The sequence below is a fragment of the Treponema sp. genome, assembly GCF_045641405.1.
Lineage (GTDB): Bacteria > Spirochaetota > Spirochaetia > Treponematales > Treponemataceae > Treponema_D.
The window spans coordinates 1-57,671 of sequence record NZ_JAZUGX010000034.1 but is presented as its reverse complement, the minus strand read 5'-3'; the positions used below and the strand labels follow the sequence as shown (position 1 = coordinate 57,671).

57 protein-coding genes (1 of these 57 running past the window's edge) are annotated in these 57,671 nt (G+C 42.6%); 30 read left to right on the top strand and 27 right to left on the bottom strand.

What is annotated here, in order from left to right:
• A protein-coding gene (locus ACKI39_RS04930; RefSeq protein WP_407398240.1) for a hypothetical protein crosses the window boundary here: on the top strand, positions 1-612 show its 3' portion. It extends 294 nt beyond the left edge of the window; only the last 612 of its 906 coding nucleotides appear in the window; the start codon falls outside the window, past its left edge; its stop codon occupies positions 610-612.
• 243 nt (positions 613-855) lie between these two features.
• On the opposite strand, the gene ACKI39_RS04925 is transcribed toward ACKI39_RS04930, so the two are convergent.
• A complete protein-coding gene (locus ACKI39_RS04925; protein ID WP_407398238.1) occupies positions 856-1,617 on the bottom strand; it encodes a transglycosylase SLT domain-containing protein in 762 nt (253 codons plus the stop codon).
• A gap of 120 nt (positions 1,618-1,737) precedes the next feature.
• A complete protein-coding gene (locus tag ACKI39_RS04920) occupies positions 1,738-2,184 on the bottom strand; it encodes a hypothetical protein (protein ID WP_407398236.1) in 447 nt (148 codons plus the stop codon).
• Between the two features lie 142 nt (positions 2,185-2,326).
• Between ACKI39_RS04920 and ACKI39_RS04915 the strand changes: the two genes are divergently transcribed.
• The gene (locus tag ACKI39_RS04915) at positions 2,327-2,977 is read left to right on the top strand and encodes a TetR/AcrR family transcriptional regulator (protein ID WP_407398234.1); all 651 of its coding nucleotides are present in this window, start codon (positions 2,327-2,329) and stop codon (positions 2,975-2,977) included.
• Positions 2,978-3,129: 152 nt separating this feature from the next.
• On the opposite strand, the gene ACKI39_RS04910 is transcribed toward ACKI39_RS04915, so the two are convergent.
• The 6 genes from ACKI39_RS04910 to cysS all read right to left on the bottom strand — a co-directional run bounded on the left by ACKI39_RS04910 (position 3,130) and on the right by cysS (position 9,070).
• A complete protein-coding gene (locus ACKI39_RS04910) occupies positions 3,130-3,720 on the bottom strand; it encodes a glucosaminidase domain-containing protein (protein ID WP_407398233.1) in 591 nt (196 codons plus the stop codon).
• A gap of 27 nt (positions 3,721-3,747) precedes the next feature.
• A complete protein-coding gene (gene pyrH / locus ACKI39_RS04905; RefSeq protein ID WP_407398248.1) occupies positions 3,748-4,482 on the bottom strand; it encodes a UMP kinase in 735 nt (244 codons plus the stop codon).
• 18 nt (positions 4,483-4,500) lie between these two features.
• The gene (locus tag ACKI39_RS04900; protein WP_407398231.1) at positions 4,501-6,201 is read right to left on the bottom strand and encodes a transglutaminase domain-containing protein; all 1,701 of its coding nucleotides are present in this window, start codon (positions 6,199-6,201) and stop codon (positions 4,501-4,503) included.
• Position 6,202: 1 nt separating this feature from the next.
• On the bottom strand, positions 6,203-6,943 hold the full coding sequence (locus tag ACKI39_RS04895) for an anti-sigma factor family protein (RefSeq protein ID WP_407398229.1): 741 nt from the start codon (positions 6,941-6,943) through the stop codon (positions 6,203-6,205).
• Complete coding sequence (locus ACKI39_RS04890; protein WP_407398227.1) at positions 6,927-7,478, bottom strand: RNA polymerase sigma factor; 552 nt, start codon at positions 7,476-7,478, stop codon at positions 6,927-6,929. Before ACKI39_RS04890 ends, ACKI39_RS04895 begins: the two co-directional genes overlap by 17 nt.
• A 65-nt stretch (positions 7,479-7,543) precedes the next feature.
• Positions 7,544-9,070, bottom strand: a complete 1,527-nt coding sequence (gene cysS, locus ACKI39_RS04885) for a cysteine--tRNA ligase (protein ID WP_407398225.1) — start codon at positions 9,068-9,070, stop codon at positions 7,544-7,546.
• Between the two features lie 61 nt (positions 9,071-9,131).
• Here cysS and murB point away from each other — a divergent pair, with 61 nt between their 5' ends.
• Genes murB through ACKI39_RS04865 form a run of 4 tightly spaced genes read left to right on the top strand, consistent with a single transcriptional unit; the run spans position 9,132 to position 12,346 of the window.
• Positions 9,132-10,130 (top strand): UDP-N-acetylmuramate dehydrogenase, encoded by a 999-nt coding sequence (gene murB / locus ACKI39_RS04880; protein ID WP_407398223.1) that lies wholly within the window; start codon positions 9,132-9,134, stop codon positions 10,128-10,130.
• A gap of 23 nt (positions 10,131-10,153) precedes the next feature.
• Positions 10,154-11,353, top strand: coding sequence for a cyclic nucleotide-binding domain-containing protein (locus tag ACKI39_RS04875; RefSeq protein WP_407398221.1), 1,200 nt, complete (start codon positions 10,154-10,156; stop codon positions 11,351-11,353).
• Positions 11,343-11,888 (top strand): hypothetical protein, encoded by a 546-nt coding sequence (locus tag ACKI39_RS04870; protein WP_407398219.1) that lies wholly within the window; start codon positions 11,343-11,345, stop codon positions 11,886-11,888. The genes ACKI39_RS04875 and ACKI39_RS04870 overlap by 11 nt, the downstream gene beginning before the upstream one ends.
• Positions 11,885-12,346: a DUF192 domain-containing protein gene (locus ACKI39_RS04865; protein ID WP_407398217.1), complete on the top strand. Its 462-nt coding sequence runs from the start codon at positions 11,885-11,887 to the stop codon at positions 12,344-12,346. Before ACKI39_RS04870 ends, ACKI39_RS04865 begins: the two co-directional genes overlap by 4 nt.
• Before the next feature lie 33 nt (positions 12,347-12,379).
• Here ACKI39_RS04865 and ACKI39_RS04860 read toward each other — a convergent pair whose 3' ends face one another.
• Together ACKI39_RS04860 and ACKI39_RS04855 are read right to left on the bottom strand one after the other, a co-directional pair.
• Positions 12,380-13,525 carry a tetratricopeptide repeat protein gene (locus tag ACKI39_RS04860; RefSeq protein ID WP_407398215.1) on the bottom strand — a complete coding sequence of 382 codons (1,146 nt, stop codon included), beginning with the start codon at positions 13,523-13,525 and terminating at the stop codon, positions 12,380-12,382.
• A gap of 85 nt (positions 13,526-13,610) precedes the next feature.
• A complete protein-coding gene (locus ACKI39_RS04855; RefSeq protein WP_407398213.1) occupies positions 13,611-14,567 on the bottom strand; it encodes a PilZN3 domain-containing protein in 957 nt (318 codons plus the stop codon).
• Positions 14,568-14,757: 190 nt separating this feature from the next.
• Here ACKI39_RS04855 and ACKI39_RS04850 point away from each other — a divergent pair, with 190 nt between their 5' ends.
• From ACKI39_RS04850 to ACKI39_RS04835, 4 genes are all read left to right on the top strand, one after another.
• A complete protein-coding gene (locus ACKI39_RS04850) occupies positions 14,758-15,948 on the top strand; it encodes an ABC transporter ATP-binding protein (RefSeq protein WP_407398211.1) in 1,191 nt (396 codons plus the stop codon).
• Positions 15,948-16,949: an ABC transporter permease gene (locus tag ACKI39_RS04845; protein ID WP_407398209.1), complete on the top strand. Its 1,002-nt coding sequence runs from the start codon at positions 15,948-15,950 to the stop codon at positions 16,947-16,949. Before ACKI39_RS04850 ends, ACKI39_RS04845 begins: the two co-directional genes overlap by 1 nt.
• Entirely contained in the window at positions 16,946-17,821 is an 876-nt protein-coding gene (locus tag ACKI39_RS04840) for an ABC transporter permease (RefSeq protein WP_407398207.1), read from the top strand. The genes ACKI39_RS04845 and ACKI39_RS04840 overlap by 4 nt, the downstream gene beginning before the upstream one ends.
• A 69-nt stretch (positions 17,822-17,890) precedes the next feature.
• A complete protein-coding gene (locus ACKI39_RS04835; RefSeq protein WP_407398205.1) occupies positions 17,891-18,940 on the top strand; it encodes an extracellular solute-binding protein in 1,050 nt (349 codons plus the stop codon).
• Positions 18,941-19,032: 92 nt separating this feature from the next.
• Here ACKI39_RS04835 and ACKI39_RS04830 read toward each other — a convergent pair whose 3' ends face one another.
• Positions 19,033-20,052, bottom strand: coding sequence for a hypothetical protein (locus ACKI39_RS04830; RefSeq protein WP_407398203.1), 1,020 nt, complete (start codon positions 20,050-20,052; stop codon positions 19,033-19,035).
• Positions 20,053-20,182: 130 nt separating this feature from the next.
• On the opposite strand from ACKI39_RS04830, the gene aroA reads away from it, so the two are divergent.
• Entirely contained in the window at positions 20,183-21,556 is a 1,374-nt protein-coding gene (gene aroA / locus ACKI39_RS04825) for a 3-phosphoshikimate 1-carboxyvinyltransferase (RefSeq protein ID WP_407398201.1), read from the top strand.
• A gap of 11 nt (positions 21,557-21,567) precedes the next feature.
• Complete coding sequence (locus tag ACKI39_RS04820; RefSeq protein WP_407398199.1) at positions 21,568-23,223, top strand: class I adenylate-forming enzyme family protein; 1,656 nt, start codon at positions 21,568-21,570, stop codon at positions 23,221-23,223.
• Positions 23,224-23,368: 145 nt separating this feature from the next.
• Here ACKI39_RS04820 and ACKI39_RS04815 read toward each other — a convergent pair whose 3' ends face one another.
• Positions 23,369-23,845 carry a hypothetical protein gene (locus tag ACKI39_RS04815; RefSeq protein WP_407398197.1) on the bottom strand — a complete coding sequence of 159 codons (477 nt, stop codon included), beginning with the start codon at positions 23,843-23,845 and terminating at the stop codon, positions 23,369-23,371.
• A 163-nt stretch (positions 23,846-24,008) separates the two neighbouring features.
• Here ACKI39_RS04815 and ACKI39_RS04810 point away from each other — a divergent pair, with 163 nt between their 5' ends.
• From ACKI39_RS04810 to ACKI39_RS04800, 3 genes are read left to right on the top strand one after another with little or no spacing between them, the layout of a single operon-like run.
• Positions 24,009-24,626 (top strand): response regulator, encoded by a 618-nt coding sequence (locus ACKI39_RS04810; protein ID WP_407398195.1) that lies wholly within the window; start codon positions 24,009-24,011, stop codon positions 24,624-24,626.
• A 12-nt stretch (positions 24,627-24,638) separates the two neighbouring features.
• Positions 24,639-25,253 carry a hypothetical protein gene (locus ACKI39_RS04805; protein ID WP_407398193.1) on the top strand — a complete coding sequence of 205 codons (615 nt, stop codon included), beginning with the start codon at positions 24,639-24,641 and terminating at the stop codon, positions 25,251-25,253.
• Positions 25,210-26,415, top strand: coding sequence for a sensor histidine kinase (locus ACKI39_RS04800; protein ID WP_407398191.1), 1,206 nt, complete (start codon positions 25,210-25,212; stop codon positions 26,413-26,415). The genes ACKI39_RS04805 and ACKI39_RS04800 overlap by 44 nt, the downstream gene beginning before the upstream one ends.
• Positions 26,416-26,624: 209 nt before the next feature.
• Here ACKI39_RS04800 and ACKI39_RS04795 read toward each other — a convergent pair whose 3' ends face one another.
• Entirely contained in the window at positions 26,625-26,807 is a 183-nt protein-coding gene (locus ACKI39_RS04795) for a hypothetical protein (protein WP_407398189.1), read from the bottom strand.
• A gap of 238 nt (positions 26,808-27,045) precedes the next feature.
• Here ACKI39_RS04795 and ACKI39_RS04790 point away from each other — a divergent pair, with 238 nt between their 5' ends.
• On the top strand, positions 27,046-30,390 hold the full coding sequence (locus ACKI39_RS04790) for a hypothetical protein (RefSeq protein WP_407398187.1): 3,345 nt from the start codon (positions 27,046-27,048) through the stop codon (positions 30,388-30,390).
• An 89-nt stretch (positions 30,391-30,479) separates the two neighbouring features.
• On the opposite strand, the gene ACKI39_RS04785 is transcribed toward ACKI39_RS04790, so the two are convergent.
• Positions 30,480-31,268: an acyl-[acyl-carrier-protein] thioesterase gene (locus ACKI39_RS04785; RefSeq protein ID WP_407398185.1), complete on the bottom strand. Its 789-nt coding sequence runs from the start codon at positions 31,266-31,268 to the stop codon at positions 30,480-30,482.
• Between the two features lie 79 nt (positions 31,269-31,347).
• On the opposite strand from ACKI39_RS04785, the gene ACKI39_RS04780 reads away from it, so the two are divergent.
• From ACKI39_RS04780 to ACKI39_RS04760, 5 genes are all read left to right on the top strand, one after another.
• The gene (locus tag ACKI39_RS04780; RefSeq protein ID WP_407398183.1) at positions 31,348-32,385 is read left to right on the top strand and encodes a hypothetical protein; all 1,038 of its coding nucleotides are present in this window, start codon (positions 31,348-31,350) and stop codon (positions 32,383-32,385) included.
• Complete coding sequence (locus tag ACKI39_RS04775; RefSeq protein WP_407398181.1) at positions 32,385-33,095, top strand: helix-turn-helix transcriptional regulator; 711 nt, start codon at positions 32,385-32,387, stop codon at positions 33,093-33,095. Before ACKI39_RS04780 ends, ACKI39_RS04775 begins: the two co-directional genes overlap by 1 nt.
• A 31-nt stretch (positions 33,096-33,126) precedes the next feature.
• Positions 33,127-33,900, top strand: a complete 774-nt coding sequence (locus tag ACKI39_RS04770) for a TrmH family RNA methyltransferase (RefSeq protein ID WP_407398179.1) — start codon at positions 33,127-33,129, stop codon at positions 33,898-33,900.
• 2 nt (positions 33,901-33,902) lie between these two features.
• Positions 33,903-34,751, top strand: a complete 849-nt coding sequence (locus ACKI39_RS04765) for a phosphatase PAP2 family protein (RefSeq protein WP_407398177.1) — start codon at positions 33,903-33,905, stop codon at positions 34,749-34,751.
• A 209-nt stretch (positions 34,752-34,960) separates the two neighbouring features.
• On the top strand, positions 34,961-35,860 hold the full coding sequence (locus ACKI39_RS04760) for a GerMN domain-containing protein (protein WP_407398175.1): 900 nt from the start codon (positions 34,961-34,963) through the stop codon (positions 35,858-35,860).
• Between the two features lie 47 nt (positions 35,861-35,907).
• Here ACKI39_RS04760 and ACKI39_RS04755 read toward each other — a convergent pair whose 3' ends face one another.
• Both ACKI39_RS04755 and ACKI39_RS04750 read right to left on the bottom strand, forming a co-directional pair.
• Positions 35,908-36,975, bottom strand: a complete 1,068-nt coding sequence (locus ACKI39_RS04755) for a DUF7954 domain-containing protein (RefSeq protein WP_407398173.1) — start codon at positions 36,973-36,975, stop codon at positions 35,908-35,910.
• Positions 36,976-37,087: 112 nt separating this feature from the next.
• Positions 37,088-38,878: a proline--tRNA ligase gene (locus ACKI39_RS04750; protein WP_407398171.1), complete on the bottom strand. Its 1,791-nt coding sequence runs from the start codon at positions 38,876-38,878 to the stop codon at positions 37,088-37,090.
• A 78-nt stretch (positions 38,879-38,956) separates the two neighbouring features.
• Here ACKI39_RS04750 and ACKI39_RS04745 point away from each other — a divergent pair, with 78 nt between their 5' ends.
• Genes ACKI39_RS04745 through ACKI39_RS04730 form a run of 4 tightly spaced genes read left to right on the top strand, consistent with a single transcriptional unit; the run spans position 38,957 to position 41,609 of the window.
• Positions 38,957-39,859: a hypothetical protein gene (locus ACKI39_RS04745; RefSeq protein WP_407398169.1), complete on the top strand. Its 903-nt coding sequence runs from the start codon at positions 38,957-38,959 to the stop codon at positions 39,857-39,859.
• 53 nt (positions 39,860-39,912) lie between these two features.
• Positions 39,913-40,371 carry a flagellar export chaperone FliS gene (gene fliS, locus ACKI39_RS04740; RefSeq protein WP_407398167.1) on the top strand — a complete coding sequence of 153 codons (459 nt, stop codon included), beginning with the start codon at positions 39,913-39,915 and terminating at the stop codon, positions 40,369-40,371.
• A 33-nt stretch (positions 40,372-40,404) separates the two neighbouring features.
• Positions 40,405-40,890 carry a flagellar export chaperone FlgN gene (gene flgN, locus ACKI39_RS04735; protein ID WP_407398165.1) on the top strand — a complete coding sequence of 162 codons (486 nt, stop codon included), beginning with the start codon at positions 40,405-40,407 and terminating at the stop codon, positions 40,888-40,890.
• Complete coding sequence (locus ACKI39_RS04730) at positions 40,890-41,609, top strand: tRNA-uridine aminocarboxypropyltransferase (RefSeq protein WP_407398163.1); 720 nt, start codon at positions 40,890-40,892, stop codon at positions 41,607-41,609. Before flgN ends, ACKI39_RS04730 begins: the two co-directional genes overlap by 1 nt.
• Positions 41,610-41,619: 10 nt before the next feature.
• On the opposite strand, the gene ACKI39_RS04725 is transcribed toward ACKI39_RS04730, so the two are convergent.
• Positions 41,620-42,771, bottom strand: coding sequence for a lipoprotein TP_1001-related protein (locus ACKI39_RS04725; protein ID WP_407398161.1), 1,152 nt, complete (start codon positions 42,769-42,771; stop codon positions 41,620-41,622).
• Positions 42,772-42,862: 91 nt separating this feature from the next.
• Here ACKI39_RS04725 and ACKI39_RS04720 point away from each other — a divergent pair, with 91 nt between their 5' ends.
• Positions 42,863-44,107, top strand: coding sequence for an HD-GYP domain-containing protein (locus tag ACKI39_RS04720; RefSeq protein WP_407398159.1), 1,245 nt, complete (start codon positions 42,863-42,865; stop codon positions 44,105-44,107).
• Positions 44,108-44,187: 80 nt separating this feature from the next.
• A complete protein-coding gene (locus ACKI39_RS04715; RefSeq protein WP_407398157.1) occupies positions 44,188-45,513 on the top strand; it encodes an MATE family efflux transporter in 1,326 nt (441 codons plus the stop codon).
• A gap of 64 nt (positions 45,514-45,577) precedes the next feature.
• Here ACKI39_RS04715 and ACKI39_RS04710 read toward each other — a convergent pair whose 3' ends face one another.
• Genes ACKI39_RS04710 through ACKI39_RS04695 form a run of 4 tightly spaced genes read right to left on the bottom strand, consistent with a single transcriptional unit; the run spans position 45,578 to position 49,344 of the window.
• The gene (locus ACKI39_RS04710; protein ID WP_407398155.1) at positions 45,578-46,558 is read right to left on the bottom strand and encodes a ParB/RepB/Spo0J family partition protein; all 981 of its coding nucleotides are present in this window, start codon (positions 46,556-46,558) and stop codon (positions 45,578-45,580) included.
• Positions 46,551-47,306, bottom strand: coding sequence for a ParA family protein (locus ACKI39_RS04705; protein ID WP_407398153.1), 756 nt, complete (start codon positions 47,304-47,306; stop codon positions 46,551-46,553). Before ACKI39_RS04705 ends, ACKI39_RS04710 begins: the two co-directional genes overlap by 8 nt.
• 58 nt (positions 47,307-47,364) lie before the next feature.
• Positions 47,365-47,994, bottom strand: a complete 630-nt coding sequence (locus ACKI39_RS04700; protein WP_407398151.1) for a hypothetical protein — start codon at positions 47,992-47,994, stop codon at positions 47,365-47,367.
• A 27-nt stretch (positions 47,995-48,021) separates the two neighbouring features.
• A complete protein-coding gene (locus tag ACKI39_RS04695) occupies positions 48,022-49,344 on the bottom strand; it encodes a DUF1015 domain-containing protein (RefSeq protein ID WP_407398149.1) in 1,323 nt (440 codons plus the stop codon).
• Between the two features lie 93 nt (positions 49,345-49,437).
• On the opposite strand from ACKI39_RS04695, the gene rpoN reads away from it, so the two are divergent.
• Together rpoN and ACKI39_RS04685 are read left to right on the top strand one after the other, a co-directional pair.
• A complete protein-coding gene (gene rpoN / locus ACKI39_RS04690; RefSeq protein WP_407398147.1) occupies positions 49,438-50,889 on the top strand; it encodes an RNA polymerase factor sigma-54 in 1,452 nt (483 codons plus the stop codon).
• Between the two features lie 158 nt (positions 50,890-51,047).
• Positions 51,048-51,338, top strand: coding sequence for an HPF/RaiA family ribosome-associated protein (locus ACKI39_RS04685; protein WP_407398145.1), 291 nt, complete (start codon positions 51,048-51,050; stop codon positions 51,336-51,338).
• 147 nt (positions 51,339-51,485) lie between these two features.
• Here the strand turns inward: ACKI39_RS04685 and ACKI39_RS04680 are convergent, their stop codons facing one another.
• From ACKI39_RS04680 to ACKI39_RS04655, 6 genes are all read right to left on the bottom strand, one after another.
• On the bottom strand, positions 51,486-52,778 hold the full coding sequence (locus ACKI39_RS04680) for a PP2C family protein-serine/threonine phosphatase (RefSeq protein ID WP_407398143.1): 1,293 nt from the start codon (positions 52,776-52,778) through the stop codon (positions 51,486-51,488).
• 200 nt (positions 52,779-52,978) lie between these two features.
• The gene (locus tag ACKI39_RS04675) at positions 52,979-53,419 is read right to left on the bottom strand and encodes a hypothetical protein (protein WP_407398141.1); all 441 of its coding nucleotides are present in this window, start codon (positions 53,417-53,419) and stop codon (positions 52,979-52,981) included.
• Between the two features lie 14 nt (positions 53,420-53,433).
• Positions 53,434-53,871 carry a LytTR family DNA-binding domain-containing protein gene (locus ACKI39_RS04670; protein ID WP_318690501.1) on the bottom strand — a complete coding sequence of 146 codons (438 nt, stop codon included), beginning with the start codon at positions 53,869-53,871 and terminating at the stop codon, positions 53,434-53,436.
• Between the two features lie 23 nt (positions 53,872-53,894).
• Positions 53,895-55,058: a tetratricopeptide repeat protein gene (locus tag ACKI39_RS04665; RefSeq protein ID WP_407398139.1), complete on the bottom strand. Its 1,164-nt coding sequence runs from the start codon at positions 55,056-55,058 to the stop codon at positions 53,895-53,897.
• Positions 55,059-55,071: 13 nt separating this feature from the next.
• Positions 55,072-56,238 carry a 4Fe-4S binding protein gene (locus tag ACKI39_RS04660; RefSeq protein ID WP_407398137.1) on the bottom strand — a complete coding sequence of 389 codons (1,167 nt, stop codon included), beginning with the start codon at positions 56,236-56,238 and terminating at the stop codon, positions 55,072-55,074.
• 12 nt (positions 56,239-56,250) lie between these two features.
• Positions 56,251-56,853 (bottom strand): urease accessory protein UreH domain-containing protein, encoded by a 603-nt coding sequence (locus ACKI39_RS04655; RefSeq protein ID WP_407398135.1) that lies wholly within the window; start codon positions 56,851-56,853, stop codon positions 56,251-56,253.
• 592 nt (positions 56,854-57,445) lie between these two features.
• Here ACKI39_RS04655 and ACKI39_RS04650 point away from each other — a divergent pair.
• A partial coding sequence (locus ACKI39_RS04650) for a hypothetical protein (RefSeq protein ID WP_407398133.1) occupies positions 57,446-57,671 on the top strand: 226 nt, incomplete at its 3' end.

The window sequence follows — 57,671 nt, the reverse complement described above, 5'->3', positions numbered from 1 at the left end:
TCCGATGAGGAACTTCCAGACCTTGCTGGCAAAGAAATCTACATGCCCCTGCTTACGATCAAATACCATCTGAACAAGCTGATAGTTTTTTTTGGTAATTTTCATATATCAAAAAAGTTGAAAGGATGGCTTAAAGGAAAATTCGCAGACTACACAATAACCTTCAACAAGACATACGATCTATGTGTAGATGAGCTTTTGAAGGCATACCCTGAGACTTGGCTATCAGCCGATCTGCTCAAACAATACAAACAGATTCACGAAGCTCCTGACAACAAGGTAAGCATTGATTCAGTAGAAATTTGGCACGACGGAAAACTTGTAGCAGGAGAAATAGGATTCATAACAGGCAACGCCTATGCAAGTCTTAGTGGTTTTCATAACGAAAATGATGCAGGTACACTGCAGATGTGCCTCCTTGGACTGTTCCTTAAGAACAATGGATATGCATACTGGGACCTGGGAATGGAACTGGACTACAAATATCGTTATGGTGCCGTTTCATGCACAAGGGATGAGCAGGAAAAATACTACGCAACCTTGAGCAGAAAAAAGCTTTCATTTCCTGAAGATGAAATAAGGGCAGCTGATTTCCTTAGATATATTGAATGAGCAGGAAGCCCATTCAATATTCCAAGTATTTTTAAATGAAAACAAAACGCTATGTCCGTAGAAAGTGTTGCTGCGCCGATTGAGCCTGTCGAAATCAAGCAATATCCACAAAATATGTGGTAGTTTCGAGAGCCTCAACCACCACATATCCTATAGCAATACAATTTCCGGACACAGCCAAACAAAAAAAAGACCACCCGTACAGGTGATCCTTTGCAACCCAGACTTTCCTCTGGTTGTCTCCTATTTCTTTGCGACAAGCTTAGCCTGAGTATCTGGATTGTACATCGCCAGAACCTCCGAGGCAAAGTTTGCGTCAAGTTCGCTTCTATAGCTCTGGATCTGTGAAATATAATCCAATGTAATCTGAGGTGTATTGTTTTTACGAACCTTGTTTGTTCCTGCGTTGTACATGGCAAGAGCAGCAATATCGTTTCCTGCTGTGTTGAGGCAGAACCTCAAGTGTGCAAGTCCGTAGCGTGCTGAAATCTTTGGATCGTAGAAGTCTGATTCCTCAAGCTTTGGGAAGCTTGTGTTGTTAAGCTGGAAAAGCCCACGGTCAACGCTGCCATTTGTATTCTTATGCATTGCATTGATCCTGTATTTGCTTTCCGTATGTGCAAGGGCAAATGCAAGAGAAAGAGGAATGCTGTATTCATCTGCATACTGAAGGATTGCATCAGAAATCTCGCGATTGTTAACTACACGGCTGTAATACCATTCAACTGCGGCACGGCTCTGTGGCTGACGATATAGAACAAGACCTGTATCTTCCTTCTTCTTCTGTTCGATTACCAATTCAGGATATTCTTCATCAAAAAGGTTCTCGTATGAAACCTTCTGGTCCTCAGCAACATCGTAATAAGATCCCAAAGGAATAACTTCATGATTGCCCTTTTCTTCAGGAATAAAAACTGCAATGCCAACGCAAACAGCGACAAAAAACAAACTGAATGCAACTGTTCCTGAAACGAGCTTGATCAAATCTTCACGTTCAAATCCCATCATTTTCTCCCGATACGCTAAATATAGTTCATTCTGACAAATTCAGCAAAAATGTTCAAGAGAATTTAATGAAATTTTATTGCAATCCTTGCGGTATTTCGCAAAAGACGGCAAATACTGTTAAATTTTTACAATTTTCTCGTTACTATCAGCCAATTCTGCATTCTGTGTAAAATAAATGTAATGCTTATGCTTTGCACTTAATTCTTCCATAAAAAACCCAGAATCCACCTCTGAAGGAATAGCAAAGCCGATGATATTCTCACAGTCCTTGATACGGCGTGCACAATGCTTCATGCTGGCAACAAAGGCTTCCTTCTGAGCTTCACTTTCACAAGCTGAATCGCATGCAGGCACAACATAACCATAGGAACCATTTTCTTCCATTAACTTGAACTGTTCCCTAAGGCCAGCAAGAAATTCCTCGTTGTAGGAATCCTCATCGAGACCCACCGACGTCCATTTTACTGTATATGCCTTGATTCTATCTGAACCAAGTTCTGCCTTGGAACCGTCAAGAAAATATAGCTGATTTGCTTCTGAATAAAATTTTGCTTCTAACTTCATGGTCAAGGAATATAGCACAAATGGATGGTTTAATAAAGATTGGACATGTCCGCATTTTTACTCTAGCGCTCGTTTTTCAATTTACAATTTCATTCTATTACAATATAATATCTTACTAACGATTGTTTATTAGAGGTTTACGATGGCAGACAAAATCACATCAGACAAAGTAATCAGGGCATTTCTAGACGCTTCATTCATGCGCTCAGAAGGAAACACCAGCCTTGCAGACATTGCTGACATCCTGCACATCAAGAAGGCTTCCCTCTACAATCATTTTGAAAGCCGCGATGACATCGTTGAAAAGACATTGGATTCATGCTCAGACTATCTTGCAGCCATCAGCTTCATTCCCAATGACATTGCATCTGTCGCAAACAAGTATCCTGCTGAAACAGTCCTTAAAGGAATCATTACACGCTATGTAAAGATGCACGAAAAGTCGCCTCTTTTCCAGATCTACACTTTCGTTGAAAGCATGAAGTATTTCAATAAGCGTGCGGCAGATATCATCTCGGAAGAAAACAGAAAGCTCATAGAGCAGACTGAAAAGACACTTCTGGAACTCAGCAAGTTCAAAAAGATTTCAATTGCAGAAGACAGAATCAGACCTGCAGCTAAATGGTTCGTTGCAGGAATCAACGATCTGCTTTCAAACTATCTCATGGCACGCAAACAGGTTGTAATGACAAATCCACAGTCAGGAGAAGGAGAGCTTTTCCAGATTGAGCCAGACGAAAAAGGCATTGAAAAGATAAACCTTCTGGTTGAAGAATTCTGTAAAATGCTTTGATACAGTCTTCTGGGGAACACACAGAAAAAAAAGATAGGACCATCCAAGAAGTGTTTATCCCAGGTTCATTGCCCCATGTCAGAATTACAGATAACAGCACATACGGTGGTTTCGACTAGCTCAACCACCGTAACTACACTGAAATTCCTTTTTTATTTAGATTCCAGCCTTACTAGTAAAGCTTCAAGTTTTTCGGAATACTGTCTGTCAGCGGCCCAAGTTCCTGCAAGACCTTCGATAGTAGGAGACTTGCCTCTTGGATTGACATATCTGTATCTTGGATCTATGCAGTCATTTATAAGGACCACATCAGCAGCCGTAGCATAGGCATGAAGGTGCTGGACATGAGCACGAACACCAAGCTGTTCCGTTTCAAAAACCAAGCCGCGCTGTTCCTCGTTGATGGCACCAAGCCCACAGTAGTTATGCATTTCTGGAGTCACTAGATTTCCATACTGAAGGAAACCAGTCTCATGGCACATCTGGATAAAGGCACAGTCGCTGTTGATCCCTTCCATACCAGCTTCGTCGATGTAAAGGTTTGCAAGAAGCTCAACATTTTCACGGTCAACGTCAGGATTGTTCATCATGAAGAAGGCAACAAGCTCCGCTGCAGACATCACACCACGGTCCGTAAGATTTCTGGAAATATGCTTCTGCTGCCTTGTCGACACACATCCGACAAAAATTAAAGCAAAAGCAAACAGACAAAGAATTCCATAAGGAAACCTTTTCACTTTCATTTTTCCCTCCCAAAGGCAAATCTAAATTCAGTTTCCTTCGATTGTAGTTCCGATGTAATCACCATCGTTGAGAATGCTCTCGATGTTCTCGATGTTCTTTCCTGCAGCACAGATTACCTTAAGACCAAACTCCTGTGCTTTCTTTGATGCAATAGGATCAAAGGGACAGTTCTTTCCAGGAACCCATTCATCACCTACCATCTTACGGAAATCAGTCCAGCTGATTCTGTCGATCGGCTTTGCATCGGGATTCTTTCTTGGGTCGTCTGTATAGACCTTTTCAATGTTGGAAAGATTTACAACTGTATCTGCCTTGAACTGTTCAGCAAGATATACTGCATCAGTATCCGTTGAGAATCCAGGCTTCCATCCTGCGGCAACAATGATTCTTCCAGTAAACTCACATGGCTGGGTTGGATCTATGATAACAGGCTGCTGACACAATGGACCAAAAACAGTCTTTAAAATCTGCGCATTGAGTCTTGTAGCCGTGATACCGATCCAGTCACAGGCATTGTTCGTCTCATCTGCATCGGCAAATGAAAGCATCTTTTTCTGTCTGTCATCAAATTTCTCTACCACTGCCCTATAGGAATTCTGATAGACACGTGCAGGTGCTCCACCTCCTGCAACAAAAACAAGGCGTCCATCCTCATGTTCTTCGAGCCATTTGCATACCATCTTGCTGAAAGAAGCAAGAAGCTCCACATCAACGCCATCAGGAGCGATGATTGATCCACCAACTGAAAGTACCTTAGTAATCATAATATTTTCCTTAAATTAATAAATTCCAAGTATTATAGGATTGTTCCATAGGGAACTGTAGCTGGAAGTTGCATCCCCCGCTTCTTCCCAGATAGACTGCAAGGCATAGGTCCTAGGTCTGTAGACAATCTTGCTGTTGAGGGAAGACTGTTTGATCTGATGGAACCCTCTGCTGAAAGCAATATGCTGGCAGTCACTGTTTCCAAAGTAGAAATCCGTCTTGTTCTCCACAGCCTTGAAAGGAGTAAATTCAAGTCCGCAGGCAAGAGCCACATCCACAGGGAACCAGCCATAGCCTTCAAAATAAATTTCCGTCCACCAGTGGGGAGTAACCACAGACTTATCGTGGACAAGGATACCAGCAACAGGAACCGCAGGAATTCCAGCCTGACGGCAAAGTGCAGTATAAAGAACCGCAAAATCGTAGGCATCTCCACTCTTACGCCTTATAAGGTCATAGAAGGTAATGTCGCCTGTCCTTACTTTATCAGAAATTTCATAATTTGCAATGAAATAATTATAGATGAGGTTTGCGATTTTATATGGATTCTTTTCCTTTCCGCAGATTGAATCAAGAAGCAACGGAATGGCAGAATTCTCCAGCTGAACGCAGGAATCCGATGAAACGTAACGCGTGTAGAAGGCACTGGTCTTGTCCTTGAATTCCTTTACCTTGGCAGGATTGATTCCACTTTTAACATTGTAGGCGCTTACAACATATGTCTGGCTGAACCTTTGCTTGTTGCTTGTTATCTGGTTCAACTGTTTTTTGTGTATCATGTCAAAAGGATCATCTACGATAAAGGGATCAGGATAAACTTCATTCAACTCTGCATAAGGCTGGAACGAGGTGACTACAGGCTTAGGAATGTAAAGTGAAATTGAAGTTTCCTGTGTTGCCACATGGTTTGAAATATCTGCCGCCACCTGAACGACATAGGTGCGCTTGTTTTCATACTGCTTTTTTCCTGAAGGATATGTAACCGTTATCTTCTTTGAACCGCTTGAACCATGGTTGGTCTCGACATAGAAGGAACCGCTTGCAGCTCCATCTGGAATCCTTACAGAAATTTCAGAATCGTTCCATGCAACATAATCAAAGTCAGCCTCGTTTGCAGCAATGAAGGCTCCTGTCCTGTCACCGTTCCCACCATCAGCATAGCCAGCAACATCGTCCCTGTTTGCGGTAAAGTAAATCTCAGAATTTCCCCTGGCGCTTCCAAAATTTGAACCGTTGATAGTGATGACCTGACCGACTACTGCACTGTCATGGGAAACCGAAGAAATGGTCGGCACAGATGTACCTGGATCCATCCTGACCGCAACAGGAATGCCAACTTCATTGGCAAAGAAGGCTGGATCAGATTTTCCAGCAGAAGTTCCAACGACCACAAGCCCATCCTGTACATTCGACGGAAGTACAAAAGAAATCCGTGAATCAGTCCAGGTCTTGTAAGCACTGGAGGTTATCTTGGAACCAGCGATTTCAACATATGAAGTTCCACGATTGGCTCCAAATCCGCTTCCTGTTATGACCATCTCATCTCCAGGAGCACCTATAAGAGGATCGATGGTCTGGATGTTTGGTTTGCGCTTTACATTATGGCTTACCGCACGGAACAAAAAAACAACACCCGCAAGAAGAACGATCCATGAAACAGTCCTTACAAGGGGTGAACGCCTGAGAAGATTTTTATATGAACTAATGATGCTCAATTCATTTTCCTACTTGAAAAGATACTTTTAATAAAGGCGACGAAACAGAAAATGAAAATCCCCTGGAATGGTCTGCCTCAGGTTCTTTTTTGTCTGCAGCGTCGACTGGAGCAAAGACATCATAATCAGCCAGCGCAGGTTTTACCACAGAAGTGCTGTATGCCCCGCAATCATCAAGAATCATTTTCTGGACTGAAACTGAGTTGTCTCCTGCGAGAACAGGAATCATTGATGAAGATGAAACATCATCCGAGCCTAGGAAAGAAGCCAGTTGAACGGCATCCAGATTGCTTTCCATCATGACAGGCTTAACAGTAGAGGCAGATACCGATCTTGCGACTGGTGAAAAATCATTGCGGGAAGCCACGACTGCATTGGATACTCTTCCACGAGGAATCGCAAATGAAACGACTGCAGCGGCGGCAATTCCAGCTGCAAAATACTGGAACCCCTTCAACTTAGGGAAGCTTACAACATTTGAACTTCTGTCCTCTTCCTCAATAAATTTCTTGTAAGACATCTTTGCCTGAAGACGTGCAAAACTGTCATCAAGCTGCTTTTCGGTAAACGTGATGGAAGCAGAATCATCTTGGAGCAAGCCCTTAAGCGAAGTAAGCTTTTCAAGCTTTGCTGAACACTTAGGACAAGAAGCAACGTGTGCTTCATATTCTGCCATAAATTCCTCCGGAAGCTCACCATCGAGATACACAGAATGAATATCGTTTTCAGGACATGTAGACATCATCTTCTCCTATCAGTTTTAGCAGTTGAGCCCTTGCCCTGAATACCCTTACCTTTACGTTCCCCTCGGATATTCCAAGCTGCTCACCGATTTCCTTATAGTTAAGGTCTGCATATTCACGCAGAACAATGACTTCCTTTAGATTGTCAGGCAGCTGGTTTATTGCCTCGACAACCTTTTCCTTTGCCTCTTTCTTGAGAAGGTCAACCTCACCGCTTTCCATATACTGACGACCTTCATAAAGGGCCTTATGGTAGGCGTTTGCTTCGCGAACCTTTCTCTTTGCATAGTTCAGGGACGCATTCTTGACAACACGGATGAGCCAGAAAGTCGCATCGTTCATCGTAGGAAAGACCATCTGCTTTTCCCTTGCCTTGATATAGCTGTCATGGACAAGATCTTCAGCGGCCTCTTCGTCAAGAACAACCTTTACGGCAACCTTGAACAATATGGCAAAAGTAGCGTCATATATTTTTCTAAAATCCACGTCGTTGGTTGAATTCAGCTCCGCGGATACCTTTTCATCTGATAACAATTCTATTTACCTATAGTTACAAAAATTCTTAGAAAACTTTAATTTTCATGGACTGGAACCAAATCCTAGTCACGCTTCCATTCAGGTCCCTTTGGAGTGTCGATGATGGTGATTCCACGGGCCTTGAGGATGTCACGGATTTCATCACAGCGTGCAAAGTTCTTTGCCTTCTTTGCTTCAGTTCTTTCAGCAACGAGAGCATCGATTTCTGCAGCCTCAGGATCTCCTTCATGTGGATTGATGCTTGCCTTCTTTTCTTCCTCTTCAAGAACAAGGGCAGCCTTTTCAAGAAGCTTAAGTCCGATTACAGTGTCCATTCTTGCCACGAGCTCGATCTTTTCTTCACTTGAAAGGGTATTTTCCTTGATTACCTTCTGGATCATGGAAAGTCCTACAGGAGCAAGGAGGTCATTTTCCATTGCATCACGGAACTTACCGATGTATTCCGAAGCCTTTTCAGAAAGCCCCGAAACATCAGAAGCCTGTCCCTTGGCATAGACCTTTGCGGCAGCAGTCTTGAGCACATCAGACTTTTCTGCAAGCTTTGCGACACGGCCTACTAGGACTTCACGGCTCTTCTTTGCACCGTCCATGGCATCCCAGCTGAAAAGGATCTGCTTGCGGTAGTGTGCCCCAAGGAGGAAGAAGCGGTAGTCAAGGGCATCATATCCCTTATCTACTAACGACTGAAGTGTCAAAAAGTTACCGCTTGACTTGGACATTTTTGTAGCACCCTGGAGAACGAGGAATTCATTGTGCATCCAGTAGTTTACCCAAGGTCCCTTTGCGGCTTCTTCAGCACTAAAAGAACCTTCCGACTGTGCGATTTCATTTGTATGGTGAACTGGAACATGGTCAATTCCACCTGTGTGGATGTCGAAATGCTGGCCAAGGTACTTCATGCTCATGGCAGAACATTCGATGTGCCATCCAGGGTATCCCTTACCCCATGGAGAATCCCAAAGGAGTGCCTGGTTTTCAAACTTTGACTTTGTGAACCAGAGGGCAAAATCCTGAGGATTCTTCTTGTTTTCGTCGATTACAACTTCCTTACGGCGGCCTGCTCCTTCCTTGAGTTCATCCAGCTGAAGGTTTGCAAGCTTTCCGTAATCCTTGTATGTGCTTACATCGTAGTAAAGGTTTCCACCAGCCATGTATGTGTGGCCATTGGCCTCAAGCTTCTTTATGAGCTCAATCATCTCAGGAATATGCTCAGTAGCCTTGCAGACAACATCAGGACGGATGATGTTCAGTCTGTCGATGTCATTGAAGAAAGCATCGGTATAGAACTTGGCGATTTCCATAACGCTCTGGTGCTTTTCTTCCGCAGTCTTTACCATCTTGTCTTCGCCGTCGTCGCTGTCACCGCTAAGGTGTCCAACATCAGTGATGTTCATTACATGCTTCTTGTCATAACCAAGGAATGTCAAAGTGCGGTCAAGTGTATCGAGAAAAACATATGCACGAAGGTTTCCGATATGTGCGTAATTGTATACTGTAGGGCCACAGCCATAGAATCCAACAAAACCTTCTTTCAGCGGTTTGAATTCTTCGAGTTTACGACCCATTGTGTTGTATAGTTTAAGTGCCATGATAGCCTCCAGGGGCAAATAATAATTGCGTCATTCGCTTTAGTTTTCTATAATAGAAACAATGTTAAAATTACACGAATTCATAGAAAATATCAATAAAACGCAATATAAGGGAAAGATTCTTGAACATGAACCTATGGCTCCAAGGACAACCATGAAGGTTGGAGGAACCGCAGCCCTTTTGCTTTCCCCTTCCGACGAGAATTCCATATGCATTGCGGTAAGCCTGCTCAAGGACATGGAACTCCCCTGGTTCATCCTCGGCGGTGGAAGCAACGTAATAGCACCAGATGGAGAGCTTGATGCAGTGGTCATTTCCACAGAAGAACTTGATTCCATCGAAATATCAGAAAAAAACGACGAATTCACCCTAATACAGTGTGGAGCAGGAACTAAAACTGGAACTCTGGTTGATTTCTGCACGGAGAACGGAATAAGCGGACTTGAAACTTTTGCGGGATTACCAGGAACCGTCGGTGGTGCAGCCTTCATGAACGCCAGATGTTACGGAAAGGAAGTGTCACAGGTGCTTCATTCAGCAAGATTCCTTGAATTTGACCCCATGCAAAAAAACACTGAATTTCATGATAATTTTATTGAACGACACTTAAAAATGTATCATAATACGCAGATGGGTGGAGATTGGGCATATAAGAATTCACCTTTTATGCAAAATCACAGGTTCATTACCTCACTGACCTTCAAGGCAGGCAGGATTGATTCCGATAATAAAGTCAGGATTGGTCTTGAATGCGAAGGATACATCAAGGATCGTGAGGATAAAGGCCATTTCAAGGCTCCAAGTGCAGGCAGCGTGTTCAAGAACGACAGGAGTTTTGGAGAACCCAGCGGAGTCCTGATAGACAAAGCAGGTCTAAAGGGAACGGAAGTCGGAGGAGCTCAGGTAGCACCATGGCACGGCAACATAATAATCAACCGTGGAGGTGCCAGCAGTTCCGACATCAAGACTCTCGTAAAGACCGTACAGGAAAGAGTTAAGAACAACACTGGTTTCATGCTTGAACCTGAAATTATTTTTGCAGAGCAGAATCTTTGTTGATTCCATATAAAGGTGGTAAAAAGTTGCTTCAGCTTTCATTTGTCAATTTCAAACCGAATTCTCATATCCTTCTCGAAGGAACACCTGCAACTGACAGATTTTTCATCATCCAGAGCGGAAAGGCACGTTCATACAACGAAAACCCAGTTCCTGGAATAAAGCCAGAAATTCTAGGTCCAGGAGACTTCATCGGTGTCATTGCATGCATGTCAGGTCATTCACAGACAAAGAACGTGGTGACCATCGAACCAGTTACAGCAATCATGGTAATGAAGTCCCAGTATTCAGAACTCATTTCACAGAACACTCCTGTCGCTCTCAAGATAGTAAAGTCCTTTGCACGAGACATGAGAATCGTAAACGATCAGCTTACAAAGCTCACCGCCAAGAAGAATCTGGTAGGTTCTCCAGAAGAAATTTTTCCTATCGCTGAATACTACGAGAAACAAGGTCTCACGGACATTGCGTGCTACGGATACTACCAGTACATAAAGCACAACTCCAACGGAATCAACCTTGACCCAGCAAAGGCAAGGTTCACAAAGCTTAAGCCAAGATCCAAGGCTGTATATTTTGAGCCTACCAATGAGATCATGCGCACATACCCTGCAAACACGATGATCATGACGGAATGCCAGACAGGTGGCGACATGTTCATCATTCAGGATGGATCAGTAAGAATCACAAAGGTCGTAGAAGGAAAGGAAATAATCCTTGCCATCCTCAAAAAGGGCGACATGTTCGGTGAAATGGCTCTTCTTGAAAACAAGCCTCGTTCCGCAAACGCCATAGCCCATACAACATGCCAGCTCATGGTAGTAAACAAGACAAACTTCAACCAGATGGTTGCAACACAGCCTCAGATGATCTCAAAGCTTACGACAACTTTCGCAGACCGTCTTTGGGCAATGTGCCGCCAGCTTGCAAACACATTGCTCTCCGACCCTCGCGAAAAACTCATCGATGTGGTTGCCCTTCAGGTTGAAAAGCTCAAGACACCACCGATGAAGGGTGAAGTATACAACACTGGAATTTCGGTTGCCGACCTGATGAAGATGGGTGGCATTCCATCAGACCAGCAGAACGCAGCCTACAACATGCTCATGACCGACCAGAACATAAAGATCGTCAACAGCCAGGTACTCGTTCCAAACGTGCCAGAGCTTATCAAGCAGGCGGCTTTCTATAGGAAACAAAGTTCAAAGCATGCAAATGACCGCTAAGAAAATTCTTTCAGTTACATTATCTCTTTTGGTTTCAGCGCTTCTTTTTGCTGAGGAAAGTCTGCCTGACGGATTCAAGAAGATCCGCTTCGGCATGTCCGTTGACCAGGTAAAAGAAGAACTTAGGAAAGATCCTGCCTTCGGTTTCCGCGGGGACAGGGATGTTTCACTTCTTCCTGGAGAAAACAGGATCCTCATCGAAACTGATACTTCAAGGACAGCACCTTATTCTTTCCTTGAAAGATGTTCCTTTCAGTTCCATGACGACAAGCTTTACACCATCACGATCAACATGAGGAAAAAGAAGATGGACCACTACTCCATCTATACGACCCTTACGGAAAAATACGGAAACCCAGATTCCCTCAACCCAGAGAAAAGTGAATGGAAGGACGACAATGTAATCATGTCGCTGGAGCGTCCCCTTACATTGAAATATACAGACCGAAAGGTTTTCGAAGACCTCCAATCAAAGGCTATGGTCAACAAGACTGCTGAGGAACAGTCTAAGCAGGACTTCCTGGATCTCCTATGAAAAAAGCATCAATACTGGCGTTTATACTCCTCGCATTCATTTCGTTTTCCTGCACTGCGGAAAGAGGAAAATTCAGGCTTCCTGTAGAAAGCGTAAACATCACAAGGGAAGATGGGACTGTATTTGAAGTACGTGCAGAAATTGCCGCAAAACAGGAAGAACGCAGCTACGGATTCATGAACAGAAAGCACATCCCTGCGGGAACAGGAATGCTCTTTGTCTTTGAAAGCGAACAGCAACTCAGCTTCTGGATGAAGAACACACCACACCCGCTGTCGATTGCATACATCACAAAGAACGGAACCATCCGAGACATTTTTGACATGAAGCCATTCAGCCTTTCTCCGATTCAAAGCACAGGCTCTGTGATATACGCCCTTGAAGTACCCCAGGGTTGGTTCAATACAAACGGAATCGCAGTAGGGGACAAGGTCGAGATCCCCAAAAAATACAGATAAGTTTTTTCAGATACAACTCTCTCCGATATAAAATCACTTAAGCTTTTCAAGCTCCGCCTTGGCAATCTTATCCTGTGGATCGATTTCAAGGACAACTTCAAAATATTTCTTTGCTTCTTCCAGCTTTCCAAGCTTAATGCTTAAGTAACCAAGGTTTGAAATGACCTTTGTATTCTCGCAGTCAAATGACAAGGCTTCCTTCAAGGTTTCGTAGGCTTCGGCAGTATCACCTGTTTCCATCTGGCAGATTGCAAGTTCGTTCAGTGTATCCGCATTGTCATCACCGCCTTCGCATTCCCTCGCCTTGAGGAAAGCAGCCTTTGCATCGGCAAATCTTCCAAGCCTGCGGAGTCCCCATCCCAAAAGGAACCATGCGTTCCAGACGGCTGGATTATCCATAAGGAATTTCCTGATTTCCTCAAGTCCTTTCTCTTCCTGACCGCTTGAGATGTACTTATAGGCATCATGGAACCTGTCGCTTTCAAGGTTGCGGTTGGAAATTTTGTTTACGATTTCCTGGGCACGCTCCTTCTTGTAGATTCCGTTTTCGCCAAGCTCCTCATCGGAAACATCTGAAACGAGGGCAAGATAGCTTTCAAAGCAAGCCTTCGCATCTATGTATTCACTTTTCTTAAGGTAGAAAAATCCTGCATTGAAGTAAGCATCAGGAATCTCCTTGTCACTGCCAAGGACTTTTTTATAATAGGTCAAAGCAAGATCATCAAAAGCATCGGCATCTTCATTGAGGGAATTGCTTCTGAAACTGTCGGCCTTCTGGTCGTAGAAAATTGCAAGGTTAAGGATGACTGCCAGGTCCTCAGGGTCAATACCGTAGACGGCAAGCCATATCTCCTCCGCAAGCTCCCATTCCTCATCATGAGCCTTGAGAATCGCCGCCTCCGAAAGCTCCTTCTTGATGTCAGGTCGGATGTCCGTAATAAGCTTTCTGTAGTAGGAAGCGTTCTTGTTGCCCATATCGTAGGCAAGGACAGTGAGAATTCCAGAAAGAATCTGCTCCTCAGACAGCTTTGCAAAATCCTCCTCTATAGGATCATCAAGATTCTTCTTCTGGACAGGAAGTTCCACAGAAGAGTCGATCTTCATCGCAGCAGAAGAAAATTCCGCATCTGCAGGGATCTTAACGAAATAGATTGAATCCAATGGGTTTGCTGAAGCCATGATTTTTTACCTTTCCTATGATTTTGATTATAAAAAAATATGGCACCTCTATATCAGAGATGCCAGAATATTACAAGTGACTCCGTCAGTTTGCAGGAGCCGAATCGGCTGGTGCAGAATTCTGTTCCTGTGCAGGCTGAGCCTCAGGTGCTGCCGCTGGCGCCGCAGAAGTCTTTGCTGGACTACCGACTGGAGTTGCAGTTTCAGGAACGTCTTCACCGAACTTGTTGTCCAACTCACTTTTGCGTACCGAAGTGATATACTTGTTGATATGAATCTTATATGCAAGGCTTATGGATTCTTCCGCAAACTTGATGCTTGCCACGATGATGTCCTTTCTTCCTTCTATGAAGTTTGCTCCTACAACAACACCGTTAAGAGTTATGTATTCATGAGGATCATCAAACTCCAGCTGAAGCTGAACTTCCTTGTTGAGAAGATACTGTGCAAGTCCCATGAGGACGATCTTTGCACCACCAAAGGAAAGATCCTGAAGAATGCAATGGCGAGGAACATTCTGGATGGAAATGACCATTTCCTTCTTTGAAATTCCAAGCCTTCTCATAGAATCCTGATTGATGATGATGCGGTCTTCCTTGCGCTTGACTGCATTTACATTGGCATCAAGAAGATTTCCTATCATCTGGATAAGGTCATCAGGCGGACGCTGTGTATACTGAAGCTGGACGATCGCAAGCTCTGAACTGTTCATGTAAGGCTGACAAATCTGAACTCTTGCAGAAACAAAAAAACTCATGAGCTGACCATCAGGCTGATAGAAACTGAACCTAAGGCTGACTGGTGCAGGCTCCCTCTTGGAAAGAACCTGATAAGCTCCACTCTTTGTACCGATGATGATCTTTGCAATGTTGAATGTAGTACTGTTGATGATACACGGCCACTGCAATCCACCGCTCTTAATATAAATCTGGCGAGGATCCATTTTGAGTGTGCGCATTATTTCTTTTGAAAAAGTAATCTCTGTGTCCTTATACTCATCGTAATAGCGGTTAAGGACCTGTGCGGTTACAACTACAGCCATATTTAGTTATTATAATTCAAAAAGCAGTTTTCGACAACATAAATAAATCATTCTTTATAGTTTTGTTTCCATATAAATGCATTCCAGTTGCTTAAAATAAAATTCAAAAAGTTTCTGATTTTTATTGACTTTTAAGTGCATAAACGGGATAGTAAAAAAAAATATCAACAATTAGAGGAGTTGTACTGCAGTGAACGGAAGTACAGTTTCTATTGACCATGTGTCAAAGCACTTTGGATCTTTCCATGCGCTTGATGACGTTAATTTTACTATCAAGCAGGGTGAATTCTTTTCACTTCTCGGACCATCAGGCTGCGGTAAGACTACACTCCTCCGCATAATCGCAGGATTTGAATTCCCAGACGATGGAGCAGTTCTTCTTGACGACAAGGACATTGTTCCTTTCCCCGCAAACAAAAGACCATGCAACACAGTATTCCAGAGCTACGCACTTTTTCCACATCTTTCAGTGTATGAAAACGTCGCATTTCCATTGAGACTCCAGAAGGTAGACAAAAAGGAAATCGACAGAAAGGTGCGCGAATACCTCCACCTTGTCCAGCTTGACCAGCACATGTTCAAGAAGCCAAACCAGCTTTCAGGCGGTCAGCGCCAGCGCGTTGCCATTGCCCGTGCCCTCATCAACGAGCCAAAGGTTCTTCTCTTGGATGAGCCTCTTTCTGCCCTTGATGCAAAGCTCCGTGCAAGCCTTCTTCTTGACCTTGATGCACTCCATGACAAGATTGGAATCACATTCATATATGTTACCCACGACCAGGGAGAGGCACTTGCAGTTTCCGACAGAATCGCTGTCATGAACCAGGGAAAGGTACTTCAGGTTGGAACTCCTTTTGAAATCTACGAAAGTCCAGCAACTCAGTTCGTAGCACAGTTCATCGGTGAAACAAACCTATTTGAAGCTACAGTTGCAGAATGCGTTCCATACAAGAGCGAAAACGGTCTTGAAGAATATATGTGCACATGTTCAGTTCCAGCCCTTGGAAAGCAAGCTCCACTTCCTACAGACAGTCCAGAACTTGCAGAAACCGACAAATACATGATGGTCACAGACTATGACCATACGGAGCCGGGTCAGAAAGTTGCCTTTACGATCCGCCCTGAGAAAATCAGAATCACAACCGACATCCCTGATGTTCACGGAAGAAAAGACATCAACGTATTCAAGGGAATCGTCGAAGAACCTGTCTATACTGGATTCCAGTCCAAATTCTATGTCCGTCTGGAAAATGGAGCAGTGCTCAAGGTTTACCAGCAGCACAAGAACTTTATGGACGACGGTCCAGATATCGCCTGGAAAGATACTGTCTATGTTTCATGGGCAGCAGAAGATGGATACATTGTAGAGGACATTGAAAAGTAATGGAAGAAAAGCAGAGTACTGACCTTAAGATTGCGTCTGCGGCATATTCGCACAAATTCAAGAAAGCAAACCCTGGACCAGCCTATGCCTGGCCAATGGGTGTCTGGTTCTCGGTGTTCTTCATCGTTCCTCTCGTAATCATCGTCGCTTACTCCTTCATGAAACGAGATGTATACGGCGGAGTCGTGGCAGACTTCTCCCTTAAAGCCTACCAGCAGATGCTTTCTCCTGCCTATGGAATGATTTTCCTCAGGACCCTATGGATCACAGTGCTTTCAACCTTCATCACCATCGTAATAGCCCTTCCCTGCGGCTACGCCATGGCAAGAAGCAAGCACCAGACGCTCCTTCTGATTCTTGTAATCGTTCCATTCCTTACAAACAGCCTTATCCGCATTTTTGCATGGATTACCATTCTTGGAGACAACGGAATTTTAAACCAGATTCTTGCAGGATTCTTCAACCTGTGGCAGAAGATCACAGGCGGCAATGCACAATTCGTTCCCCACAAATTCATGTTCACAAAGGGAGCCGTTATTCTTGTAAGCATCTATATGTATTTGCCTTATGCCATCCTTCCTGTATTTACAGCAGTGGATCGCTTTGACTTTACACTTCTTGAAGCTGCAAGGGACCTTGGTGCAACAAAACCACAGTCAATGATGAAGGTTCTTGTTCCTGGCATCAAGAGCGGTATTTTGAGCGCAATCATTTTTACATTCATTCCGATTTTCGGTACATATACAGTTCCTCAGCTTGTTGGTGGAAAAGACAGCTACATGCTCGGCAACATCATCGTTGATCAGGTTCAAAAGGTGCGCAACTGGCCTTTGGCATCTGCATTCAGCCTTGTAATTACACTCATATCAATGGCAGGTGTCCTACTTATGCTTTCATCAGGCAAGAAGGAAGCTCAGCTCAACAAAAAGTCAACGAAGGAAGACACAACGACTTCCATTGCCGACGCAATTTCCAAGTCCAAGATCGGAGAAGCAAAATGAAGAATCCTGCTTTGACCATTTACCGCAAGGTACTAAAAAAAACACCAACCTCAGAAAATGCAAGGCATGCAAAGCGTGGATGGAAGAAACGTGGTTCACCAATCAGTTTTTCCAACACCGTCCTGACACTTTCATTGCTTTTTCTTTTCCTTCCGCTGTTTGTGATTGTTTTCTATTCTTTCAACAGCTCAAAGGATACAAACTGGGCAGGATTTTCTTTCATCTGGTATGAAAAGCTCATCTTCTCATCAAAACCTCTCTGGCAGGCTCTGATGAACAGCCTCATAGTTGCAATCACTTCAGGTATTGTCGCAACGATACTTGGTACCCTCGCTTCAATTGGAGTCAGCTGGTACAAGTTCATGGGAAAATCTTACATTCAGACTGTAAGTTTTCTTCCAATGGTTCTTCCAGAAGTAATCATGGGTATCTCACTCCTCATTTTCTTTAGCGGAGTCAAGATGTCATTGGGACTCTTTACGATTTTCATTGCACATACGACATTCTGTCTTCCATTCGTATACCTTATGGTAAGTGCCCGCGTAGATGAATTCGACTATTCCATCATCGAAGCAAGCCACGACCTTGGGGCAAATGAAGTTCAGACCTTGTGGAAGGTGATCATCCCTGCAATCATGCCTGGAATCATTTCGGGATTCATGATGTCCGTTACAATGTCTCTGGAAGACTATGTAATCACAGCCCTTGTTTCAGGTCCTGGAAGTTCAACACTCCCTCTTTATGTTTATTCCATGATTCGTTTTGGAGTAAGCCCTGTAATCAATGCCCTTTCCTTTGTTCTTATCCTTGTCATTACTGCCATTGCGGTAATCCTTAAGAACAGGCTCAAGAGCTTTGCCGCAGCACATTAAACAACAATTCATAACTCATAATTCATAATTATTAGTAATTGTGAATTATGAAGAAAAAAGGATATTGAGATGAAAAAGATTTTTAAGAATTTGGCATTTGCACTTTTATCAGTTGCATCGTTTTTTGGACTTGCCTCATGCGGTGAGGAAAGCAACGAACTTTACATCTACAACTGGACCTACTACACTCCTGATGAAGTCCTCCGTGACTTTGAAAAGGAATTCAACTGCAAGGTAAAGGTTGACTACTACGCTTCAAACGAAGAAATGTATGCAAAGCTTCGCGCTGGTGCAAAGGGATATGATATTGTAGTTCCATCACAGGACTACTGTTCCATCATGATAGAACAGGGAATGTTCCAGCCTCTTGACCAGTCGAAGATGACAAACAAGGGTCACATCAATCCTCTCTGCTTCAAGATGGCAACATACGATCCAGAAATGAACTACTGCGTTCCATACTATCTTGGAATGGCTGGTATTTCCGTAAACAAGACAAAGGCCCCTGCAAACTACGAACGCAGTTGGAACATTTTCTCGGACAAGAATTTTGCAGGACACGCAACAATGATGGACGACATGCGCGAAGTAATGGGCGACGCACTTGCAACACTCGGCTACAACATCAACTCAATCGATGACGGAGAACTTGCAAAGGCAAAGGCTCACATCCTGAACAACTGGAAGCCTAACCTTGTAAAGTTTGACGCAGAAGGTTTCGGAAAATCATTTGCCTCAGGAGACTTCTGGCTCTGTCAGGGATATGCAGAAGTTGTATTCGGCGAAGTTTCAGAAGACAAATGGGATGAAACAATCGACTTCTTTATTCCAGAAGAAGGTGGACCTTCCTACATGGACAGCATGTGTATCCTTAAGGATTCAAAGCATGCAGCCCTCGCAAACGAATTCGTAAACTACATCCATAGACCAGAAGTCTATGCAAAGTTCCTAGACGCATTCCACTTCCCATGTTTCGTGAATCCAGATGCCGAACAGTACATCACAACAAAGCCAATGTACAAGGCAGAAATGATGAACAACGGCGTACTCAAGGAAGACATTGGAGAAAACCTTGACAAGTACAACAACCTCTGGCAGGAAATCCGTTTCGCAGAGTAACATTCGCTGAACAAGCATAAAAAAGCCGGCAGCTGTTTTGGGCACAATTAGAATCCAAGACGACTGCCGGCTTTTTTTTTACACGAGGACTGTCAGAATCCAACGCTGACTGAAAGAACCCACTTGCCGGTCAAGTCGTTAAAATCATCCATGCTTGTCCAGGAATATTCGCGGTAAAAACCTGTCTGAATGCGGACATAAGTACTCGTTGACTCAAGAAGAGCAGCACCAAACCTCAGGACATTGTTGGTCACTGTTGACCTGTAGGCATCAATTTCATTGGATTCATTGTAAAAGGCGTTGTATTTTACCAGACGGAAGAATTCATAATTTACTACAATGGCAAAAAGCTCGTAAAAATCCCAGTGGCATTTTACACTAAGGATTCCCGTATTGAAGCATCCGTTTGAAATATTCTGTTCCGGATAAGATTCATAATTCACATACCCATAATGATGGGAAATCGTGTTGCCTAAATAATAGAAAGGTAAGAAAGTATTGTCTGTCCTGAAATTAAGCCATGAAGTAATCGGAAATTTGTAGTTGAAATCAATGCAAGGGCCTATCAAATAGTATTTCTGTTTTTCAAATGAATAGCAGACTCCAAAATATTTGTCATCGACCTGCATGTCCTCCCCATAGGCAGAACCCGGAAAAATTGCATCACCGGTTAAGAGCGTATCAATATATTCCATGGCAACCCCAAGGCTTAGGGAAAAATACTTGTTGCTGCCCGGATCCAGAAAATACTTTTTATAGGGAAAAACCTTAAGGAAGTAATCCGTTGAATCGGAAGTATATTTGTAGGATTCACCAGCATCACTCCTCGATTCCGAAATTGACAGGTCATTACCTTTTTCAAAATAAATCTGGCTGGAGAAACTGGGGGTCCATTTGTATTCAAGAGAACCAAAGGTTTTTGAACCGTTGTTGATGGCAGGCTCGCAGCCAATGTTGATGTAGTAAGGACCGTTAACTATGAAATCCAAAACAGAAGAAACAAATCCTTTTTCTTCAACTGCAGCAGATTCAGAAGGTTCCGGATTTTTTTCCTGAGCGTAAATGGGAGACAAAAGAATCATGGCGCAGAAAGCCACAATGAGTTTCTTCATATAAGAAAATTATAATTTGAATTCCGTAAAAAGCAACGGGGATTTTTTAATGTTTATCCGAAACCAACGGCCCCACGCGAATCATAGGGAATAATGACAAGGCAGGGGAATTTGATATATAATGCCACCTATGAAAATCAACGCATTCAAGAATTCACTTTCAGGACACATTCAAGTTCCTGGTTCAAAATCACATACAATCAGAGCACTTCTTCTTGCATCCCTTGCAGAAGGAACATCACACATCAGCAACCCTCTTCCAAGCGCAGACTGCCTCAGCACAAGCAAGGCAATTCCTCTCATCGGATCGGAGCTTGAAAACGATCTTGCAACAATGGAAAACGACAAGGTATGGACAGTAAAGGGAGCAGGCAACAAGGTACACCTTCCGACAAATGTAATAGATGTTGGAAACAGCGGATCCCTCCTCTACTTTCTTTCTCCAATTGCCGCAACATTTGAAGGCTGGAGCATTTTTACGGGGGACGAAAGCATAAGAAAGCGCCCGGTTGCCCATGTTGTCGATGTTTTGAATCAGCTTGGAGCGGAGGCACACATTTCACAGCCAGGAGCAACAACCTGTCCTATGCTCATCAAGGGACCTATAGACTGCAAGGCAAAAGTCGTTACAGACGGTGCAGTTTCAAGCCAGTACATCTCAGGCCTCATGATGTCTGCCATCAGAATGAACAGCACACTAAAAATTGAATTGAGCGACCCAAAGGAAACACCATACCTTACAATGACACAGAAATGGCTTGAACAGGTTGGAGTAAACTGCAGGATCAGCGGGGACTTCAAGCACATTGAAGTAGACGGCCCAGTAAACCTCAAGGCATTCGACACTACGATTCCAAGCGACTGGGAAGCTGTTGCATTTCCTTTAATGGCAGGACTCATCACCGACAGTGAAATAACAATCGACAACATCGACATAGGCGGAACCCAGGGAGACGACGCAATCGTTGACATACTCAAATCAGTTGGCGGTGACATCACTGTTGACGCAGAAAAAAAATGCATTGTTGTCCGCGGAGGAAAACGCCTTACAACAGAAAACCTGCCAGGCAAGGAACTCCATGTAAAGATTTCAGGATTCCCTGATGCAATCTGCGCATTGGCAGCGACAGCATGTTTCATCGAAGGAACAACAGTAATCGAAGATGCAGAAGTTTGCCGCAGAAAGGAAACTGATAGAATCAAAGTTTTAAAGAGTGAACTTGAAAAGCTTGGCGCAGTGGTAGAGGAAGGTCCTGACTATATGATCATCCACGGTCACAGTCCTATGAATGCAGACGGAACAAAGAACCCTGAATTCAAGATGCACGGCGGTGAAGTTGATTCATACCTTGACCACAGAATAGCAATGAGCATGGCCTGTCTTGGACTTGGGCTTGCAGATGGCGAGACAGTCACGATAAAGGATGCAGAATGCTGCAGCGTAAGCTTCCCGCATTTCTTTGATGTAATGAATCAGATTGGAGCAGGTTTCAAAGAAGCCTAGGAAAGGCAAGCATGGACAGAACCTACAACGATGAAATGTTCATCGATACGTTTGAACATGGCTACACATGGCTCAATGGTTTTCTCCGCAATGTAAATCGGTACGGCAATAAACAGGCTGTCATTGATCCTGAAGCAAACCTGACATGGACCTACTCCCAGCTGAACAGGGAATCAAACAGACTTGCCAACGCACTCATTGATTGCGGAATCAAAAAAAACGATGTAGTCATGGCAGCCTTAAAAAATTGCCCGGAATTCTGTACAAGCTACATCGGTCCAAGAAAAGCTGGTGCCATTCTTCTTGCGGCAAACACAAGCCTAGCCTATGAAGAAATGTCCCAGCTCATCGACCACAATAAACCCAAAGTCATAATCTATTCTGCAGTCATAAAGGATACCGTCATCAACGCATTGAAAACCTGCAAGCATGAAGTTGAACTTGCAGTAATGGCAGACAACATTGCAGGAGAAAGCATTCCTGACGGACACGTTTCCTACGAGGATTTTACAAAGAACAAAAGCGAAGAAAATCCGGTTTTAGAATTCCGCCCGCACATTTATGATGAAGTCCTTAGGCTCTGTACCAGCGGAACAACAGCCCTTCCAAAATGTGTTCCACTAAATGACATAAATGAAGTACTAAGTGCGCACGATGTAATCATGCATTACCCCATGGACTGCAACGACGTTACACTCAACATGACACCCTGGTTCCATAGAGGTGGAGTCCATTCAGGTGGACCTTGCCCTACTTTCTACATTGGAGGTGCTGTTATCGTCATGCGTACATTCAAACCTCAGACGGCACTGGACTGGGTTGCAAAATACAAGATCACATACATCATGGGGGCACCCGCAAACCTTGAGATGCTTGCCCGCTCACAGGAACGGAATTCACGAAATCTTTCTTCCATCCGCGGAATAATCACAATGGGTGGGCCACTTACAAGATCGGACTGCATCCGCTACATGGGAGTGCTCACTCCGAATATTTTCAACGGCTACGGAACTACAGAAACTTTCTGGAATTCCTTTCTGCGCCCGTACAATCTTCCAGCTGCGGCTGGTTCCGTCGGATATAGCTGTGTTGATGACGAAACAAAAATTGTTAAGGCAAGCAACGGTACAAGAACTGAACCTGACGATACTGTTCCTATGGACGGAAAAACGGAAGGTGAAATTATCATACGCTGTCCAGAAAAGACAACCTACTCCTACTACGGAAATCCAGAAGCGGAAAAAGAAAAATTCTACAAGGGATGGATGTACACTGGCGACATGGGAACATGGGACAAAAACGGTCTTGTTACAGTATGCGGTCGCATGGATGACATGATGCTTGTTTCTGGAGAAAACATTTATCCGCAGCAGGTAGAAGAAGCCATCATGCGAAACCCGAAGGTTCTCGACTGCATTGTCACAAGCGTGCCTGACAGCGTAAGAGGACAGGCTGTGGTTGCCTACGTGATTCCAAAGGATGGAACCCTGACCATCGAAGAGCTTAAGGAATTCTGCAACAACAGCCCTATTCTTTCAAGATACAAACGACCGCGTTACTACGCTTTTACAGATAAAATTCCTCATACCGCCACAGGAAAGAAGCAGCACAGCCTCATGAAAAAACAGGCGCTGGAAGATTTCTCAAACGGAAAGCTGATCAAATAGGCAGGCATTGCAGTTGGCCAAAAAAATCCCCTGTCCCATAGTTTTGTAAGCCATAGGCAGGGGAAATATCCGCATTCCAAATTTTAATTAGTGGAACGTAACTTCAAGTTTCTATTGCTTGTATTACTATTCTTTCACGCTGGCATCATTTTTTTGTGAATACGTTAGCACCCGATCTGAACTTACCACTTTCAATATTAATTGACATTCCTTCGTAAGATTCAGGCCTATCATTCGAAATCCATTTTTTTGTTGTATCTGTAGAACTGAAATCCTGACTCCATCTGTGAGTTTCTCTTACCTTTATTTCTCCGTCTTTTGTAGCATCTCCTGTATATGTTCCCTTGCCCTCAGGATCAACTTTCAGCTTAGAGGCTCCTTCAATATCAGAAAGGACATAAGTATTGTCTTCAAAGAAGATGTATGCCTTCTTCATGGTATATCTACCTAAAGCCTCATTTACCCATTCATACATGGCCACCACTTTCTTTGCCTTAAAATCCGCAAAAGCCTCATGGTCAAGATAAGAAGCCGCGCTTCCAGATCCGCCGCTTCCACTATCTGAATCTGATCCATTAGAACATCCCATGAATCCAAACAACGATGTGATTGCAAAAAGCAAAACAATTAACTTTTACATAAAATACCTCCAAATTATCATTGCACCTGCAATGTGGCATCATAATAAACACAGCAGGTTAAAAATGAAATGGAGAAATTCCCACTGAATTTCTATGAGAAAACTCACTTTTTTTTGAATGATTTTTTTATTACAATCTGCAAGCATGGCAAATTCTTATTTTATTGTTGATGATCATGAAATGCTCAGAAGCGGAATCATTGGCTGGCTCAAGGACAATACAGACTACACCTGTCTTGGAGACGCTGGAACCCTGGAGGCTGCAATGGACAGTCTTGTTCAGCTGAAAAAAAATGACACTCTACCTGACATCCTCATTTCCGACATCAACTTCAACGGTGAAAATTCTGGCTTCAATCTCATTGCCCAGGTACGCGAAAAATATCCTGAAATCAAGATCGTAGTCTATTCCATGTTCTATTCTCCAAATGTAATGAAGGAAGCAGTACTGCGCGGTGCAAGCGGATATATTTCTAAAAACGCAAAGACAGAAGAACTTGTAAACTGCATGAACACCGTCCTGACAGGAAACAACTATCTGGAAAAAAATCTTGTTCAGAATTATATTAATTATACCAACATCATAGATTCACTTACAAAACGGGAAGCTGTAGTTGTAAGCCTGCTTCTTGAACACAAATCGAATGATGAAATCGCCGATGCGCTTGAGATAAAGAAACGCTCTGTGGAAAACTACATTTCTTCGATCTACGAAAAAATCGGAGTCATCGACAGAAGTTCTTTGATCGCAAAGCTTTCATGACAGGAAATGACCATGACAGATAAATTGAAATCGAATTTAATCAAGGCTGTGCTTATCCTTGCCGCAGGTGGCCTGGACTTTTCAGTAAACTACCTTTTCAACATCGTGCTGAAGGTTCCATTATTTCTGGATACAATCTTTATGATTGCCATCCTTTTTATCTATGGACCTGTTGAATCTTTCCTTGCATACCTTGTGAACATGCTTTGCACCGCTACAAGACTATACGTTCTTTACGGCAGCACGGAATTCATCTACCTGTATTCATTGTCTGCCATCACCATCATTTCCATAACCTGGGCTTTCATCAAATACACAAGAAAGAATTCATCGCAGAAGCTTTCCGTAAACCGACTTTACATTCGTTTTTTGACAGCGTCAATCATTGCAGCCGTCGCCTGCTCATTGGTTTCAGGTATCATCAGCTATTTTACCTACCAGCAGAATGTTGATGAATGGGCTTTTGACAAAATAATTTTCTCTATACAAATAAACAGCATACGGGGGGGGGTATTATTGACCAGCATTTTTGGCCGCATTCCCCTTACAGTTCTGGATAGAATAATCACTACTTTTGCAGGATATGGCATTTTTGTTTTGTGGAGAAAAAGAAACAATGAAGCATAGGAATTCAATTCTTGCAGTTCTTATTTTTCTTGCAGCTTCATTGTTTTTCGGATGCAGGGCATCGGGCAATCCTGCCTATATCAATACGTCAGAAACCTACAGACTTTGGACTGAACTTCATTCTTCAAAATCCCTTCAAAGTGCGGAAGCATTTTTTGAATCCATCGAACAATATGATTTTGATGTCCTTAAACTATATCCAAATGTTTTCCTGCAGTCACAATCCGACAAGCTGATCATGGCTCAGCACAAACAGGAACTTCTTGAATTACTGAAAAAGTACGAAGTCGATCCTTCTTCCGATCTTGAAATTAAGATAGATGAAACGATCAATAAGATCGACATCCTGATGATCAACTACATCCAGAGAAGAAATTATATTGTGGAAGAAACCCAGCACCGCTACAAAAACTTCTACATCATCCTTATTGTCGTGATCCTCGCCACCATCACAATTTTGCTTTTATTAAACGAACGGGAACTTAAAAAGAAGGACAACAGGATCTCACAATCGGAATCTTTCTTAAAACACACGATGGAAGTTCAGGAAACGGAGCGTTCCCGCATAAGCCGTGAGCTTCACGATACAGTCGCCCAGTCCATGAGGTATGTTTCAATTCTTGCTGAAAAAATTTCGGACAAGGAGCTTGCCGACACAATAATTTCAGTCCAGAACGACAACATCGAAGACATCAGGAAAATGTGCTACAACCTTGCTCCTCCAAATTTCAAGAACATGAACATCATAGATACACTTAATGTTCTTGCTGACAAGATTTTTGACAAGAATATAACCCAGGTCAGAATCGTTACAAACGGAACCATTGATTTTTCCGCATTCAGCGATGAACAGTTCATCAATATTTACCGCGTCATCCAGGAATTGTTCCAGAACATAAGAAAGCACGCCCAGGCTTCTGAAGTGACAGTTCTCTTTAGGGATGAGGATGTTCTAAAAATCATCATCTCCGACGACGGAATCGGCATGAACAGCAAAATGATTTCCGACATCAACTCAAGAAATTTTGACCTTCACCAGAACCTTCATTTTGGAATTCAGAACATCCTTGAAAGGCTCCAGCTTCTGGACGGAACAATTGAATTCCGCTCAACGGAAGACTGCGGCACTTCGGTCTTCATCGAATTAAAGAAAAATCCGTAAAAAAGAAAACCATAGCGGAGGTTCGTGGCAAACTGCGACTTTCGACCCACCAGTACCCTGAAGGCAAAGCCTTCTGCTTTTTACCTGGTAAGGGAGAACCGGAGCAGGCTTGACGCGGTTCTCTGCGGGAGCATCAAGCAAGGGCAGCATCAGTCCTTTTTTTTCTCTGCTGGATGTTCATTTCAAAAACATCGATGCAAAAAATTCAATCAGAACAGCAATACAGCTTTCATGAAATATGCGGAGCAGAGGTTCGTGGCAAACTGCGACTTTTGACCCACCAGCACCCTGAAGGCAAAGCCTTCTGCTTTTTCCCAATGAAAGGGAGAACCGGAGCAGGCTTGACGCGGTTCTCTGCGGGAGCATATTTCATGAAATTTAATTTTTTCCATGATTGAATTTTTTGATTTATATTAGATGTTTTTGAAATGCACTCGGAATGGCAACCGGTTGCTTGACATATGAAAATTTCTGCCTTATCTTAAAAACATAGGATAAAAAAGTTGCATTAAGAATTTCAAGAATACCGTGTCATTAAAAATGGCCGTCGTTTTTTGGGGGAAGAACCCGACTACGCCTTTTTTTGGAATTTTCTTTCTGCAGACAATCTACATTTTTAAGGGGCGAAATATGGCCAAAGAAGTAAAAGGAACTTTTGTTGAACTTGATGGAGAAAAATTCTACTGCATCAAGAATTACGACTGTATGGAAGATTTTTTCATGACAATCACAAGCTCATCCGACGTGTGGAATTTCTGCTGGTCTCACGGTGGAATCACTGCGGGAAGAATCAACAGCAATCATTCGATTTTTCCATACTACACAGTAGACAAAGTTTCTGACCTCAAGAACGTGACAGGAAGCTGGACTGCAGTTGCAGTAAAGAACGGCAACGGAACAACAATCTGGCAGCCATTTGAATCACTCCTTTCAGGCGTAAACTACAAGACAAAAAACTGCACTTCAATCGAACGCAACATCTACAAGAACCTTAACGGAACAAAAATCTGGTTTGAAGAAATCAACAAAGACCTTGGACTTTCTTTCCGCTACGGATGGACAAGCAGTGCAAAATTCGGGCTCGTAAAGATGTCACGCATCGAAAACATCAGTGGCAAGGAAATGGAAATTTCCATCGTTGACGGTTGTCGCAATATTCTCCCTGCATGCATCAACAGCAATGTTCAGAATGAAAATTCCACACTCATCGATGCCTACAAGGAAACAGACCTTGATGCAGATAGCGGACTTTCATTCTACATCATGTCTTCGGTTCTTACAGACAGAGCAGAACCAAGCGAAGGTCTTCTTGCAAACACAAGCTGGTTTACATGCAACGGAAAAATTCTTCTTCAGGAAAACACACCTGCCCTTTTCTATGAAGCAGACGGTGACACAGACAAGATCGAAAGCGTTCCTGTAACCAAGGGTGAAAGAGGTGCTTCATACATCGCACAGAAAATTTCCCTCAAGGACAAGGCAGAATGGTACCAGGTATTCGATACATTCCTTACAGCATCTAAGGTTGCAACACTCAAGAACATGCTCAAGGACAAGAGTGCTGCCGTAAACGCACTCAAGGCTGACATGGAAGCAACTGAAAACCTCATGACAACATACCTTTCAGAAGCAGACGGAATCCAGGACACAGCAGAAGAAATGACATGTGCACACCACAGGGCAAACGTAATGTTCAACATCATGCGCGGTGGTTTCTATGCAGACAATGGAAAGATCAACGCCCCTGACCTCTTTGACTTCGTAAAGACACGCAACAAGGAAAAGGGAGAAGAACTCGAAAAGATCCTTTCATCATTCAAGGGAAAGACATCAATTTCAAAGGATGAACTTGAAGCAGCATTGAGCGGAACAAAGGACCCACAGATTCAGCGTCTCTTTATGGAATACATGCCTGTAATCTTCAGCCGCCGTCATGGTGACCCAAGCCGTCCATGGAACAAATTCAACATCATGCTCAACGACAAGGAAGGAAATCCTATCCTTAACTACGAAGGAAACTGGCGTGACATCTTCCAGAACTGGGAAGCACTCACAATGTCATACCCTGCATATATCAAGAACATCTGCGCAAAATTCCTCAACGCAATGACCATCGATGGATTCAATCCATACAGAATCAACCGTCAGGGCATCGACTGGGAATGTCCGGAACCAGACAATCCATGGGCACAGTACGGTTACTGGGGAGACCATCAGGTAATCTACCTTCAGAAACTTCTCGAACAGTGGAACGCAATCAACCGCGAAGAACTGCTCAACAGCCTTAACGAAGAACTTTACTGCAGTGCAAATGTTCCATACAGAATCAAGAGCTACAAGGAAGTTCTTGCAGACCCAAGAAACTCTCTTGCATTCGACAAGGAACTGAGCGACAGACTCATCAAGGAAAGCAAGGAATTCGGCACTGACCGCAAGATGTACACAGACAAGAAGGGACAGCCTCAGCTTGTAAACATGACAACAAAGCTTTTCCAGATCATCATCCAGAAGGCAGCAAACCTTATTCCTGGTGGCGGTATCTGGATGAACACACAGCGCCCTGAATGGAATGACGCAAACAACGCACTTGCAGGGTACGGTCTTTCTGTAGTAACACTCGGTTACCTCAACCGCATGCTTAAGTTCATGATTGAAATCTATTCATCATCACCAATCGCAAAATACAAGGTACCTGATACAGTTGCCAAGGCATTCACAAAAATCTGCGGTCTCTATCAAACAACAGACTTTGAAAAGACAATGGCAGATGACACTGCACGCAGAAGCTTTACCGACGCAGAAGGTGCCGTATTCGAAACTGAAAGAAACGATCTTTACAAGCACGGATACGGATCAAAGACAACCGACATTTCACGCGAAGACATCATCACATGTCTTACAGCCGTAAGAAATGCCGTTGAACTTACATTGCGCGCAAACAAAAGGGAAGACGGTCTTTACCACACATACAACACTGTTGTAATCGGTGAAAAGACAATGACAGTAAAATATCTCCAGGAGATGCTCGAAGGACAGGTTTCAATCCTTTCAAGCGGAATGCTCAGCACAGAAGAATCCCTTGAACTTCTCCAGAAGATGAAGACAAGCAAGCTTTACGAAGAGCGCCAGAAGTCTTACATGCTCTACCCTAACAAGAACCTCAAGACATTCCTTGAAAAGAACAATGTAAGCGCAGAAGATGCAAAGGAACTTGAAAGCGTAATTGCAAAAACTGGAAACGCATTCATCGAAAAGGATGAAAACAACGTTTACCACTTCAACGCTGAATTCAGAAATGCAAGCGTAATGCAGGACCACATCGCAGCACTTCCACTTGCAAAGAAACTTTCAACAAAGGAAATTTCTGCACTTAACGAAATCTATGAAAAGACATTCGTTCACCAGAATTTTACAGGACGTTCTGGAACTTTCTATGCCTACGAAGGACTCGGTTCAATATACTGGCATATGGTTTCAAAGCTTCTTCTTGCAGCACAGGAAATCGCCCTCGACGCATACAAGAATGGAAATCCATGCGCAGACAAGCTCAAGGATGAATACTACAACATCCAGGCAGGCTTAAGCTTCATGAAGACACCAGAACTTTACGGAGCCTTCCCTTCAGATCCTTATAGCCATACACCATACCACAAGGGTGCAAAACAGCCAGGTATGACAGGACAGGTAAAGGAAGAAGTTCTTACACGCTTTGGTGAACTTGGTGCATGCATCAGCGAAGGAAAGGCTATCTTTAATCCTGTTATCCTTAAGGATGAAGAATATAAGGATGGAAAACTCAGCTTCACCTGGTGTGGAACAAAGGTAAACTACACAAAGAACGGAACAAAGAAGATCAATGTTGAATTTGCAGACGGAAAGACTGCCGATTATGAAGGCAATGCCCTTCCATGCGACACCACAAAGATTCTCTTTGCACGCAACGGCGGAATCAAAGCAATCAATGTAAGTCTTTAATTCATTCTGACAAAAAATTACGGGCTGTTTTCCTAGGAAAGCAGCCCGCTTTTTTTTTAAGTTACAAAGTCACAACAAGACCAAATAAATCAGTAATACAATTCAGCTTCAAAAGAGCAGCCTTCTGTTGTTTTTCCAACAATCCGCAATTTTTTTCCATCTTCTTCAATTTTTCCATAGATATCAAGCTGGCTGTCCAACATGGCTTCCTTTGAATAGTTGATTCTAAAATCCACAGGAACTCTTTTTCTGTATTCAGCAGGTATTGCATCTTCGATAAAAGCTCCGTAGCGGGAATTAGTAGTATGACCATTGGTATCAAGATCAGAGTATCTGATTTTTCTTGAATCCCAAAGCTCCATATTTTCTGATTCACCTATTTTACCAGGTTTAAGGCAATCCATATCCGAAACTTCTGTGCTAGGTTCCCTTAGATTGAATCTGGAAGTAGGTATAAGTCGACGGGATTTCAAATCACAAACAAGCCAATATGATTTTCCACTGACAAGAAGTTCTTTTCCACCCTTTTCATATATTCTGTAATTCCTTGCAAGCTGTAAAGGCTCTGGTTTTTCTTCCCAGGTAACAACTTCAACCTTCTGATTTTCAACAGGCATTTTATGAAACCTGAATGCCAGTCGCGAAACAAGTATCGCAAATCCCTTTTCCTTTAAATATTCTCTGGACATTCCTCGCTGATTGTAATCTTCCACAGCAAGATCAGAAGTCACCCTCAAAAGCTCATGAAGACTGAACAACCCTTCCGAATTCGTCTGACTAAAAAATATCTGTTCTTCAGAACGGAAAACATTGTTTATGTGACATTGTCTGTATTCAATAACATTTTTCTCTTCATTTTTTGCTTCATTATTATCCATGTCATTTCTCCTTATTTGATGTCACCTAATTAGACACAAAATTATATTAAAAGTTGCGGCAATATGCTATATTTTGAACATGCAGGATTTTAAAATAGAATACCATAAGGCACTATGCAGCGATGCTCCAGATTTTCTTAAGGAATATATTTCACTGCCAATACTGCAGCGTCTTGATGGGATTGGACTTTTATGTGGCACTGACTGGACGCCCCTTTTTCACAACTATTTTAAATATTCACGACTTGACCATTCCATCGGAACGGCACTCATTACATGGAATTTTACAAAAGATAAAAAACAGACCATCGCCTCATTGCTCCATGATGTTTCAACACCAGCATTCAGCCATGTAAGTGATTTTAAGAATGGAGATGCATTGACTCAAAGTTCCACAGAAGACATCAACGCAAGAATGATAGATGAAGACAAGAAACTTCAAGTTCTTCTTTCAAAAGATGGAATTAAATCAACGGAAGTAAATGACTACCACTTATATCCTATATGTGACAATGAAATGCCTGGACTCAGCGCAGACAGACTTGAATATATGTATCCAAGCGGTGCAGCACTTGATAAGGTCTGGACCATTGAAGATGCTGTAGAAAATTACAGCCACATAAAAGTTCTTGAAAATGAAAAAGGACTTCCTGAACTTGGTTTTGACGACATGGAAGCATGTCTTGAATATACAAAGAAATTCATAGATATAAGCCTTATCCTCCAGCATAACGAGGATAAAATTGCCATGCAGCTTATGGCTGACGTTCTTTCAGCTGCCGAAAAAGAAGGAATTGCAAAAGAAAGAGATTTCTATGAACTATCAGAAGAACAGCTGATAGAACGATTCAACAATCATTCCGTTGGAAATCCAACAGCAGAATTTTCAAGGCTTTATAGAACTTTCAGAGGGATGAAAAAAATCATCAGAAGTGAAGTTCCAGTTGAAAATGCATATTGCATAGACCTTAAGGTAAAACAAAGATATGTGGATCCACTGGTCCAGACAGACAAAGGGTCAAAAAGGATTTCTGCACTCAGCAGCAAGGCAAGCAAATGGATCAGTGACTTCCTTGATTATAAAGACAGCAAATATGGATGCGTGGAGTATCTTTGATGGCTACATGGAGACCTAAAAAAATAATCTTCATAGGAACACAGTCCTCACTTCTTAAGATTCTCGCAAAGGACAATGAGACAGAAGTAATATCATCCGTTTCCTTTCTTGAGACTCTTGCCATGAGATTCCTGCCTGACCTCATCGTAGCTGATTTTTTAACTGCTGAAAGCATAATGCAAATAAGAAAGACTGAGCGTTTTGCGTTCATCCCCATTCTGTTGAGCGCTGAGAAGATAACGATGAATGAAGTAAATGCAACAATAGCATTTCCAAACATCATAGTCTGCAACTCCACTTTATGTACCCAGGATATTTTCATTGAACACCTTAAGGCGATAATGACAAAGACAAAATCAATTTTACCTGCAAAGACTGGAGCAATCATAAAGAAAACCGTCTGCTTCGTTGACGAAAACATCGGCAAAAAATTCACAAGAAAGGAAATCACAAACGAGATCGGCACAGACAGGGACTATCTTACAAGAATTTTCCATCGGGAAATGGGCATTGGACTTTGGGACTACATAAACATCATCCGTCTTGAAGAAGCAAAGAATCTTCTTACCTATACGGGAATACCAGTCAAGGAAATAGCACAACGCTGCGGTTTTTCCACATCTGCATATTTTTGCAACTGTTTCAGGAAGCATTTTCACATTTCTCCCAGCGATTTGAGGATCACCCGTGATTTTAAGACCAACCGTTGAGCATTTTTTCTTTTACAATTAAAATGATTCCATGAAGAATACACTTAGAAATGAAATGGCAGTCTGTGGATTTGCCGCAGTTAAGACCCTCGAAAAAATCAACGCACATAAAATCCAGCGTCTCTATTTTACAGAAGAAAGAGCACCTCTATTCGGTGGACTATGCAAGAAAATGGCAGCAGCAAAAAAGCCCTACAACAAGGTTCAGGATCCTTCCGAACTTGAAAAGCTCTGCGGTAGCGTCCATCATCAGGGTGTAGTTGCCATGATTGAAGCTCCTGAAATTCATCCTCTCAACACAGCAATCACAGCCATGTGGGTTGAAGAAAAACAGGATGCAATAATTCTCGACCGCGTAGGAAACGCAAACAATCTTGGAGCCATCGTCCGCAGCGCTGCTTTCTTTGGAATCAAGAACATAGTCATTCCTCTTGATGAAGCACAGTCTTCAGTCACCACAAGCAGCTATCGTGTTGCTGAAGGCGGAATGGAATTCGTCAACATTTATTCTGTAAAATCAATCGCTTTCCTTCTTAAAGACATGGAAGGAAAAATGATGAGGTTTGGAACATCCCTTGAGGCCACAAAAAAGGTTTCTGAAATAAAATCATCATGCAAAGGCAAGGGTGCCCTCATAGTTCTTGGAAACGAGGAAAAAGGAATCAGCAAAGAAGTAAAGCAGAACTGCGATGAACTGATAATAATTCCTTTTGCAGGCATGGGAATCAAAGCTGACGGCCCAAAGGTAGACAGTCTCAATGTTGCGCAGGCAGCTTCCGTCATTATGTACGAGCTGAGCAAGTAATAATGAAAAAAATTCTTTCAACCATACTTACCACTGTCTTGATATCTTCGGGACTTTTTGCTGTGGATATTCCTGAAAAGGAAAAATGCATAGTCGAGACAGAAGGATCGCCTTTTGCCTTCTCTCCTATAAAAGATGGAATCGCTGTCGGATGTCTTGGTATTTCAACGGCATTGTCAGTTGCTCTTCCTCATATGATAACAATGCCAAAGTACGATGAATTCACCTATGATCTGGATGATGTAAATCCTTTGGACAGAAAGCTTGCAAGAAAGTACAACAAGAATCTTGACCGCGCAGGAGACTTTACAGTTGCCTTCAGTTACTGTCTTGCTCCCGCACTCTATGGAACTCAATGGCTTTGCGGCAACTTTGATTCAAAAGAAGGAATCAAGCTTGCTGTCATCTACACAGAAACAATCCTTGCAACGCAGACTGCAAAATGTCTTCTAAAGACAGCCTTCAAACGAAAGCGTCCCTACATGTATTTTGATGGCTTTCCTGAGGATGAACTTGACAACTACGATTTTGAGTTTTCCCTTCCAAGTGGACATACGACAGATTCCTTCATGAATGCAGCATTTCTCAGCTACACATTCTGTAAATATTATCCTGAATCTGACTACAGAGTACCAGTTATTGCCAGCGCCTACTCAATAGCAACATTAACGGCAGGTCTCAGAATGGCGAGTGGAAACCACTTTTTGACCGATACGCTGGCAGGTGCAGCACTCGGTTCTGCCATTGGATTTGCAGTACCTTGGCTTCATACCCTAGGCAATAAAATCAGCACAGACAAGACCAGAATCACAATCCAACCTACAGCCATCAGGCTAAGCATGAAATTGTAACAAAATAACATCCTATTATCCATCCTTAAGCTAATCTATCAACTTCACTAGGGGTCTGTCCCCATTGTTCAAGAATCGCCACCAGCGATTCTTGTGACGAAAGTTAGGTCCGACCAGATGTCTTTTACCGCAAAGCTTTCGTCAGGGGTCTGTCCCCTCTGACGCACAGGAATAGTTACAAATCCCCCATTTTCTGTTATACTTTAACCATGCAGAAGAAAGAAAAATCGGAAAATAAAAAGAAATCGTCCAAGAAGACTTCGGGAATCGGTTTTGCAATCTGGGTTGTTGCGGCGCTGATAATCCTTGTACTTTTTATTATCAATCAAAATAAAATTGCAAATAATCTTAAGGCTACTGGTTTTTTCAACAAGACTGGTCTTAAAACACCTGAATTCGTAGAAAAAGCAGAAGAACCTGAGACAGTCCAGGCAGAGAGAAAAAATGAAGTCGAGCCTATTGGTCCTGTAGAAATTGACCTTAATTCAACTGTAGCTGAAACTCCCAAAACAGCATCACCTGTAAAAGCTCAGAACGAAACTGCAAAGAAACAGCAGCAGGAAACAATTGAAGTTGCAAAGGGAAAGGAAACAGCACCAAAAACTGAAAAACCTAAGACTGAACCTAAAACTGAAAAAAAGGAAACTATAGTAAAGAAGGAAGTTGCAGTTTCAACTCCATCCACAAAAACAATGAAGTTAAAACTTTTCTTTATGACAATCAACAGCAACGGTACAGTCGCAAGAAAGGAAGTCCTTCGTGAAATGAAAAAATCCGACAGTCCTTTGGTCGATGCCATAAACGCTGTCATCTCGGGCCCTAATGCAAGCGAGGAGAAATCTGGATGCAGAACTTTGGTTTCAAGCGGAACAAAGCTTATCGGTGCTTCCGTAAAGAATGGAATCGCCACCCTTAATTTCAGTGGAAACTTTGAATTCAACGAATATGGAATAGAAGGTTTAAGGGGACAGCTGCAGCAGATAGTCTATACTGCAACAGCGTTTCCTACAGTAGAGGGAGTCCAGTTCCTTGTAGATGGTGAGAAAAAAGAATATCTTGGGCAGGAAGGCGTTTGGATAGGCACTCCACTTGGGAGAAACTCATTTTAATATAAGCTAAAAATAAAGGCCTTGGATAATTCCAAAGCCTTTTTTATTTACTCTACCCTGTAAGACTTAAGGATTGTATCGAAATAAAAGCGGCTTTTCTGATATACACCGTCAAAGACAGTGAATGTAAGCATGGCAAAATTTCCGTCGCTTTTTCTGGTGACAATCTTAAAATCCCTTGTGACATTGCCGCTTTCAGGCTGGAAGAATACATTCATGATGGACAATCTATTTTCCGTTCTTGTGACCTTAGCCTGCTGCCATACGGAATAGGAATGAGTAGTACTCTGAGTAAATCTTCTTGAAAGAAGATCCAGTGCCTGTTCTATGTCCATTCCTTCTGGAAGCTTCATTTCATTTATTGAAAGAAGTGCATAGTCCCCAAGAAGCCACAGGTTCTGCATCGACTGCTGCCACTGGGTATCCAATGTGATTTTCTGACTTCCACCATTTACTTCCACTTCCTCAGAACGCTTGTCTTTCTTAAAAACACGTTTCTTATCCTTTGGAAGACCATTAACTCCCTTGAACGAAGTAAAGCTTGTATCAGAAGAATCAACAAGAAGTCCACAGGTCTGAATCTGAAGAACAGGTTTTCCATCTGCCCCGGAAATTTCCTCGATATTGAAAATAGGAACAAGGGAATTGTACTTTATCTTGACGTTTCCTCCAAACTGATTAAAGGTATCGGTCACAACCTTGTTTTCGATGGAATCAAGGGGCTCATTCTGCCTTCTCTTTGCAAATTCATAGAGCATGTCGTGAAGGTAATTTACAAGATCAGAATTGCCTTCAACAGTTCCGTCAATTTTTTCTCCTGTCAAAGTAAAGCCTGACTTAGAAGGATCCACATTGACATAAATGGTGATGTCTTTTTCAGTGGACTTTGTCTTTGCATTTGCTGCAGAATAGATACGGGCAGCATAGGTACTGTCGTCGAAATAAAGGAACCCAACAACAGTCTCATTCTTGAAGCTGCTGTCCTGGTAGTAAACATATTCGCCTGAAACATCAGGAATATATTGCTTTACTCCAGGGAGGGACGCAAGGGATAGCATTGTAACAAACATCAGTGTAAATGCCGCAAATATCTTTTTAAAAATTCTCGTGTTCATTAGTCCGCCACCTTGCAATTATTAATTCACAATTCATAATTAAGAATTAATAATTGTGAATTGTGAATTGTGAATTGTGAATTATGAATTATGAATTATGAATTATTAATTACTAATTGTTTAGCTTATCAAGCTCTGCCTTTACGATTTCAGCAATCTTTGCACCTGCTTCTTCTAATGGAACAAGCACAGGGTCTGCCTGGTTACGCATCTTGATTTCAACGTTTGGAAGGTTTTTGTCGCCTACTGTAACGCGAATAGGATATCCGATAAGGTCCGCATCGGCAAACTTGACACCTGGGCGTTCGTCACGGTCATCAAGAACAACTTCAACGCCAGCTGCCTTGAGATCTGCATAAAGCTTGTCTGCGGCATCCTTCATTGCATCCTTGTACTTGATTGGAACGATGGCAACCGTATATGGAGCAACCGACATTGGCCATACAATTCCGTTATCATCGTGGAAGCATTCGATGATCGAAGCAAGAACACGGTCAACACCGATTCCGTAGCATCCCATTGTTGGAACTGCTGCCTTGCCGTTCTTGTCAAGGTATGTAACGCCCATGCTTTCTGTGTATTTCTTTCCGAGCTTGAAGATGTGTCCAAGTTCGTTTCCTTTTGATGTATGGAACTTTCCGCCGCAATGAGGACATGTATCACCTTCCTTGACTGTGCGGACATCAGCGTTGATGTATGCAGTGTAGTCGCGGCCTGGTTCAACGTGCTTGATGTGGAATCCTTCCTTACCTGCACCCGCAAAAGCATCGTGCATGTTGTTTACGCTAAGGTCCTGGATGATTGGGCACTTTACATTTACAGGGCCTACGAATCCGTGTGGAGCACCAGCGATCATCATGATTTCCTCATCGTCTGCAAGAACAACTTCAGAAGCCTTGAGAAGCCCCGCAAGCTTTGCTTCGTTTACTTCAAGGTCACCGCGGATAAGAACGCATGCGTATGAAACAGGATAGAATGTAAACTTTTCTTCCTTCACAGCCTTAAGGTTCTCGCAGTGTGGAGCCTTTGAAAGGTCAAGGGAAGAATTGATTACGCGGTAAACAAGAGCCTTGATGAAGTTCTTTGAAGATGTGCCGAAGAATTTTTCCATGTCTTCGATTGAGAAAACATTTGGTGTTGCAACTTCTTCAATTGCAGCATCAGTCTTTGCCATTTCAGGTGTATCTTCCTTACATGCAGCCTTTTCAACGTTTGCAGCATAACCGCAGTCACAGAGAATGAGAGTATCGTCACCGATTGGGCTTTCTACCATGAACTCTTCTGAACCTGAACCACCCATGGCACCAGTATCTGCCTTTACAGGAATGATCTTGAGGCCAAGGCGCTTGAAGATCCTGTGGTATGCCTTTGCATAGTCCTGGTATGTTGCATCGAGAGATTCGTCGTCTGCATGAAGTGAATATCCGTCTGCCATGTTGAATTCACGGCCACGCATTACACCATAGCGAGGACGAATTTCATCGCGATACTTTGTATTGATCTGGTATGCGTTGATCGGAAGCTGCTTGTATGAAGTAAGTCCCTGGCGCATGATAGCTGTATATGCTTCTTCTGCAGTCGGTGAAACAACCATATCCTGTTCACCGCGGTTTTTTGCCTTGAGCATCTGTGGCCCCATTGTGTCCCAGCGTCCGCTTTCCTTCCAGATTTCACCAGGAACGATAACTGTCGGCTTGAATTCCTGTGCACCGATGTTGTTCCATTCTTCCTTGACGATGTTTTCAACCTTGCGGTATGCCTTGAGTCCGAGCGGCATGTATGTATAAAGACCGTTGCCAAGTTTGCGGATAAGATCAGCTCTCATCATAAGCTGATGGCTTGAAATCTGAGCCTCTGCTGGGGCTTCGCGTAATGTTCTAAAAGAAATTTGAGATGCTTTCATAATAGAAGACATTTTAATGAATTCAAAAAAAAAAGTAAAATGTTGAACACAAAATCATTCTTCTATAAAATACATGCCATGATAAAGAAGAGATTTTTATACGCTGCAATCATCGCCCTTGGAACGCTAGGATTCATTTCCTGCACCACCACAAGCAAGGCCCAGAAGGCATTCGAAGAAGCGGAACCTTACACAGAGAACTACATCACAAACATAAACAGGAATCTGTCCTATACCAAGGAACAGTTCAAAAACGAAAAATTCCTTTTCATCAGGATGCACCACATCAACTACAACGAGGACGGAAAAATCCTTTACTATTGGCGAACACTGGCTAGCTGGATGGGACAGTCTGAAAGCGGAGATGCCTACACCCACACAGCCCTCAACTACACTCTAAAGGATGATTTCATAGGAATCACCACGCAAGGAGAAAATCAGGTCAAATATGAAAGGTTCGGAAGCCCTATGGAAAATCCCTACTTCTCAAAGATCGACATGGACAGAACTTCATGCCTTGTGCTTGCCATTCCTGTATCAGAAAGCGACTGGGAAAACTGCAAAGCACTTCTTGAATACTCAATGTCGCCCAAGAAAAACTTCAAATTCTCAAAGACCAGCGCACTTTCAGTTCCATTCAAGCACAGAAAAGCAAGAAAGCTGCTTAAAACTACGGACTTCAAAAACAACAACGACTACGAAAAGGTTGTTCTTGCCGATGACTATTCAACATATTTTGAAAAAGAATATAAATTCGCCTGCTCTGGCTACATAATGAAGATCCTTTCAACAGGCACCTCAAAATATAACAATATGTTCAACAAAAATAAGATCAAGGCAACAGCATATGCACCTTCCGACCTCCTCTACCTAGACCAGATCCAGCCTCTCTTCACCTGTCGGGCATCCCAATACGACAGGGCAGTTGAAGAATACCTGAAAATCTATCCTGAATTCTCAGAATATTTTTCTAAAAAGTGATTTTTTTCCTTCCGATAATTGAAAGGTAGTACTAGATTTTATTGGGAGGAATTATGGCATACGGTGCAAACCCATATGGCGGATACAACACATATCGCGAAATCGGAGTAAAGACAGCAAGCCAGGGGAAACTGGTCGTCATGCTTTACGAAGGCGCAGTCAACAACCTGGAAAAGGCAATGGCCCTCATTGATCCTACAGGAAAGATTCAGGCAAACAACATTGAGTCATACGGAAACTATCTTCAGAAAGTGATGGACATCATCACGGAGCTTCAGATCAGCCTGGACATGGACAGGGGCGGAGAAATCGCAAAGAACCTCATGTCCCTCTATGTATATTTCAACAAGACAATCCTTGAGGCTACAATGGACCATAAAAGGGAAAAGCTTGATTTTGTCCACAACATGTTGTCCCAGCTCCATGAATCTTGGATCACAGCATCAAACAGCACAGCAAATTCATCTACACAGATACCTGGAACAAGCCCATCATTCAGCGTACAGGGCTGAGAAATCCACCAGAAATTTCGGAGGAAAATAAAAATGGAACAGAAACTTACACAAGCAGAACTTGATGAACGCATCCTCATCCTAAAAAGATTCCGTTCGTTGCTTGAACAGCAGAGAACAAAGTTCCAGGAATACCTTAAGGTCCTTGAGGCACAGGAAAGCAAGATTTCTGAAGAAGACGCAGAGGCTTTGCTTGCCCACAGCGAGCTTGAAACGGAAATCGTTGCCAACATCGGCTCTCTTCAGAAGGTCATCATTCCAATGGAAGCTCTGTACAACAAGACAAAGGCAGCAACATATAATCCTGCAGAAGCAGTTCCAATCTCAAGAATCCAGGCCGACCTTTCAAAGCTTCAGTCGCAGGTTCTTGCACAGAACGAAAAAAACAGAAATCTTCTTAAATCGCATATGTCTACATTGAGACAGCAGATTTCAGAATTCAAAAATCCATACAGGACCGTCACATCTGTCTATTCACAGACTGCAACAGTAGGATCAAGAATTCAGGTTGAAGTGTAATGCGTGGACAACAGAATCCTGACGAGCCAATCAAGCACCGCGAGGTTTGTTGGAAATGCCACAGACCGATGGAAGCCTGCTACTGCAGATATACGGCACCTGTAGAAAGCGGAGTCAAATTCGTTTTTCTCATGCATCCAAAGGAAGCAAGAAAGCAGAAGACTGGTACTGGAAGGCTTGCGTCACTATGTCTTCCTGGCAGTGAGATAATTGTAGGCATAGACTTCACCAACAACGAAAGAATCAATCAGCTCATTAACGATCCACAGTACTACCCAGTGCTGCTCTATCCCTCAGATGAAGCATGGACAGCAGGAAAAGAAGGCTTCAAGGAAACACTCAACGGAAAGACCCTTCTTGCCTTCATCGTGGATTCCACATGGTTCTGCTCAAAGAAAATGATACGCTACAGCATGAACATCAACAGCCTTCCTAAATTCTCTTTTACAGGGCAGTATAAAAGCATCTTCACATTCAAGCACGAACCTGCAGAATATTGCGTTTCCACCATAGAGACCTGCTACTACCTTATCAAGGAGCTGCAGGCGGTGGACATCGCAGACAGGAATGCTGATCCTGAGCCGCTGATGAACGTCTTCAAGGAAATGATCAAATATCAGCTTCAAAAGGAAAACGACCGTATCGACGGCAAGATTGCATCAACCCATATATACGACTACAAGTACACAAAGAAAAGGGACATACCTGACTTTAAGTGAACACTAGCCGTTACTTTCTGTATTCGTTGCTGCTGTTCCTGTATCCAGGGGTAATTCCCTGGATCAGATTCTTTCCAGACCCTGTATTTGCGGTAATCATCCAAACATTCTTTCCATTCACAATAGGTTCCTTTCTTTCATAGGCAAGAATGCATTCATCTATGTTCTGTCTGGAAAAACTTCTGGTGGCGGCACTTGTGGTTATGTAATCGCTGCAGACTCCATTTTCAGGAAAAACCTCACTGTCCCACACACCGCTAAGATCCACTGCATCGGCAATGTCGCTATAGGCATCCTTCCAGAAAACCAAGGTGCTCTTTGCATAGACAAGGGCATCAAGAATCGATCCGTTAAAGGAATTTCTAAGATATACAATATCGCTGTCAGCAAAACATGATTTCGTGTTATCTGACCAAAGATCCCTTGCTGTGCTGCAGGAATCTTCATGGGTTGAAAGTGTAAGATCATCTCCAAGTTCACTTACCATTCCTTCTCCATCAAATTCATCTGCATCGACCGTACGCATGTGGACTGTAATGTAATCTCCTGAGTTCACTTCCACCGCTGGCATTGAATATTTCTTGTCATCACCATCGTTAGCGCTGCATACCTCAATACCGCAAAGATTTCCTCCATCCAGGACATAGACTTCCACATACTCACTTCTATGGACCTTTTGCGAAGTGCCTGCACCATCCTTGACAGAAGCTGTACCATAGGCGTTGCGGACTTCTGAAAGAATGACCTTGGCAGGATGATCATTGAAACCACGGAATGGAATGCTGAAGGTAAGGCTGTTTCCGTGCTCATCCATGATGAGACCTTCAAGTACATACCTGTTTCCAATGACAGTACTGTCTGTCATTTCAACAAATACCGTCTTTCCATCCTCCGAATAAGTTGCCTCCACGCCACAAAAAAGACTTTCTACATCACGGTCATAGGCACTTGCATTCTCAAGCCTGATTTTCTTGGTAAATTCCATCTCAAGGGACCTGCTTCCTGTAACGGTGAATTTTTCCACATGGGGAACTGAAAAATCACCATCAAGCACATCAATTTCATCAAGATCAGCCTTGCATCCCATAGGACATACGGCAAGAATAACGGCAAACAGAAGACCGCCAGCGGGAATGACGGTCCTTAACAGAAACTTTTTCATTAAAACCTCCTGTATATCTAATAACCGTAAAAAACATAAAAAATGCATTCTTTTTATGATTTTTTTTGAAATGATGTTATAATTGCGTAATATGGAAGCAATGGAGATTGAAGAAGAATTCTTAAACCGTACCACTGACAGGGCAAACAAGCTTATCGCAAAAATTTTCCTCTATTCAAACTTTGTCTGTGTGATATTCCTTATTGCCCATTATTTTGATTTCTTCAACATGTCATACACCTACACCCTTATCATCTGGGCTTTGATAATATACTTCTCCGTTTCCATGTTTCTTTTCTGCAGGCTGAATGTAAGCAGATCCTTCACCATGTACCACGGACTCCTAGGCGTAGTTGTGGTCATTTCAGCCATGGGTGCAAACAGTGCCATCGGAGTGAATATTTCCTATGCCGTAGCGACACTTTTCAGCTGCCTTTATCTTGTCAAACGCTATACGATCGTCGCATCTACTGTCGGTTACCTTGGAATGGTCGTTTCCCTTTTCATAAAGTCGAGGACAATGTACCTGGTGGATATGACCAGCGATACTCCTATGGAATACTTCAATCCAATTCTTGCTGGATTCACCATCGAATACATAATTCTCCTTCTTGCCTGCACATCGATCACCAGCATACTGAGGCAAACAGTTTATGAACTTCAGGAAAGAACGGAAAGAATCAGACGAATGCAGACAAAGGAACTCCAGACCTTTGCCAACATAGTTGAATGCAGGGATAAATTCACAGGTGAGCATATTGAAAGAACAAGCATCTATGTGGAACTTATTGCACGGGAACTTGCAAAGACAGAAAAATACAGGAACATACTTACAAGGGAAGTCGTAAACATCATCATCGAAGCTGCACCTTTGCACGACATAGGTAAGATACAGATTCCAGACAACATCCTCAAGAAACCAGGACGTCTCACAGCTGATGAATACGAAGTGATGAAGACCCATTCTGAAATAGGATATAACATGATCGGAAGCTATCTCCCTGAAATCATAGACGAAGAGCTTCTTATGTATTCAGAAATGATGGCTCTCCATCATCATGAGCGCTACGACGGCAAGGGATATCCAAAGGGAATCATGGGAGAGTCGATTCCTCTGTGTGCAAGGATCATGTCGGTCGCAGATGTTCTTGATGCCTTGCTTTCAAAACGTCATTACAAGGAATCTTACCCACTCGAAAAGGCAATAGACATAATCAAGGAAGAGCGTGGCAAGATGTTTGACCCAGATGTTGTGGACAGCCTTTTAAATGTGATTCCTAAGATCAAGGAACTTGAAAACCAGGCTCAGGAAATTGAACTTATTGAAGAATTATAGATTTTGCCATCTAGAACCATAAAAGCCATTAAAGAATGGCTTAAATTGATTTTTTCAGGTCACTTCAATAGTATTGAACCATGAACGCTATTACACAGGGAAACATCCTCAAGGCACTTCTTAGATTTTTCTTCCCTATTCTTCTAGGCACTTTTTTTCAACAGCTTTACAATACAGTTGACGCAGTCATCGTAGGACGATTTGTCGGCAAGGAAGCTCTTGCTGCAGTAGGCGGAAGCTCCGCAGTTTTCGTGCAGCTCATAGTAGGATTCTTCATGGGAATAACCAATGGTGGCGGCGTAATCATAAGCCAGTGTTTTGGTGCAAAGGATTCCTCTTCCCTTGAAAAGACAGTTCAGACATCACTTCTCATGAGCCTGGCAGGTGGTCTTGTCATGACTTCCATCGGAATTTCCCTTGCAAGACCTATATTATCGATAACAAGATGTCCAGAAGCCGTTCTTGATTCCAGCGCACGCTATCTGATGATTTTCTTTTCTGGTCTTGTACCAATGTTCATCTACAACATGTGTTCTGGAATTCTTCGTGGCATAGGAGACTCAAAGACTCCTCTGCTCATCCTCATCATCGGTTGTTTTTCCAACATAATCCTCGATCTTGCATTTGTCATATTACTTGACATGGGCATAGCAGGAGTGGCATCAGCAACTGTTCTCTGCCAGGTTGAATCGGCAATCATTTCCATCAATGTGGTTCAAAAAAGAAAGGATGTCTTCAACCTGAACCTGTTGAAAATGTCGATGGACAGAAAAATTCTAGGCCGTATAATGAGGCTTGGAATTCCTTCAGGACTACAGGGATCCCTTTATGTCATAAGCAACCTTATCATACAGACAAACATAAATTTCTTTGGAACAGATTCCATCGCAGGATGGGCAATCTACGGAAAGATAGATGTAATTTTCTGGATGACAACGGCAACCTTTGGAATAGCCCTCACTACGTTCAGCGGTCAGAATTTCGGTGCGGGACAATATGACAGGATAAAGAAAGCAACATGGATCACATTGGGACTTTCCCTCGCATCCACCTCGGTCATAGTATTTGCCTTCATGAACTGGTCCCAGGGAATATACAGATTGTTTACAAACGACCAGGAAGTGTTGGAGAAAGGTATTGAAATGGTTAGATACCTTGCGCCTTTTTACTTTGTCTACATTTCCATTGAAATTCTAAGCGGTACGGTAAGAGGTGCAGGAAAGAGTCTTGCCCCTACACTGATAACGGTTTTTGGTGTCTGTGCCCTCCGTCTTCTATGGCTTTTCATCGCAGTGCCAGCAAACCAGACCATGAGGATGGTTCTTTTCAGCTATCCTCTTACATGGACCGTAACTTCCCTTGCATTCTGGGTATATTTTCTAAGCAACAGATGGCTTAAAAAGTAACATGCAAAAAAAAGCAGACCACAGGAACTCTAAATTCCAAAGGGTCTGCAATTCTCACAAACGCCTAGAGGCTTGCATGAGGGGCAATCAACTTGAAGATTCGGTCAAGATCATCGCCTGTATAATAGTTGATGGTGATAGAGCCTTTTGAAAGATCTCCCTTAATCTGAATCTTTGTACCAAGTCGTTCTATTATCTTGTTTTCAATGGCAATAAGATTTGGATCACGGTTATCCACGGCAGGCTTTGATGTTCCTTGACCAGAAGAAGATGGACCATCTTTCATTTCCTTTGCCATAGCCTCTGCCTGACGAACATTGAGTCCCTGCCCCTGGATTCTTCCATAAAGAATCCTCATGTCGGTATCATTGTCCAGGCTGAGAATAGCACGGGCATGACCAGAAGTGATCTTGTCTTCAACCAAAGCCTTCTGGATATCCTCTGGCAATTTAAGGAGACGGAGACAGTTTGCAACAGTAGACCTGTTCTTTCCAACACGCTCCGCAACCTGATCCTGATTGAGGTTTGCAATTTCCATCAGCTTGTAGTAAGCCTGGGCTTCTTCCACAGGATTGAGATCTGAACGCTGAATGTTTTCGATAAGGGCAACAACCAGCTTCTTTTCATCAGAATACTTCTTGAGCTGAACTGGTATTTTTTCAACGCCAGCCTTAAGGGAAGCTCGAGTACGGCATTCTCCAGAAATGATGTAGAAAGTACCGTCACCAGCATCTTCCACTGTAACAGGCTGAAGGACACCAATCTGACGGATTGATTCAGAAAGCTCAGAAATGTAATCCTCGTCAAAATGAGTACGAGGCTGATATGGATTAGGCTTGAGAAGCTTTGGATCGCACCACAAGGTTCCATTTTCATCTGCGGTGATTCCGTTTGGAAGATTTGTCTTTGTCGATGCGACAGCAGTTTCCTTAAGCTGAACTCCAGTGCTCTGCTGTTCTACAGGAGCTTTTACAGAAGAATAATCGTCCTCTGCATCCTGCATTAAGGCTCCAAGGCCTCTACCAAGTCCCTGATGCTTAGCCACGGCTTATTACCTCTTCTGCAAGTTTCTTATAGCTTTTTGCACCGATACATGTCGGATCATAGATACAGATCGGCTCTCCATGGGAAGGTGCCTCAGAAAGCTTGATGTTTCTTGGAATCATTGTATTGAAAACATAGTCTTTGAAATAAGAGATGACCTCTTTTACTACCTGCTCCGCAAGCTTTGTACGGCTGTCATACATCGTAAAGAAAATACCACCGATCTTAAGGTCCTTGTTGATTCCGTTCTGAACCTGCTTTACAGTCTGCAGGAGAAGAGTAAGACCTTCAAGGGCAAAGTACTCGCACTGCATTGGAACGAGAACTTCATCTGCCGCAGCAAGACCGTTGAGGGTAAGAAGTCCAAGAGATGGAGGACAGTCGATGATGATGTAGTCATACTTGTCGCGTACAGGTGCAATCGCATTCTTAAGGTAGAATTCACGGTCATCGAGACCAACAAGTTCTACGACTGCACCAGAAAGATCGATGGATGCACTGATGACATCAAGGTTCTGCAATGCAGTATGCTTGATTGCCTCGTCGCAAGAAGCCTGTCCCGCCATGAGCTCATAGATTGTAGGTTTTTTCTTGTTTACGCCAACACCAGACGACATGTTTCCCTGGCTGTCAAAATCCACAAGAAGAACCTTTTTACCTGCTTCTGCAATATATGCACCGATATTGATTGCTGATGTAGTCTTTCCTACACCACCTTTCTGATTAACAAGTGTGATTACCTTTCCCATAATGCTACCATTATACTATTATTTTGTGTCAGTTGTCGATAAGTGAAAATTTCAACCATCAAGGATCAATAAGATCGTTGAACCAGGTCTTTAGACTGCGCCAGCTTCTGACTGCCTTTCTTTTTGCCATGTTGCCAGCTGCTTCCTTGACCTTAGACAAGCTTCTGCTTGCAAGAGCCTGAGGATCAATATCCTTCTTAAAGCTGGAAAGTATCATCCTTGCATAGCGTGGAACCGTTGCGGCAAACACATCGCCCGCAAGTGAAAGAATCCAACCAAGGCAGATGAGGACGGCAGTTATTGCCTGCCATCTGTGAATTGTTTCCGCAGCCCCAAAAATATCCAGAGCAACGATTGCGGCAACGGCAAGGGAAACAAGACGCTTTGCAAAACGCACAGGCCTTACGATCCTCGAGCTGAGTTTCTTCTGCTGCTTAAGGCTGACAAGAAGGAACATAAACTGAATTGAACACACTCCAAGAAGACTCATGGTGTATACCTGGTATCGTTCAAGATATATGAATCGAAGAATCAGGTAGACAATATATACAACCTGAAGAAAAAAACGGCACACTGAGAAAAAGTATGTGAACTCGTCTATGATCTGGTTTATTGCCTTTTCCGTCTGCGGAAGAATGAAATTCTCCTCAGGCTCGCTTGGACCTTTATCTATGTATTCAATTTCCATCTAAACCCTCTTGTTCTCCAGAGCAAATCAACCAAAAAGTCTACGGCATTCAAGGTAGAATCTCTTTTCATCCGCTTCGCCCATGCTGAAGCTTTTTCGTGGAAGAGGTCCACGACCGCTGATGGTGTCAAAGAAAGAATCCTTGGCGATTGGAGGAAGAAGAATTGAAACTGCATTTTCCTTCTGTCCAAGACGGAACACTTCTTCAGCTCCATGGATGTAGTCAATCTCAATGCCGTCGTACTTTTTGATGAATTCATCAAGTTCTGGCTGAAGACGACTTACGGCAAGATCAGTAATTTCAGTAGCAATACGGGTAAAGCGAAGTTTTCCATCTACGCTGTATACAAATCCAAAATCCGCAACTGAATTCTTTACATTGACTTCAAGAGCCCCACGGTTGTCCTCATCGATGATTTTTCCATCAAGCTTGTCCGCAAGGTATGAAATCAATTTCTGTGGATATGCATTGAAAAGTACACGGTGAATAGGCTCAAAAGTAAGGCCTTGGTCATAGATGTTTACTATTTCAACAAGGGCATAGCGCACATTTGAACAGGCAATTTCTTCTTCTGATTTTCCTTGTGCCCTAAGTTCATCTCTATATTCATCCCATACAGCCTTGGCTGTCGCAAGGGAATGGTTTCCATCACCAACCGCAAACATGAATGTACTTCCATCAGCAGCCGTATTATCCTTGAAGAGCTTATCAAGGCTTTCGTATACGGACTTCATGTCGGCTTCTGATCTTACAGCCCATCCTGAAACATGCCCAGCACCAAGCATAAGATCCCCGTCATAGACTGGTGAATTCTTTTTTGCATTGTCACCAGCCTTTTCCACAAGGCAATGCTCAGGATCATTTACAAGGAGCATGATATGAGGAAGCTCAAGAGGTGCGTTTTTTCGGATTTCCTTTCTTGGAGGAATACGGTCAACAATGGTAGCTTCCGTTGCACGGATAAGATTCTTACTGAAAGGCTTCCACTCGTAGGTATCAAGATCAATTGCACATACAAGCCCCTTTCTTGTTCTTCCGTAGGCAGAAGTGCGTTCTACATATATGAATTCTTCAGTTTCCTCGTCAAAGACATTGCTTGAAACATAGTCAGACATTGCACTACGGATTTTTTCAAGGCGCTCCTTTCTGTCTGGAGAACCAAGGTAAACCTCTGGAAGAATAAGGTTCAAGGTTGAAGGATTTGATCCTGCTGCATCAGAAACCTTTTTCCAATACTCCATATCCTGCGTATACTGATCACAGGCAATTACACTCCATGAGTCCAACTTCTTGTCGCGTGGCAAAAGAATGCCAGGAACCTTAATTCCAAACTTGTCAAAATTATTCATGGAAAACATTATAGCAGAAACCCTATGAATTTGTAACAGGGTAAAACATACTCAAGTCTACCCAACTTTATGTTTTTAATTTACAATGAATCCATGGCGATGAATTTACAGCAACGGCAGCTTCAAAAACAGGTTCAGGTAATGAGCCAGAAGCAAATTCATTCTCTCAGCATCCTCTCCATGTCTTCCCAGGACCTAAACGCTGAAATAAGAAAGGCAGCAGAAGAAAATCCTTCTATTTTAATCGGAGACATGATGAACAGAAAAGGAAGGATGCCTAAGGACAATCTAAGAATCTCGTCATCTTCAACAAAAGGGGAGCTTGCCTCAGAGTCACACCAGGCAGCCTTGGAAGCCCATGCCGACACAAGAAAGTCCATCACCGAGCATTTTTTAAGCCAGCTCAATATGCTCAACCTTCCTCCTGCGGAATTTGAGCTATGCGAAAAACTTATATACAATCTGGATTCCAAAGGATTCCATTTTCTTGCCCCTGTTTCCCTTTTGGACAAGAAAAACAGAAGCCACACCATCGGTCTTCTTGAAAAATGCATGGCAAGAATACAGCAGTTTGATCCACCTGGACTTTGCGTAAAGAACATGGAAGAAAGCCTGTTCGTCCAGGCAAAGCAATCAGGGGACGCACCTGAACTTGCTCTGTTTCTGCTGGATGGAAGGCTGAACTACCTTGATCCTCCAAAGCCAGATAGAATTCTTACAAAGATAAAAAAATATCTTGACGGTCATAAAAAGATGATTGGACTTACGGAAGCATCGATGCGGTATACGGACTTTACTTTAAGTGAAGAAGAAATCGAGAAGGCATTGCTTTTCATACGCCGTCTTGACCCTTTTCCTGCGCGAGACTTCTCCACAACAGAAACCCACTACATATCACCTGATGTCCATGTCGAAAAAATTGAAGACAACGACATTCCAGACGATGCGACAACAATAGGTGACAGTGAAATTCTTCTCAACATAAGAATGAACGATGAAAGCATTCCTCCCATCTCAATCAACGACGAGGACATGAAGCTTCTTGAATCAAAAGACCTTAGCGACGACGAAAGGAAAGAGCTGTCGGAAAAGATCACCAAGGCAAAGGAACTGATGGAAGCAATAGCATACCGACAGAACACCATGCTCAGGGCATGCTCGGAGATCGTCAGGATTCAGCTTGAATTCTTTAAAAAGGGACCTGGTCATCTTTCCCCACTTAAACTCCAGGACATAGCAGATAAACTTGGAGTCCATGAAACGACCGTAAGCAGAATGTCAAACAGCAAGTACCTTCTCTGCGACTGGGGACTGTTCAACATAAAATATTTTTTCACAAACGCCGCATCCACAAGCGACAGCTCCGTAAGCCGTGACAGAGTACTGTTTCTTGTTAAGCAGATCATTGAGGAAAACACAAGCGGAAAAAAACTCAGCGACCAGAAAATCGTAGAAGCATTGGGAAAGCAGGGAATTAAAATTGCACGCCGCACCATCGCAAAATACAGAAATCTGCTGAACATAGAATCTTCATACAATAGATGATTCCATGTCCAATACTTATACAATCCTTCCTATTTTTAAAATTATTTTAAATTTTGATTTTTTAAAATTAAGTGTTATAATATATATATAACCTTGATAGAAGGTTTGGGTACGGCAGTTTGCTGGACATATAAAAATACTACACAAGGAGTACTACCATGAAGACATCAATTTCAGCACAGGGCTTTACACTCGACAAGGACCAGCAGGAACTTATCAACAAGAAGCTTGAAAGAATCAGCTACGCAGAGAACCTTATCGTGGACCTTATCATTCACGTAAAGGAAGACAAGAAATTCTATTTTGATACAACTGTAAACTATCGCTGGGGTGCAAACGCACACGTTACAGGCGATGATTTTGATTTTGCAGCTGCACTCAACAAAATGATGGATGTTCTTGATCAGAAGGTTAAGAAGGATAAGGATAAGGTTCAGGAAAAGAAGTAATTTCAATGACTGAAACCTGCATATAGGGGATGAGCACCTGTTGTTCATCCCTAAAAAAGAAGGACCGTCTACAAGGAGAGGTGCAATTCCCAACAGACGGTCCTTTGTTTTTTTAAATCTTTTTTAAATTGTTTTTAACTGATTGACTTATACGAACAGCATTGAATCAAACCTGATGTCAATGACCGTTATATCATCTGGAAGCATACTGTTTCCTATGTAGTTATCTACGCAGTACTTGATTTCCTTGGCAACATCTGCAGTCGGTTTTGTATAAAGATCGATGAAGAAATTCTTTGCATTCTGATCTTCAAACCTGAATCCATCTTCATTGACCATATCTGTCAAACCATCTGAGTACAATTCAAGATGGATTCCCTTCTTGGCGGCAAGGGTAAGATAAGGCTTTGTATCTTCTTTCTTTGAGTTCTCCAGATTAGACTTTACAGATCCCATTCCAAATGGAGGCAGTTTTGGTTCTATGCTTGCAACCTTTGGTCTAGGATCATCCTTGCTTGAATTTGCATAGACAAGGTAAGTCGTAGTATGGCCACAGTTGAAGACCTGGAAAAAATGCTTCTTAAGATCAATATAGACAAAGACACCTGTTATGAAGTTTCCAACAGGAACAACATCCTGAAGGTAATCATCGAACTCTGAAAGAATATCTACAGGATCAAGAGAAATGTTAGGAAGCTTTCTGCGGGCTTCAAAAAATGAAATGGCGGCAACAGTAAGCAAGGAAGCGGCAACATTCTTTCCAGAAACATCGCAGCAACATATAAGCGACTGGAATTCTCCAAGCTTGAATGTCTTATAGAAGTCACCTCCCAAGGTATTTGCCATTCTGTTCCAGCAAGTAATGCCAAACTGGAATTTTGAAAGATCGTCTGTAGACGGGAAAAGGGACCTCTGGATCTGACTTGCTTTATCCAGATCCTGTTTTCTGATTTCATCCATACGGTCAAGGAATTCATCAAGGGCAACAATACCAAAGAAGTTTCTCCTGTCAAATACAGGGAAATAAACCATGCCGAATTTCTTGTTGAGTTCAGAGATTCTACCAAGGGTCTTTTCGATATAGTCTTTTGCCTGGAAAATTACGCTGACCTTTGTCGTCATTTCAATGATTGTGCGTGACATGAAACGCTTGAAAGCTGTAGAAGTCGCTTCTTCTACAGTATGTCTATCAATGATACCGACAACCCTATCATATTCTTCGACTGGAACCGCACGAAGATCAGGGTTCCGTTCAAACATCTCTATTAAAGTATCTATGGTTGCACTGCCGTTTACAGGTTCAATGTATTTTGCAATTGATCCAATCTGCTTTGGAGAAAAATCCTTGGCAAAATTTTCAGTTCCGTTTTCGTTACGAACAACCTCCTGCTCGCCTGTAAACTCCATTGCATCAATGAATTCGCTTTCCACTCCCGACATAATTTTCTCCCACAAACTTTATAAAATACTAAGTATAAATTCACTCCCATCATCATATTAAATCACCATCATCAATATAGATATGGAATTAGTTGTTAAAAATTAGGATTTTTCCTATCTGTCATGGAAGAAACAACCGTAAAAACTGCAGGAATTAGGATTTTTTTAATGTCAGAAAAGTGAAGATACTGTCAGTTCTTTTAATCATCTGACTCTTCCTTGAGCTTGCTCAATCTGTCATTCATCTTGTTTGCCATGATGCAGCCTGCGTACCAATTGAAGAAGCCTGCAATGCCATAGACAACAAGAATGGTCACTTCGAATCCACAGATCATGCCAAGATCCTTGAAATCAAACCACTTGAGCCATAATCCCATGGAAACTACGGATGCATTGACCATTATAAAGAAAAGAACATTATATAAAAGAGCCTTTGACTTTGATGTGTTGTCCTTTATTTCAAGAAGACAGTTAAGCAATGCAAGGAAAAAAGAAAGTCCAAGGCATCCGAAAACATACGGAAGGTTAAGGTTTACATCGAAGCCCCAGAACACCAGGATGAAGAGACTTGAAAAAATGAAGACCAATGTGTTGATGACTGAAAATTTTAATATTAGTTTACTTATGAAATCTCTGTTCATGATTATTACTCTCCTCAAAGTCCAAGCATATCCTTTAGCACTGGCACATAATTTCTTGAAATGATTATCTTACATTCATTTTTTAGTATCGCCTCAAACCTGCTACCAAAGGCTGGTGAAAGGCTCTTTACCTGATTGAGATTCAATATGGTAGATTTGTTTGCCCGCATGAAACTTTTGGGTGAAAGATACTGTTCAAGCTGATATAGTTTTTCCTTTGACTCAAAGGTTCCATTGGTCGTATAGGCAAAGACCAAATCATCGATGCTTTCTATGTAAAAAATATCTTTCTGATCTATAAAGACCATGTTCTCACCTTTATAGAAAACCAGTTTTTCATTTTTAGCTTTAAATGAATTGATGAGGCTTACAAGCCTGTCATCCAGAGCACAGCATTTAACGATGATTTCTTCTTCCTGCCCTTCTGGGCAATCCAATATGGTCACTTTCATACAACTACCTGAGGCTCATTATATCACAGCGACAATATTTTCTCACCTTTCTTAAGGCACAAGGCAGCCTCTGATTCCTTTTTACAGATGAGATGACATTCAGCGGCAGAAGCATAACAGTATGCAATGACAAGTTTGTCCTTTTCTGACATTATTGCCTCCTGTGCCTTTTTTTCATAGAGTTCGGCACACCTGATGAAATCCATGGCTCCCTGCTCTGCTTTTCCAAAAACTGCATTTGGAACGGAAACGCTTACCTCCGCACGGTTCATGAGAGCCTCAAATTCTGATTCCTTACCAGTGGAAAGCTCAACACCACGATCAAGATAAACGAAGGCCTTTTTTACAAGTCCCATGGCAGAAAAGACATTGGATTTTCCACCTCTGATGGCAAGACAGGATCCATAATAGGCATTCGCGATCGGATCGTTTTCATTCTTTTCCACAAGAGCCTTAAACAAAGGTTCAGCCTGATCTTCACTTCCTTCTGAAAATAAAAAGTAAGCCCTATCGAAAGCTTCATTACCTGTCTTATGCTCATTTACTGGATTTTCATTCTTCATGTCATAGTAGCTATTCTTGATGTTTTCTATGATTTCCTTCATGTTCTTTTTATTCTCCTTTGATTTCATGTTGACGCACTGTGACATCTGAATGCCGTCCTCAACATAGATGCTATGCATAGTATTTTCCGTCGTGTAGAATTTCTGCAGCCTTTTTTCTTCAAGCGGAATTCTTGTCTTTATCACTTTTCCATTTTCCATGAAATAGTTTTCACAGGCACAGACAAGTTTTCCATTTTGATCCAATAGAACAGTTCTGTCCTCTCCGATGCTCAGAGTATATTCATCCCCGTAATCATTTTTAAGAATTACATTGACGGAAGAAAAAGACCTTGCGTCCATATCATAGCGCTGCTCTATCTGCCAGTAATCTGGATTCTGCTGCCAGACGGCATCGTAAACAGGCTGATAAACCTTGTATTCTTTAAGGTTTTTGCAGTCATCAATTTCATCGATAAAATCGCGCGCAAGTATTCCACCAGTAAAACCTGGACTGACTTTTAAATCCAGTTTTTTCGCAACAAGATCCCCCATGAAATCTTCACCGATAAACATCATTGGAATTCCAACAAAACAGGAAATACTTACCAACGCTGCACTTAAATAAAATCTCAAACTCTTCATCTTATACCTCACTTTAAGCTGTAATGAAACTAACGATTAACTCCATGGATTTCACAGAAAAACTTCCCGACATAACCACAAAGAAACTGAAGGCCGCAAAACGGAACAGAAGGGCTGGATCAAGGAACGCTTGTACCGCTTTACCGATCTTTGTAGAGGGAGCCGGTCTGCCGCATTTTTTAGTAAACCTAAAGTCATAGCTGATGGCATTTTCACTGCAGACACCCATGCACTCTCCGCACTTTGCGCAGGTAATCTCAGGCTTTCCTTTTTTCTCCCTGATTGTCGTAATGTCGATGGCACCAAATGGGCATGACTTTGCGCACTTCAAGCACCCTTTGCATTTATCCGTGTCTATCTTTACACGGAAGGCGCTGAACCTGTCTGTAAGTGAAGCAAAAGCCCCGAAAGGACATAACATGCTGCACTGAGTCCTTCTTTTTGTCAGAAGCGGAAGGACGATTACAAGGGCAACGAAAAGGCCTATGAAAATAATGCCTCCGATTATGGCAGGTATGGAATCAAAGGGCTGGTATTCCGTCACCAGTTTGAACGGACAGAACCACTCGCAGTAGATCGCCGCCATGGCACCAAGGGACCCCAGAACGATGAAAGCAAAGAAACCAAACTGGAATTCCCTTATCTCACGATTTTTTGAAAGAAGATTGATCTTTGGCTTTTTTGCAATGGAAGCAAACCCCTGATCCCAACCTCCGTAGAAGCAGACCCAGCTGCACCAGCCGCGTCCAAGGGTTACTGTGAACATGAACCAGATGCAGAGCATTCCGGCAACCGCAGCATAGTGACCCGTAATCCGTGCAGGAAAAACAATGTTCTTCGTAATGACGAATGGCGCAAGGACCTGAGGTATTGTAATATGACAGAAAGGAAGTTCCGCGTTGGAAAAAGCTTCATTTGTAATCGCCATGGATCCACGCGACACGATGAGTTCATTGATGAATCCAATGCAAAAGAACACTGCATAAAGGCTCAGGCATAACCTTCTGTATTTCATTCCGCTGCCCTTTTTCTTCTGTTCAAGAAAGGTCATTCTTGCAAAACAGAAAAGAAGGAAAGCTGCATAGATCAGGCTGTATACGGAAAAATTATTTCCAAGTACCACAAAAAACAGGATGACAAAGGACATCATGATTGACTGGATGATTAAAATTGCTTTCATGGATGCACCCTCCTAGAATACAAGTGGAATGAGTCCCACAAAAAAGATGTAGTAAAACGCAAGGAGTATTTTTGTCACCCGTGCTACTCTTTTCAAAGACGGAACTTTTATCGCCGCAAAAGGAATTCCAAGATACGGAATAAAATACGGAAGGGATCCGACGTAAAAGAAGATCATGTAAAGGAATCCTGTCTTTCCACCGTTCATGGTTCTGAACATGGCGGTCCAAAGTGGAGGACAGATATGAAGTCCTACGGAAAGCCCCGTAATGACTGCAGTCGCATAATCATTCGACAGCTTTTCAAAGCGGCATCCATGGGAACATCTGCTGTTGAAAAGAAGGCTTATGCCGCAAAGGATGTAGGCATAATAGGAAAGTTTCCTTGCAAAAGAAGGATCAAAGAATTCCCCTGCAAGAAGTCCAAGGCATGAAAGAATTATGCCAAGGATAAAATATGTCAAAAGACGGCTGCCAAGGAAAATTCCCGTAAGGGCCGCATTTCTTGTAAAACCATCTTTCTTTGAACAGAACAGGAACGGCACAAGTACCGGCGCGCAGTACATGGTGCAGTAAGTTCCCGTTGAAAAACCAAGTGCTATTGCTTCTAAAACCATGAGCCCACTATAACGCCCCATGGTTCAGAAGGGAATATGAAAAAATGCAAGTTGCAGGAATTATGGGGTAAGATGCAGGAAAACATGTCTTTTTCAGCTGTTCAAGAATTACCGTGCAATTCTTGCGGCGAAAGTCATGTCAGGTATTGGCTCCTAAACGGGCAAAGCTTTCACCTGTAAGCTGTCTCCGATATTTCGGAGGAAAATATCAAACAATTTCAATTGGTGAATAAGCAAAAATTTCTACGTTATTATATATGAGTTAAAGTTTTTATTGTGCTTTTTTATTTCTTCGCACATTTTTAACACCATCGCTTTTGTTCCTGGCAGCCATATATGATAATGCCTATTATCTAAAGTATTAATCCAATATCCTCCAATGTAGTGACTAAGCATAACATTTGAAAGAACTGAATAATCCTCCCTGCGTTTTATCCACAATATCCTAATTTCTATACACTCTTCAAAGTATGAAATAGAAGTAGAAAAAGATGTGAGAATAATAAACAGACAAAGAGAAAAGCAGAAAACTGTTCCCGCAATGCATTGAAAAACGGTCTCATATGCATTTGAAACAAGTAAAAAAAATCCCATGAAGAACAATAAAACAGTCAATACTAGTGCACTAATTCTCAGTATAAAAGATTTTATTTCTACTCTTGATGTCATTTTCATCTTTTCCGTGTGCAGTATAGGAACCATCACTATTATTAATCCACATGCCCGTGGGGTCAGAATACTTGATCGGATTGTTTGCGCCGTAGGCATACAAATTACCATTGATGGGCCGAACCCTGATTTTTCACCTGTTTTCCGAC

Bases quoted from the DNA above. Each gene is read 5' to 3' on its own strand.
- ACKI39_RS04925 (WP_407398238.1), bottom strand. From the start codon at position 1,617: ATGGGATTTGAACGTGAAGATTTGATCAAGCTCGTTTCAGGAACAGTT.
- ACKI39_RS04920 (WP_407398236.1), bottom strand. From the start codon at position 2,184: ATGAAGTTAGAAGCAAAATTTTATTCAGAAGCAAATCAGCTATATTTT.
- ACKI39_RS04915 (WP_407398234.1), top strand. From the start codon at position 2,327: ATGGCAGACAAAATCACATCAGACAAAGTAATCAGGGCATTTCTAGAC.
- ACKI39_RS04910 (WP_407398233.1), bottom strand. From the start codon at position 3,720: ATGAAAGTGAAAAGGTTTCCTTATGGAATTCTTTGTCTGTTTGCTTTT.
- ACKI39_RS04895 (WP_407398229.1), bottom strand. From the start codon at position 6,943: ATGTCTACATGTCCTGAAAACGATATTCATTCTGTGTATCTCGATGGT.
- cysS (WP_407398225.1), bottom strand. From the start codon at position 9,070: ATGGCACTTAAACTATACAACACAATGGGTCGTAAACTCGAAGAATTC.
- murB (WP_407398223.1), top strand. From the start codon at position 9,132: ATGTTAAAATTACACGAATTCATAGAAAATATCAATAAAACGCAATAT.
- ACKI39_RS04870 (WP_407398219.1), top strand. From the start codon at position 11,343: ATGACCGCTAAGAAAATTCTTTCAGTTACATTATCTCTTTTGGTTTCA.
- ACKI39_RS04865 (WP_407398217.1), top strand. From the start codon at position 11,885: ATGAAAAAAGCATCAATACTGGCGTTTATACTCCTCGCATTCATTTCG.
- ACKI39_RS04860 (WP_407398215.1), bottom strand. From the start codon at position 13,525: ATGGCTTCAGCAAACCCATTGGATTCAATCTATTTCGTTAAGATCCCT.
- ACKI39_RS04855 (WP_407398213.1), bottom strand. From the start codon at position 14,567: ATGGCTGTAGTTGTAACCGCACAGGTCCTTAACCGCTATTACGATGAG.
- ACKI39_RS04845 (WP_407398209.1), top strand. From the start codon at position 15,948: ATGGAAGAAAAGCAGAGTACTGACCTTAAGATTGCGTCTGCGGCATAT.
- ACKI39_RS04840 (WP_407398207.1), top strand. From the start codon at position 16,946: ATGAAGAATCCTGCTTTGACCATTTACCGCAAGGTACTAAAAAAAACA.
- ACKI39_RS04835 (WP_407398205.1), top strand. From the start codon at position 17,891: ATGAAAAAGATTTTTAAGAATTTGGCATTTGCACTTTTATCAGTTGCA.
- ACKI39_RS04830 (WP_407398203.1), bottom strand. From the start codon at position 20,052: ATGAAGAAACTCATTGTGGCTTTCTGCGCCATGATTCTTTTGTCTCCC.
- aroA (WP_407398201.1), top strand. From the start codon at position 20,183: ATGAAAATCAACGCATTCAAGAATTCACTTTCAGGACACATTCAAGTT.
- ACKI39_RS04820 (WP_407398199.1), top strand. From the start codon at position 21,568: ATGGACAGAACCTACAACGATGAAATGTTCATCGATACGTTTGAACAT.
- ACKI39_RS04810 (WP_407398195.1), top strand. From the start codon at position 24,009: ATGGCAAATTCTTATTTTATTGTTGATGATCATGAAATGCTCAGAAGC.
- ACKI39_RS04805 (WP_407398193.1), top strand. From the start codon at position 24,639: ATGACAGATAAATTGAAATCGAATTTAATCAAGGCTGTGCTTATCCTT.
- ACKI39_RS04800 (WP_407398191.1), top strand. From the start codon at position 25,210: ATGGCATTTTTGTTTTGTGGAGAAAAAGAAACAATGAAGCATAGGAAT.
- ACKI39_RS04795 (WP_407398189.1), bottom strand. From the start codon at position 26,807: ATGGAAAAAATTAAATTTCATGAAATATGCTCCCGCAGAGAACCGCGT.
- ACKI39_RS04790 (WP_407398187.1), top strand. From the start codon at position 27,046: ATGGCCAAAGAAGTAAAAGGAACTTTTGTTGAACTTGATGGAGAAAAA.
- ACKI39_RS04785 (WP_407398185.1), bottom strand. From the start codon at position 31,268: ATGGATAATAATGAAGCAAAAAATGAAGAGAAAAATGTTATTGAATAC.
- ACKI39_RS04780 (WP_407398183.1), top strand. From the start codon at position 31,348: ATGCAGGATTTTAAAATAGAATACCATAAGGCACTATGCAGCGATGCT.
- ACKI39_RS04775 (WP_407398181.1), top strand. From the start codon at position 32,385: ATGGCTACATGGAGACCTAAAAAAATAATCTTCATAGGAACACAGTCC.
- ACKI39_RS04770 (WP_407398179.1), top strand. From the start codon at position 33,127: ATGAAGAATACACTTAGAAATGAAATGGCAGTCTGTGGATTTGCCGCA.
- ACKI39_RS04765 (WP_407398177.1), top strand. From the start codon at position 33,903: ATGAAAAAAATTCTTTCAACCATACTTACCACTGTCTTGATATCTTCG.
- ACKI39_RS04760 (WP_407398175.1), top strand. From the start codon at position 34,961: ATGCAGAAGAAAGAAAAATCGGAAAATAAAAAGAAATCGTCCAAGAAG.
- ACKI39_RS04755 (WP_407398173.1), bottom strand. From the start codon at position 36,975: ATGAACACGAGAATTTTTAAAAAGATATTTGCGGCATTTACACTGATG.
- ACKI39_RS04750 (WP_407398171.1), bottom strand. From the start codon at position 38,878: ATGAAAGCATCTCAAATTTCTTTTAGAACATTACGCGAAGCCCCAGCA.
- ACKI39_RS04745 (WP_407398169.1), top strand. From the start codon at position 38,957: ATGATAAAGAAGAGATTTTTATACGCTGCAATCATCGCCCTTGGAACG.
- fliS (WP_407398167.1), top strand. From the start codon at position 39,913: ATGGCATACGGTGCAAACCCATATGGCGGATACAACACATATCGCGAA.
- flgN (WP_407398165.1), top strand. From the start codon at position 40,405: ATGGAACAGAAACTTACACAAGCAGAACTTGATGAACGCATCCTCATC.
- ACKI39_RS04730 (WP_407398163.1), top strand. From the start codon at position 40,890: ATGCGTGGACAACAGAATCCTGACGAGCCAATCAAGCACCGCGAGGTT.
- ACKI39_RS04725 (WP_407398161.1), bottom strand. From the start codon at position 42,771: ATGAAAAAGTTTCTGTTAAGGACCGTCATTCCCGCTGGCGGTCTTCTG.
- ACKI39_RS04720 (WP_407398159.1), top strand. From the start codon at position 42,863: ATGGAAGCAATGGAGATTGAAGAAGAATTCTTAAACCGTACCACTGAC.
- ACKI39_RS04715 (WP_407398157.1), top strand. From the start codon at position 44,188: ATGAACGCTATTACACAGGGAAACATCCTCAAGGCACTTCTTAGATTT.
- ACKI39_RS04705 (WP_407398153.1), bottom strand. From the start codon at position 47,306: ATGGGAAAGGTAATCACACTTGTTAATCAGAAAGGTGGTGTAGGAAAG.
- ACKI39_RS04700 (WP_407398151.1), bottom strand. From the start codon at position 47,994: ATGGAAATTGAATACATAGATAAAGGTCCAAGCGAGCCTGAGGAGAAT.
- ACKI39_RS04695 (WP_407398149.1), bottom strand. From the start codon at position 49,344: ATGAATAATTTTGACAAGTTTGGAATTAAGGTTCCTGGCATTCTTTTG.
- rpoN (WP_407398147.1), top strand. From the start codon at position 49,438: ATGGCGATGAATTTACAGCAACGGCAGCTTCAAAAACAGGTTCAGGTA.
- ACKI39_RS04685 (WP_407398145.1), top strand. From the start codon at position 51,048: ATGAAGACATCAATTTCAGCACAGGGCTTTACACTCGACAAGGACCAG.
- ACKI39_RS04680 (WP_407398143.1), bottom strand. From the start codon at position 52,778: ATGTCGGGAGTGGAAAGCGAATTCATTGATGCAATGGAGTTTACAGGC.
- ACKI39_RS04675 (WP_407398141.1), bottom strand. From the start codon at position 53,419: ATGAACAGAGATTTCATAAGTAAACTAATATTAAAATTTTCAGTCATC.
- ACKI39_RS04670 (WP_318690501.1), bottom strand. From the start codon at position 53,871: ATGAAAGTGACCATATTGGATTGCCCAGAAGGGCAGGAAGAAGAAATC.
- ACKI39_RS04665 (WP_407398139.1), bottom strand. From the start codon at position 55,058: ATGAAGAGTTTGAGATTTTATTTAAGTGCAGCGTTGGTAAGTATTTCC.
- ACKI39_RS04660 (WP_407398137.1), bottom strand. From the start codon at position 56,238: ATGAAAGCAATTTTAATCATCCAGTCAATCATGATGTCCTTTGTCATC.
- ACKI39_RS04655 (WP_407398135.1), bottom strand. From the start codon at position 56,853: ATGGTTTTAGAAGCAATAGCACTTGGTTTTTCAACGGGAACTTACTGC.